This is a genomic window from Parafrankia sp. BMG5.11 (genome assembly GCF_004337455.1).
This window is the reverse complement of the sequence record NZ_SJXI01000045.1, coordinates 1-43,167: the sequence shown is the minus strand read 5'-3', so window position 1 is coordinate 43,167 and position 43,167 is coordinate 1. Positions and strand designations below refer to the sequence as shown.

The following is a 43,167-nucleotide window of genomic DNA, read 5'->3' as shown; positions in this document are numbered from 1 at the left end:
CTTGGCGACGCTGGAGAGCTCCGCGCAGACGGCTGCGGCGGCGGTTTCGATGCCCTTCTTCAGGGCGATCGGGTTCGCACCGGCGGCGACATTACGCAGGCCTTCGCGGATGAGAGCCTGGGCGAGAATGGTCGCGGTGGTGGTGCCGTCACCCGCGACGTCGTTGGTCTTCTTCGCGACTTCCTTGACGAGCTCCGCGCCGATCTTCTCGTACGGGTCCTCGAGCTCGATCTCCCGGGCGATGCTGACGCCGTCGTTGGTGATGGTGGGGACGCCGAACCTGCTCTCGAGGACGACGTTGCGACCCTTGGGGCCGAGCGTGACCTTGACCGCGTCGGCCAGCTGGTTCATGCCGCGCTCCAGGCCGCGCCGTGCCTCTTCGTCGAAGGCAATGATCTTCGGCATATGGGGTGTTTCCTCCTGGGCTTGGGCCATGCGGAGGAGTGCCGGCCGCCGGCGGGTGCCTGACAACGAAGACGATGGGCTCGCGTGGCCCAGGCACCCGTCGCTCCGGAGGTTGGCACTCGACCTAGCTGAGTGCCAGCCACTGTATAGCTCTCGGCACCCCCGGAACCGAGGCCATCACCACCCCGCGTGATCGAGCCGAAGGGAAGAGCGCGGTGTACTGGCGACCACTCCGGGCGCCGATCCCGCCCGGCGCGAGAATTCGCAGGGGAAGGCCCGGGTCCGCTTGCGTTCGGCTCGCGCCGGTGTCCACCGGCGCCCGCCGGAGCCCGCGCCGGCAGCCGGTAGGTCGGCACCGAGGTGCTCCGCCTCGTGGGCAACCCTGTTGGTCGGGCCCGCCGTCCAGCCCTTCAGTGCCAGTGCCGCTTGAACCCGTCACCTGGAAGGCCTGATATGCGACGCAGCGAGTTCACCGTCACCGCCGACCATCACCAGTTCCTCGTGTACAGCGGGAACTCGCCGGTGATCACCGCTGCCTCCGCCGGCGACACCGGCGACGGTCTCGTTGCCGTCAGCGATGGGGGACTGAGGATAGTCACGGGGACGAACTACGGTCCGCTCGCCGTGCGGGTCGAGCTGCACAACAACGAGCCGCCGCCGCCCACGGCCGAGTGGACCGAGGTATCCGAGGTGAGTTTCCGCGTCCGGGTCGGCCCGGTGGAGGTCGGCACCCTCGTGGGCGGGCCGCTTCCGGTGAGGACGGTCTCGGTATTGCGGGAAAGGCTGCCTTCGGCATCGGTGGCGTCGTCACCTCCTGGGATTACCGGAGGTTGACAGAACCCTCGCAGGACGACCCATTTCCTCGCTTCGAGGAGTGTCTTCCGGAGCCGTCCGTGGTGGACATCGGCTGGGTCTCCGTGGAGGGGGGACACGCGTCAAGTTGCGGCACGAGAACCTTCCGGAACTTCTTGGTCCCGCTGTGACTGATCTGTGGCGCTACTATCTCGCCAGGCTCGTGCGCCATTGCGAAACGGGTACCTGGGGCGACCACCCGTGGGACGACGCGCGCCGTACCGGCGGGCGTCCCCAGGCATCTCGACGCCCTGCTGGATAACCTCCTGCTACTGCCGTTGCGAAACCGGGGACAGGGTGTCGCTGTCGAGAGTGACGCCGAGATCGGACTCCAGGTGCGGGACGGAGTTCGAGCGGGGCCGGGTCAACCGCACCGACGAGATGCGCCATCTGCGGTCCGGCGGCGAACCGGGGAGGTAGTCGTGGCCGAGGCTGTCCGCCGCCTCCGCGATCCGGCGCACGTCATCGGACCCGCCGTCCCGTTCCCAGCCGGGATGCGTTCCCGGCACAAGTGACAGGACGGGCGTGAGGAGACCGAACTCCGTCATGAGAGCCGACCTGGCGTGACTGGACCTTAGTGAATGAGCGAGCACTTATCTCGGTGGTGGTGCGCTCGCCGGCCTCGCCGTTGACGGCGCCCACGCTGTGCCGCGTGGTGCCGGCTGCTCCGGGTGCGGCGGGCCCGACGTGGCTGCGGCCGCGCCTGACGCGAAGTCGGTGATCTTCGACGGCATGGGCCACCAGCTGCCCCGCGAATGTGGCGGGTGCTCGGCGGCCACATCCCTGACCTCGGTCATCGCGAAGAAGGGCGACCATCGGCTGGTCGGCCATCCGTGTCACCCGCGGGTATGACCTGTGCCGGCATCCTGCTCGTCGCGCGTGCCGAACGTGAGCCGGGTATGGATCTTCAAGCGGTCCGGAATCGGCCGACCAACTGCGGAAATGCATGCTCGTAGGTCGACCAGTTGACAGAAAAGTGATCGCTCACAATACTGGGCGCCATCCCGGAGTCGAGTGCTGGAGGTGGCATGGACGACCGGGTCGGTAATTCGGAGAGCGACAGCCGCGCCGGCGTCGTCTGTGTCCGAAGGGAGAGGTGGGACGGGGCGCGGGCGATATGCACGATCCTGTGCTGGCCGGCATGGATCGCATCGCGGGGGCGGTGCGACCGGTATCCGGCGGTGGTTCGAGGTGGAGTGTTGCCACGGATGAGCGGGTGTTGATTTTTCGCGGAGGTCGTCCGGGGTAGTTACGCTGCCTGTGCTCATGCGTGACCGCCTGAGTCGCATGGTGTTGTGTCCGCGTGGTGATTTTTCCTGCGGCGGGTTTCGTGGCGCGGGCGAATGTCGAAGATCGCGAGCGCGTCGCGTCGGCGCTGGGAACTTCGAATCGCCTGTCCGGGCAGTGGTTGCTGTCCATTTTCCGCATTGCACCGCGCCGCGCACCGGTGTCGTGAGCTGACGCATCCTTTTTCGCGCCGCTGGATGGGGAGGTTCAGGCGGCCCTGTGCCTGCGCGAAAAACGTCCAACTGATTTCTGTGTGCCATAGGTCCTCAGGGGGCGCCGAGTGGCCTCTGTTCGGCGCGCCGGCAGGCCCGGAACCGGCCGAACCACTGCGTTCCCTTGGATCCATACATCGCACCGCCGATACGGGGCGGCGGCCTTTCGTAGTGCGACGGAAGAGATGGAGACACCATGTCTGACAACGCTTCCACACCCCTGGAATCCGGCCCGGGGCTGACCCGCCGGAGGATCCTCGGCACAGTGGCGCTTGGCGCGGCTGCGACTGGTGGGCTGGCGGCCGGCCCTGGCAGCGGACGGGCACGGGCCGCCACAGCCCCGCCGGACGCGGCCGTCACCGAGCAGCGGGAGCGGGCCGTCGTCATCGGCAGCGGATTCGGCGGCGGCGTGACCGCGCTGCGGCTGGCACAGGCCGGCGTGCCCACTCTTGTTCTGGAACGTGGCCTGCGGTGGCCGACGGGGCCGAACGCGACGACCTTCTGCCGCTGGGCGAACATCGACAACCGGTCCGCCTGGCTGACCGACCACAGCACGACCCCGGGCGTGGACAAGACCTGGACGCCCTACACCGGGGTGATCGAGAGCCTGCCGGGCGACGGCATAACGGTCAACTGCGGTGCCGGCGTCGGTGGCGGCTCGCTGGTGTACCACGGGATGACACTGCAGCCGACCAGCCAGAACTTCGCGGCCTCCATCCCGGAGGCCGCGAGTCTCTACCGCGACCTGAACCAGTGGGCCTACCCCACCGTCGCCACCATGCTGGGCGTCTCCACGGTGCCGAACGACGTGCTGAACGCGGATCAGTACCGGTCGTCCCGGCTCTTTCTGGACGTGGCCGCCAACAGCGGCCTGGAGCCGTTCCGGGTTCCGCTGCCGGTCGACTGGAGCTACGTCCGGGGTGAGCTCACCGGTCAGTACGAGCCGACCTACACCACCAGCGACATCGTCTTCGGCGTCAACAACGGCGGCAAGCACTCGATCGACGTCACCTACCTCGCCTCGGCCGAGGCCACGGGCCGGGTACGGGTAAGCCCACTGCACGTGGTGCGGGACGTCCAGATGGACCCGGACGGCCGCTGGGTGCTCTCCGTCGACCGCATCGACACCGGCGGCACCGTGCAGGAGAGGAAGCGGATCACCGCGGACGCGGTGTTCCTCAACGCCGGTTCCGCCGGTACCACGCGGCTCCTGGTCAAGGCGCGAGCCAAGGGGCTGGTGCCCGACCTCCCCGACGCCATCGGCACGAAGTGGGGAAACAACGGTGATCGGATCTACGCCTGGGTCGGCATGAACGGTGATCCCGGCACCCGGCAGGGCGGCCCGGCGTGCGTGGGCGGCCGGGACACACAGGGGCCGATTCCGGCCACCATCATCCATGCGGGTGCGCCCGCCGACACCGGCGGCGTGAAGCTGATGACGGTCGTCGGTTTCGGGATCGTCGACGCCGCCGGCACGTGGGCCTACGACCCGAACACGGACGACGCCAGGCTCACCTGGCCGGCGACCGGTGACGCCGCGCTCCAGACCCAGATCGCCGCCCGGATGCAGGCGATCGCCGCCGCGGGTGGCGGGCTGATGATCGACACGAACGCCCAGGCGAACTCGACATGGCACGCCCTGGGCGGGGTGCCGATGGGATCGGCGGTCGACCTGTACGGCCGGATCATCGGGCACAAGGGCCTCTACGTACTCGACGGGTCGCGGATCCCGGGCTCCACCGGTGCCTGTAACCCATCCATGACGATCGCGGCCCTGGCCGAGCACAGCATGTCCACGATCATCCGTGAGGACGTCGGACGTGTCTTCTGACGGCACCACCGCTTCCTGAGCCTCCGCGCGGCCGCATCCGGCGGGAGCCGTCCAGGTTCCCGCCGTGAGGGCGGCGCTCCCCGCCCGATGCCCGATGTCCGACGCCTGCACCTGGAGCGTGAGCGTATGCCCGACGGCCGGATTCGCACGCTGATCGTCGAAGCCGACCCGATGACAGCTGAGGCCCACAGCGTCTATGTGGAGAAGCTCGCCGGCTTCACCGTCAGCGGGGTGACCCACACCGGCGCCCAGTGCCTGCGGCAGCTCACCCGTGACGACCACGATCTCGTGCTGCTTGATCTCACCCTGCCGGACATGACGGGCTTCGACGTGTGTCGCACGCTGCGGTGCCGGGGGGCCGTGCCGGACATCATCGCCGTCACGGCGTCCCGGGACGTCGCGACCGTGCGCACGGCGGTGGCCTACGGGGCCGTCCAGTATCTGGTGAAGCCCTTCGGTTTCGCCGCGTTCCGGAGCCGGCTCGAGTGCTACGCGGCGTTCCGCAGCGAGCTCATGCTGGGGCGCACCGGCCCGATCGGCCAGCGTGAGGTGGACGCGGCCCTCGCGGCGCTGCGGCCCGGAACCACCCTGTGGCCTGAGCAGCCCAAGGGCACGTCGATCGCGACTCTCGACGCGGTTGTCGCCTACCTCCGGCAGGCGGCCGGGCCGATGTCGGCGGACGAGATCGCCAGCGCTGTGGGCCTGTCCAGGGTGACGGCGCGTCGATACCTGGAGCGTCTTACCGATCAGCGGCTTACGAGCCGGACGCAACGGTACGGGCGGCCCGGCCGGCCGGAGCACCTGTACCAATGGCGAGACGTCCGCGTCGCTTCGACCAGATAAAGAACACTATGACCGAAATCGTGACTTCTCCCTGACGGTGCGCGATCTTGTGTGTCAAGATGCCGACCATGTTGGAGACCTGAGTGGACGAAGTGAGCGCGCAGCCGGCTGACCGCGGCGAGCGGGACGTCCTTGTCACCGGAATGGGCTTCTGCCTCCCCGGCGAAGACGGTCCGGCCCTCACCGCCGAGGAGGTGTGGGACATCGCGTCGAACGGGCGTTCCTGCCTGGTCAAGGACGGTATTTACCACGGTCGGGTCGATCTGGCGCCGGAGATGTTCGAGGAGCGGCTGCCGGAGATTCCCAAGCTGTACTCGACGCAGCTCACCAAGTCGCACCGCTTCGGGCTGATCTCCTTCGTGGAGGCGTGTTCGGACGCGAAGATCGATTTTCGTGCGGGCGCCCTGCAGCACGCCGCGATCCTCACTGGGCGAGGGGGGCTCGACGACAACATCGACCCATACCGGGCCCTGCAGGAGGCGACACCCGAGACGCTTTCCGCGGACGCCGCGACCGCGTTGTTCATCCGGGCCCAGCTCGGCATCACCTCGTACGACGTCACGCTCCTGCAGGCGTCGATCGCCCGGTCGACGGGCCCGAGCTTCACGGTTTCCTGTGGCTGTTCCTCCTCCACCATCCAGCTCGGCAACGCCCTGCGGATGATCGCCGCCGGGGAGGTCGACATCGCGGTCGTCACCGGTGTCGACGCGTTCAGCATGGACCTGATGCGCAACGCGCAGCGGCTTCTGCTCGCCGCGACGCGCGGCGGCCCGCAGCCCGGCGCGGACACCATGCCCGAGACGCTGCCGTCGATGGACCGGCCGATGCGCCCCTACGACGTCCGCGCCGACTGCGTGAACTTCGGCGAGGGCTCGGTCACCGTGGTCCTGGAGAGCCGCCGGCACGCCGAGTGGCGCGGAGCACACGTCTACGGGCGCCTGATCGCGCAGGCCACCACACGTGACGGCCTTGCCAGCCCACTGTCGCTGGACGACTCGGGCGCCTCACTGGTCGCCGCGGTGCGCAAGTGTCTCGGGGACCGCTGGAGCATCGACCAGATCCCGTACATCAACGGTGGCAGCGACGGTGACATGAACGTCACGAACACCGAGGCGAACGCCGTCCGGGAACTGTACGGGCCGGCGGTCCCGTCGGTTCTTCTCAGCTCGCAGGAGGCGTGTTTCGGGCACAGCGGGGCCCAGTCCGGAAACCTCGGCCTGGCGTTGACTCTCCTCATGATGGAGAAAAGCCTGGCGTGCCCCACCGCGAACTGTGAGCAGCCGATCGAGGGCCTGCCTTTCGACCCGATTCCGGGAACGCGGCCGCGGCCGTTGCGGTTCGATCACGCGCTGAGCTTCACCTACCAGATCGGCGGCCTGAAGAGCGTGATCCTCATGAGTTCCGCCGATGCTTCCTGACGATGGTTCCTGAACATCTGAACATCTGAAGACCTGAACACCTGCTGAGATCGGCCTGGGATCTCGACTGGCCGTTCCGCGCGCGACCGGGGCCGCGCTGCCGATTCGGCCGTACATCTGCAGAGAGGCACGGACCGACCGAGAATGAGCGCATTTGCCGACGCGTGGTCGAATACCACGGCCGCCGACAAGGAATCCTGCGTCAAACGGGATGACATAGCGATCGTGGGGATGGGGTGCCGCCTTCCGGGCGGCGTGGATTCGCCGGCCGCACTCTGGCGGCTCCTGGTGGAGGAACGGGACGCGGTCGGCGATCCACCTGCGGGCAGGTGGGAGGCCGACGCGTTCGTCGACCCTGTCCTGACCGCGGCGGGCCGCTCCGTTCCCCGCCAGGGCGGTTACCTCGAGGACGTGTCCGGTTTCGACGCCGACTTCTTCGGCGTCTCACATCGGGAGGCCGCCGTCCTCGACCCGCAGCACCGGCTGCTGCTCGAGGTCGCCTGGGAGGCTCTGGACAACGCCGGTCTCCCGGCCGACCGGCTCGAGGCCACGCCGACGGGCGTGTTCACCGGGCTCAGCTACACCGACTACATGGATCGGCTGGCCGGGCACCCGGACGAGCTCGAGGGCTCGGTCCTCACCAACGGGATCTGCGTGGCGGGCGGCCGGATCTCCTACCTGCTCGGCCTGCGCGGGCCCAGCATGTCGGTGGACACCGCCTGCTCGTCGTCGCTGGTCGCCGTGCATCTCGCCTGCCAGAGCCTGCGGTCCGGGGAGTGCACGGTGGCGCTCGCGGGCGGGGTGACTCTCATGCTGTGGCCCCGGGTGACCAAGTCGTTCGTCCGGATGGGCATGCTCTCGCCGACGAGCCGCTGCCACACCTTCGACGCCGCCGCGGACGGGTTCGTCCGCGGCGAAGGTTGCGGAGTCGTCGTCCTGAAGCGGCTTGCCGACGCCAACCGCGACGGTGACCGGGTCCTGGCCGTGATCCGCGGGTCGGCGGTGAACCAGGACGGCCACACCGACGGGCTGACCGTTCCCTCCGCGCAGGCCCAGTACGAGGTGGCGGCCGCCGCGCTGCGGCGCGCCGAGGTCGACCCGGCCGAGGTCGGGCTGGTGGAGGCGCACGGCACCGGCACGAAGGTCGGCGACCCCGTCGAGTTCGCCGCACTGAGTCGCGCCTACGGCACCGATGGCGCGCGGTGCGCGCTCGGTTCGGTGAAGACGAACCTGGGGCACCTGGAGCCCGCGGCGGGTGTCGCCGGCCTGATCAAGGCGGTGCTGTGCCTGCGGCACGGCCAGATACCGGCGAACCTGCACTTCATCCGGTGGAACCCGGCGATCGACGCTGACGGGTCGCGGTTCTTCGTGCCCACCGGGCTGACCGACTGGCCTGGCGCCGCACCGTCGCGGCTGGCCGCCGTTTCCTCGTTCGGGTTCTCCGGGACGAACGCGCACCTGGTGCTCGAACAGGCCACGGCCGGGGTGAGCCGTCCCCCGATTCCAGCCGCGCGTACTCCGGCACGGGCCGAACACGAGTCCGGCCGGGTCGACGGCCAGTCGTCGGCCGTCCGGGCCCGCGGGGCCCGCGGGCCGGAGGTGGTCCTGGTGCCCGCCGGGTCGCCCGCGGTGCTGCCCGCCGCCGCGGCGCGGCTCGCGGACTGGCTGGAGCGCGAGCCCGGAGATGACGCGGCCACCGGAGGTGATCCCGCGGCCGGTGCCGGCGAGCCTGCCCGGGGCGCGGGTCTGCGGGACGTCGCCTACACCTCGGCGCGCAGGCGGTCCCCCGGGAACGGCCGGCTGGCTGTCGTGGCAGCCTCGCGGAAGGACCTGATCCGGGACCTGCGCGCCTACGCGGACGGCCGGTTGGTCCCCAACGTCGTCTCCGGGGCCGCCGCCCGGGGCGTGCGGCGCGGCGCGGTGTGGGTGTTCTCCGGCCAGGGCTCGCAGTGGGCGGGCATGGGGGCCGACCTGCTGGACGCGGAGCCGGTGTTCTCGGCCGCGTTGGCCGAGGTCGACCCTCTCATCGCCGCCGAGGCCGGTTTCTCGGTGCTGGAGGTGCTGCGCCGCCGGGAGGCGGTCACCGGGTGCGACCGGGTGCAGCCCCTGCTCTTCGCGGTACAGATCGGGCTGGCCGCGCTGTGGCGCGCCCACCGTGTCGAGCCCGCGGCGGTCATCGGTCACTCGATGGGGGAGACGGCCGCGGCTGTCGTCGCCGGCGCGCTGACCCTGGCCGACGGTGTCCGGGTGATCTGCCGCCGTTCCCGTCTGCTCACCCGGGTGGCCGGCCTCGGCGCGATGGCCACCGTCGGCCTGGACCGGTACGCGACCGAGGCCGAGCTCGCCGCGGCCGGCGCGAGCGGAGAGGTCGCTGTCGCGGTCCTGGCGGCTCCCGGCTCCACCGTCGTCTCCGGCGCCGCGGACAGGATCAGGGATCTGGTCACCGACTGGACCGCGCGTGGCCTGGCGGCCCATCAGATCGCGGTGGACGTCGCCTCGCACTCACCCCAGGTCGACCCGCTGCTCGCCGACCTCACCGCGGAACTGGCCGAACTGCGCCCCCGGCCGGCCGAGGTCCGCTTCTACTCGACCGCGGCGGAGGACCCGCGGGGGAAGCACGAGCTCGATGCCGCCTACTGGTGCGCGAACCTGCGCCGTACCGTGCGCTTCAGCGACGCCGTGACCGCGGCCGCGGCCGACGGGCACCGGGTCTTCGTGGAGATCTCCCCGCATCCGGTCGTCACCCGGTCGGTCACCGACATCCTCGCCGCGGCCGGGCGGGAGCCGGTGGTACTGCCGACGCTGCGTCGCGACGAGGACGGCGTGGCGGCCTTCCGTACCAGTCTCGCGACCGCGCACTGCGCGGGAGTTCCGGTGGACTGGTCCGTGCTCTACCCGACCGGCGACCTCGTGGACCTGCCGACGATCTCCTTCGACCGCCGGCGCCACTGGGCGGACCGCGAGGCTCCGGCGGCGGCTCCGTCGGCCGCCGGTGGCCGTGGCGGGCCGGCGACGCTCGACGGCCGGGAGGCCGTGGACCGGTCGCTGCCCGGGGAGCACCTGGTGGTGCCCGGCGAGCATCTGCGCCACGTCTGGCGGGCCGACGCCGGGACCGCGGTCATCCCCTGGCTGGCTGACCACCGGGTGCACGACCGCGTGGTACTGCCCGGTGCCGCCTACTGCTCGCTGGCGGTCACCGCCGCCGCCGAGGTGTTCGAGGTGGGGCCGGCCCGGGTGCGGGTCACCGGCATCGCTTTCGAGGAGGTGCTCTACCTGGGCGAGCACACCGAGATCACGATGACGGTCGCCGTCACCGGCCCCGGCGAGGCGGAGTGCGAGATCCACGCGCGGGCCGGTGACGGCGCCTGGACCCGTCACATGGCCGCCACCGTCACGTGCGCCGACGACGACCCGCCGCCGGACACCGCCGCCGGCGGCCTGGCGGAACTCGCCGGTGCCCATCCCCGGCGGGTCGGCCCCGCGCGCCTGTACGAGGCGATGCGGGAGCGGGGCATCCACCACGGCCCGGCGTTCACGGCGCTGTCCGATCTGCACCTGTCCGAGGACGGTAGGAGCGCCTGGGCGGGCATCGGGATCCCGACCGAGGCGTACGCCACCGAGGACGCGTTGGCCGTGCACCCCGTGCTGCTGGACGCCGCCGCCCAGACGTTGCTGACCTGCATGCCCGGCCTGGTCGCCGGGTCGGCGTCCGGTGGTCTGGTGCTGCCTGCCGGGACGGACAGCATCCGGATCCACGGCGATCCGGCGACCGTGCGCTACTGCCATGCCCGCCTGGACGCCACCGGGACGGGCACTCTCACCGGCGAGGTCCGCCTGCTGGACGAGGCCGGCGCGCTCGTCGTCGCCATCGACGGCATGAGACTCGTCCACCAGGACGGCCAGCGTCTCCTCGACGGTTCCGGGTACGCCCGGGCGTCCGGCGGCCCCGGGGGCTGGATCTACGGGATCGACTGGGAGCCGTCACCCCGCCCGGAACCGGCCCAGCCGCGGGCCGCCGGCCGATGGCTGCTGCTCGGCGACGAGAGCGGTTCGGCGGGCGCGCTCGGCACGGCCCTGTCCGCCGCCGGTGCGGACGTCGACGTCCAGCCGCTGCCCGGTCCCGACGACGCCCGGCGGGCCTGGGCGGCGTCCCTCACCGGGGACGACGGGGGAGCCGTCGGCCGGCGGGTGGTCGTCGTCCTCGACGGCGCGACCGCGCAGCCAGCGCCCGGTGCCCAGGTCGACCCGTCGGCCCTGGTCGGCTCGCCGTTCCCGGCAGATCCGGCGCGGGCGCAGCAGCAGACCATGACGGTGCTGGGCGTCGCCGCGGCGTTGGCCGAGCTGCCCGGCGTGCCGCCCGGCCTGACCGTGGTGACCCGAGGTGCACACGCCCTGGCCGGGAACGCGGCCCCTGATCTTGATCACGGCGGGATCCGCGGACTGCTCCGGGTGCTCACGCTGGAACACCCCGAGCTGCGCGCCGCCCACATCGACGCCGATCCCGGCCCGGATATGGCGGCCATAGCCGCCGAGTTGCTCGGCGATGTCCACGGCGCCCGCTCCGGCCCCGCCGATGACGAGGTCGCGCTGCGGGCCGGTGTCCGCTTCGTCGCCCGGTTGACCCCCGCGCCGGTGACCGCCGCCGAGCGTGGTGCCGCCGGGCGGCGTACGGTCCGGTACGGCCACGACCGGTTCGCCCTGCAGCCGCCCGGCAACGGGAATCTCGACGACCTGCGGCTCGTCGCCGCCGACCGACGCCCACCCGGGCACGGCGAGGTCGAGGTCCGGGTCCAGGCCGCCGGCCTGAACTTCCGGGACGTCCTCATCTGCCTGGGGGCATTGCCGCAGACACCGATCGGCTTCGAGTGCGCCGGCGTGGTCACGGCGGTCGGGCCGGGCATCACCGACCGCCGGCCCGGCGACGCGGTACTCGCGGTGAACTTCACTGACGGCGGCGCGTTCGGCTCGTTCCTGACCATCGACGCCGACCTGACCATGCCTGTACCCGCCGGACTCGACCCGGCCACCGCCGCGGGCATCCCCACCGGCTTTCTCACCGCCTGGTACGCGCTGCGGGACGTCGCCCAGCTGCGGGCCGGTGAGCGGGTGCTGATCCACTCCGGCACGGGCGGGACCGGTCTCGCCGCGATCGCCGTCGCGCGGCTGCTGGGAGCCGAGGTCCTCGCCACCGCCGGCACCCCGGAGAAACGCGCCTACCTGCGCGGCATGGGCATCACCCACGTCATGGACTCGCGGTCGGTCGACTTCAGCGCGCAGACCCTGGCCGCGACCGGCGGGCAGGGCGTCGACGTCGTGCTCAACTCGCTGTCGGGGCCGGCGATCCGCGCCGGAATGGAGTGCCTGCGGCCCTTCGGACGTTTCGTCGAGCTCGGGCTGCGCGACATCCTCGCGGACTCGGCGCTCGGGCTGGCGCCGTTCCGTAACAGCATCACCTTCGCCGGGGTGAACCTGATCGAGCTCTACCGGCACCAGCCGGAGCGGGTCGCCCGGCTGCTGCGGGAGCTGACGGCGGCGCTCGCCGCCGGCGAGCTCGCGCCGCTGCCTGTCACGACCTACCCGATCGAGGCCGCCACCGACGCGTTTCGGCTGATGGCCGGTGCCGCGCACATCGGCAAGGTCGTGCTCGAGGTCCCCGGCGACGCGGTGACCGAGGCCGTGCTGCCCGACGGGCCGCCGTCGCCGGTCGGCGTGGACGGCTCGTACATCGTCACCGGTGGCCTGCGTGGCGTCGGCCTGGAGACCGCCGCCTGGCTGGCGGAGAAGGGCGCGGCCAGAGTGGTGCTCAACGGGCGGTCCGAGCCCGCCGAGGCGGTCCGGGAGCGCATCGCGAAACTGGTCGCGGGCGGTACGGACGTCCAGGTGGTGCTCGGCGACGTCGCCGAGCCCGGTGTGGCGGAGCGCCTCGTCGCCGCCGCCACCGCCGGGGGCGGCCGGCTGCGTGGCGCCGTTCACGCGGCGATGGTTCTGGATGATGCCGCCCTCACCACGATCACCGCCGACCAGGTGCGGCGAGTGTGGCATCCGAAGACGTTCGGCGCGTGGCGGCTGCACGAGGCGACGGCCGGGGCGGACCTCGACTGGTTCGTGCTCTACTCGTCGATGGCCTCCCTGCTCGGTAACCCCGGGCAGGGCGCGTACGCCGCCGCGAACTCCTGGCTCGACGGCTTCGCCGACTGGCGGTGCGCTCAGGGGCTGGCGACCACCGTCGTCAACTGGGGGCCGTGGGCCGAGGTGGGCGCCGCCACCGACTTCGCCGAGCGTGGGTACGCGATGATCCCGGTGCGGGTCGGGCTCGCCGCGCTGGAGACGCTGCTCGTCCACGGGCGGCGGCGCGCGGGTGTGCTCCCCGGCGAGCCGGGCTCCTGGATTCCGACCGCGGGCCGCTCCTCGTCGCTGTTCGCCCGGTTCGTCGACGACGAGCACGCCCCGTCGGCCGCCGCCGGGAGCGCCGTGGCCGTTCCGGGCGCCGGGGGTGCCGCCGCCGCGGTCGCGGACGGGCCGGGCGCTGTCCTGGCCGGGCTACGCGCGGTGGCTCCCGGCCTCCCGCGGCGCACGGCCTTCGAGGCGTACCTGACCGAGCACCTCAGGGCCGTCCTCCGGCTGGGCCAGTCCGTGCTCGACCCGGACATCCCGCTACGGTCCCTCGGCTTCGACTCGCTGCTGGCTCTCGAACTGCGGTCCCGCCTGGAACCGGGGCTCGGGATCTCCCTGCCGGGGAACTTCATCTGGAAGTACGACACCGTCGCGACTCTCGCCGCCGGTCTCGCCGACCACACGAAGCTCCCGCTCGACGGCGGCGAATAACAGGTCGTTTCAGAATGATCCTCGGAGTTTGCGTAAGCAGATGATCGAGCAGGCGAGGCTGAGGAACGCCTGGTGGATGTCGACGCGGCGTTCCCAGCGGGTCCGGAGCCGGCGGAACTGGTGCAGCCAGGCGATCGTGCGCTCCACAGGCCAACGCTGTGTCCCGAGGCCGGAGCCGTGGGGTTTCCCGCGGCGGGCGATGGCCGGGGTGATACCCCGTGCGGCCAGCAGTCGGCGGTACTTCACATGGTCGTAGGCGCGGTCGGCGAGCAGGTAGCGGGGCCGGCGGCGTGGCCGTCCCCGGCGGCCGCGGATCGGGGGGATCGCCTCGACCAACGGGATGAGCTGGGTGACGTCGTGACGGTTCCCGCCGGTCACGATTGTGGCGAGTGGAACCCCGGTGGCGTCGGTGATCAGGTGGTGTTTGCTGCCGGGGTGGGCTCGGTTGACCGGGCTCGGACCCGTCTCGGAGCCCCTTTCAGCGCGTGGATGTGCGAGGAATCGATCAGGGCCCGGTGCAGGTCGAGCAGCCCTGCCGCGTTGCACTCGGCGAGCAGCTGCTCATGCAGCTTCTGCCAGACCCCGGCTTCGGCCCAGTCCCGTAGCCGGCGCCAGCACGTCACCCCCGACACGCCGAACAGCGTGGTCGGTAGCTCCCGCCAGGGCACGTCGTTCCGCAGCACCCACAGGATTCCTTCCAACGCCGCCCGGTCATCGACCGGCAACCGGCCCGGGTAGCGGAACCGCCGCTCCCGCACCGGGATCAGCGGCGCCAGCCGCTTCCACAGCTCCTCGCTCACCGTCGCCTCGTCACGCATGAACCGACGTCTACCGGTCAGGCAGGCACGACACGCCGCGTTTGATCAGTCTTTGTGAAACGATCTGTAACTGTCCTGGGTCGGCCCCCCACCTGTGACGGTGTCCCCCGCGCAGACCTCACCGGGGCGAACCTCACCGACGCCTGGCTGATCAATGCGGACCTTGCCGGCGCTCAGCTGACCGGGGCGACCCTCACCGGCGCCCGGCTGGACGGGACGAACCTTTCCACTGCGATGGGTCTGACGGCGGCGCAGGTGGCGGCGGCCCGCGGCGATGCGTGGACGCGGCTGCCGAACGACATGCAGCGGCCGGGGTCGTGGCCACCGTACGACCCGTCTGTGGACCTGCTGGTCGAGGGCTCCTGACCCCCCCACCCCCCACCCGTTTTCGCCGTGTTTGTACCGGTCTGTTCGGCCCGGGAATAGCCAGCTCCCGGGCGCCAGGCTTCCCGCGCTGGTTTAAAACGCACGTTTTCAACCAACGGCGAGAACTGGCTGGGAGGAAGGATCTGTGGGGTGGCGCGTGCGGCCTGCGGGATCTGCTGGGTACGTCCGCGTACCCGTATCCTGTGGGGAGTGGACTGGGAGGGGGCCGTGGTGGCGGATGCGAATGTGCGGATTCCGGCGGAGGCTCGGGATCGGTTGGCGGAGGTGGCGGCGGCGGAGGGGTTGTCGTTGCGGGCGTATCTGGCGCGGTTGGCGAGCACGGTGTTGACGCCGGCGGAGCGTGCTGAGCGCGCTGAGCGGGCCCGTGCGGTGTTGCGGGAGTGGAGTGGCTACGACCCGACGGAGGAGGAGGCCGCGCAGGCCGACGCCGAGCTGGATCGTCGGCTGGCGCGGGCGTTGGGGCGGTGAGTGAGGCGTTGCGTGTGGTGCTGGATGAGACGGCGATGGTCTCGGCCGGCTACGGCAATGTGCTGGCATCCCGGCTGATCCAGCGTGCTCACACCGTGCCGGGCCACTTCCTGTACGCCCCGGCGTGTGCGCTGGTGGAGGCGGATCGCGCCCGGCCGGGGACCGCCGAGCACATTGCCGCGCTGCCGGCGGTGACCATCGTGGAGCTGGACCTGGCGGCCGCGCTCGCGGTGGCACGCGATACCGGCTGGGCGCCGGCGCACGTCCGCTATGCGGCCGAGCCCACTCCGGAGCGTCCGGAGGGTGCGGTGATCGCGACGGCGGCGCCGGACCGGTGGGCGGGCCAGCCAGTGCGCCTGCTGGACCTCAGCCCGTGAGCTGGTCCGGCGTCTTCACGACGCCGGACCAGCTTGGCGCGCAGGATCGAAAACGCGCGTTTTCGTCTTCCTGGAGGGGCACAAGCCGGTTCTCGTGCTGTTTGCGTGACGTGATGTCCCGCTACGTTGCCGAAGCGCCCTCATGTGGCGTGTTGTGCACGAATAGCTGGCGGCTGTTGGGGTCTTGCTCGCGGTGCGTGCTGGCCGGATCCTGCCCGGTATCCCGGCGCGGCCCCGTCGATTAGGCGGGGCCGCGGGGTGGCGACCAGGCTATGCGCTGCGGTTCCGGCCCTCACGTGATGATCGATTACTCTGGTGGCCAGTGTCGAAGTGAGCGCTTCCCGGGTGCTGGGGGTCCGGAGCTGTTGACCGACGGGCCTCTCGTTCTCGACAGCGTTACTGCAGGTCCGGCAGCAGTTTTTGCATGAGCTCGGCCAGTTCTGCAGTGGTCGGCGGTGCAACGGGTGCGGTGGTGGGGACAAGCGGTCTGATCTCGCTGAACTTGTCGGCGGTTACCCAGACGCACACCGACGCAAGATAACCGCTTGCGTCAGGTGACTGTGTGCACACACTTCGCAGTCCTGCTCCGAGGTCAACGTCGAGGGGCGGGCCCTGCTGGCCGGGCCGGCTGCGCGCCGCTGCGAGCAGGGTGTCCGGGTCGGTGAGCGCGCCGCGGACGAGGAGGATGTCGCCGTTGGGCAGGTCGATACCGGGCTGGTGGTAGACCGCGAACGTGATGCTGCTGAGCGCGACCACGTCGGCCGGCAGTTGCTCCCGCGCCTGCGCCAACAGGTCGGGAATCTTGGCTTCGGTGTCTCGATTGCGGGTCAGCCCGCCAGCCGTATCCGGCGCGGCGGCGTCCGGCGGGATTGCCAGAGTGGCTGGCACGTCCCCAGGCGCCTGTCCACTCTTGACGTCACTCCTGATCTCGACGCTGCAGGCCGCCAGCATGACCAGGACTCCCAGAACGACTGCGGTGTTACGAATCCCGCGCATGGCCAGATCTCTCCCTCACGCCCGAGGTGTCGGGCCGCAGCTACTTCACCACTCAGCGTCCCCCAGGGTGCTGTCGGTCTGCAGGCAAAACACCACACACCGGCAGCACCCGATGGGGACCGACCTATCCCAGCCTGCACACGGACACGATCCCCGAACGGCCGTACCTTCCTGCCAGTGACGCGAGTCGGCCAACGCGCGGCGACCCGGCGTCGTCTGCCTGGCACCGTCCCGCACCTCGACGTGATCTTGTCGAAAAATGATCCCTTCCCGGCAAGATCAGAATGGTGGTTCGTCGCCGTAGCCACCCGCGGGCGCGGCCCAGGGATCGATCACCGGAGCTGGAGCTGGTGGCGTCGGCTCCTCATCTCGCGCGTCGTTCCACCGCTGGTTGAGGACGGTGAGGTAACTGGGTCCCTGCCCGAGATCCTCGGGCCACCGACCGCCTTCGAGGTCGCGGCCGGACAGCTTGGCCAGCGCCATCGCGATGGCGTAGACGGCTGGCCACCGGGGGACTGTGAGGCCCCTCAACGTGCGGCGAATCGTCTCCGTGCTGGCGGTGCCGCCGCCCTTGAGGTCCAGTTCATCCCGCGCTTTGACAACGGCATCGTGGATCTCTCGCAGCGTGGGACGGAGACGGGGACAAACCGTGGGAGGCTCCTCGCGCTCGTGATCAGCGTCCGGTATCGCTGCGACCGCGAGCGGCCCGGGTGGCTACTGGGCTGGGGCGGTCGTGCGGGCGAGGTGGCGGTAGACGGTGGGGCGGGTGACGCTGAACTCGTCGGCGATCTGCTGGACGGGAGCCCGCGACATCACCACATCAGGCCTACAGGAGAAGCACAGCGGGCTCACAGGTAGGACTCGCAGTGTTCGGGTGCTGGGGTGACCAGCCTGGTCGGCACTGAGGCCGCCTTGACACGGAACGGACGGATCCATGACCAAGCTTCGTCGCAGCATCGTCGCGCCGATCGCGGCCGCAGCGCTGCTCTCCACGGTCGCCGCTTGCGGCAGCGACTCCAGCACCGACACCTCCTCGTCTTCGACCGCTGGCTCCTCGGGCCCGCCGAGCGGATTCCCCGGCGGCGGACCGGGTAACGGCGCACCTGGCGGTGGTCTGCAGACCTTCACGGCCGTCGACCTCGACACCGACGGCGAGAACGGCTCCGACGCGAACACCACCGACGTCGTGACCGCCGCCAAAACGTTCCTCGCCACCCTGGACGCGGACACCGCTGCGAAGGTCAGCTACGACTTCACCGACAACGAGTCCCGACAGACCTGGTCCAACTTCCCGGCCCAGCAGGTGCCTCGCAAGGGCGTCGCGCTTTCCGACCTCGACACCAACGCCAAGGCCGCCGCGATGGCCCTGGTGAAGACGATGCTGAGCGCGGAGGGCTACGCCCAGGTGCAGGCGATCCAGGAGGCCGACGACTGGCTCCGGGAGAACAGCGCCTCCGGGACCGACAGCTTCGGTTCCGACACCGACTACTACATCGCGATCTACGGCACGCCCTCGGCCAGCGACTCGTTCATGGTCCAGTTCGGCGGCCACCATCTGGCCCGCAACTACACCTACAAGGGCACCACGGCCAGCATCACACCGGACTTCACCGGTACCGAGCCGAAGTCCTTCACGATCGGCAGCACCGACGTGGAGCCCATGAAGGAGAAGGCCGGAACCCTGTTCGACGTCTTCGACTCCCTCAGCGAGGAGCAGGAATCCCAGGCCGAGCTGTCCGACACCATCGACGACATCCTGATGGGCCCAGGCGTGGACAGTGGGGAGTTCCCCGAGACCCAGGGCGTGGCCGTCAGCGACCTGTCCACGGACCAGCAGCAGCTCGTCCTCGACGCGATCGGCGCCTGGGTCGACGACGCCGCCCCTGGCGTCGCCGCCTCGCTGATGGAGACCTACAAGTCCCAGCTCGACCAGACCTACGTCGCGTTCGCCAACAGCGACACCATCGACGGCGAGAGCACCTACCTGCGCATCGACGGACCCCGCGTGTGGATCGAGCTCGTCAACACCCGCAGCCAAAGCACCCCGAACGTTCACTACCACGGGGTCTACCGCGACAAGAACGACGACTACGGCAGCACCAACCCCAGCGCGTGATCGGCCGCCACGGAGACGGAGCAAGCACCCGTGCTGACCGGCATGCGACGCGCCCTGGGTCTCCTCGCCGGCACCGTGACCGTCGTTCTCGCGCTCGCGCCGCAGGCCTCGGCGCACCCGCTCAGCACCTCCGCGGTGCGACTGGACGTCGGCGAGCGCAGCGTCACCGCCACCGTCGACCTGCCCCTGGACCAGCTCAGCATCGCGATGAACGAAGAACTCACCGCGGCCGACGTGCTCGACGACGCGACGGTGACCGCGCTGCGCGCCTACGTGCAGGACGACATATCGGTGACGGACTCGACCGGCCAGACGTGGACGACCCACGTCATCGGCGGGCGGGTCGAGTCGATCGACGGTGCTGACAACCTCGTCCTCGACGCCACCCTGACGCCGAGCTCGGGCAGGGTGGGGGATTTCGTTCTCCACTACGACGCCGTCATGGACAAGCTCGTCTCGCACCGGGTGTTCGTCTCGGCTCGTTACGGGAGCACGGGCTCGTACACCACCTTGGCGATGCTGTCGTGGCAGACCCAGTCGGTTCCTGTGGCCGCCCTGTCGTCGTCGACCACAGGCCCGGCGTCCGTGAGCCGGGGATTCGTGTCCGCGGTCCACCTCGGTGTCGACCACATCAGCGAGGGCAGCGACCACCTGCTGTTCCTGGTCATGCTGCTGCTGCCCGCCCCCCTGGCCGCCACCGGGCGTCGGTGGGCGCGCCGCCAGGATCTCGGGCGCGCGGGCTGGCGCGTCCTGCACGTCGTCACGGCATTCGCCGTCGGTCACTCCATCACCTTGGCGCTCGGCGCGATGGGCTGGATACACCTGCCCACCCGGCTCGTCGAGAGCGGAATCGCCCTATCCGTCCTGGTCTCGGCCATCCACGCCCTCCGCCCCCTGGTACGCCGCGGCGAGGTACTGATCGCCGGCATGTTCGGCCTGCTGCACGGGTTGGCGTTCGCCGCGCTCCTGGGCGAGTTCGACCTCAGCCGTAGGAGTCTGCTCACGACGCTACTCGGGTTCAACCTCGGCATCGAGATCACCCAGCTGGTCGTCGTAGCGCTGGTGATGCCGTCACTGATCGTGATCAGCGGCACCGTCGTCTACCCGGCACTGCGGACCGCGGTCGCGTCGCTTGGGGCAGTGCTCGCGACAACCTGGTTCGCCGAACGGACCGGCCTGACGTCAGGAAACCCGCTCGAACCGGTCGGCGAGCTCCTCGTCGAGCATCCTGCCGCCCTGGCAGCCGGGCTCGCCGCCGTCGCGGTCCTCTGCGCGCTGGCCCGACGGACCGGACACCTGACCGGGATCCCCCGGCACGGTGTCCCGGAACAAGCCGAAGCTGGGCGTGAAGACGGTCGCCGCCGACCGCACGACAGGAGCACCGGCACCGGGCGAACCGTGGGCGGTCCGAGGGGCGTCTCGCCGGTAAACACACCTGCACCCCGACTACCGCCGGCTCACGCTGCGCACCCGGCTACAGGACCGGCCGCTGACCGGAGTCGACCAGACGACGACGCGGCGACCAACGCCGCGTCGTGACCAGGCGACCGCCTGAGAATCACTCGCGCGGCGGCGGGTCGCAGTAGCCCATGCCGACCGTCATCGTCAGCCGCACTCGCGGGACCGGGTCGTTGTCCTCGGCCCCGGGGCTCGGGTCCGTGTCACCAAGTACCAAGTAGATCCCGACGCGCGTACCCTACCCCCCTACAGGCCGACCTGACTCAGCCGGTGACGCCGGCGACGGCTGTGGTCCGTAGGTAGCTGTAGACGGTTTCGCGGCTGATGCCGAACTCGCGGGCGAGGTCGGTTTTGCGTTCACCGGCGGCGGCGCGTTCACGGAGCTGGTTGGCCTGTTCGGGGGTGAGGGCGGGTGTGCGGCCGGTGTAGACGCCGCGCTGCTTGGCGGCGGTGATGCCTTCGCGTTGGCGTTCGAGGATGAGGGCGCGTTCGAACTCGGCGAACGCGCCCATGACGGAGAGCAGCAGGGTGGCCACGGGGGAGTCTTCGCCGGTGAAGGTGAGGTTCTCCTTGACGAACTCGACCCGTACGCCCTTGCCGGTCAGGGTCCGCACAACGCGGCGCAGATCGTCGAGGTTGCGCGCCAAGCGGTCCATGGAGTGCACGAGCACGGTGTCGCCGTCGCGGACGAACGCCAGCATCTCCTCGAGTTTCGGTCGGGCGGTGTCCTTCCCTGATGCCCGGTCGGTGAACACCCGGTCGACGTCGACCCCGTCGAGCTGGCGCACGGTGTTCTGGTCGACGCTGCTGACCCTGATGTAGCCGACCCGCATCCGCCCCGGCCCCTTCCGCACCCCGAACTGTCAGGCTGAACTCTAAGAACCGAGCAGACACACGTCAAGAAACCTCGCCGAGGACTCTAATCTGACGCTTCTCGTGCGGGTCGTGTCACTGTCCGAACTCGTCTGCACGCCGGGGTCCCAGGGGGAACGAGGTGCCAGATGTGCCGCGTCCCAGGATGCATTCGGTCGCCTCGACGCCGTGTTCGCGAACGCTGGCGTGTTCACCCCCACCTCGTTCCTGCACGCCACCGGCTCCCCGAGCAGTGGCGCGAGATGGTGCTCACCAACGTCTACGGCACCGCTCTCGTCGCCCGCGCCACCCTGCCCACCCTCGCGTGCTCCCGGGGACACCTGGTCCTCACCGGATCGGTCGCCGGCCGCGTCACCGGTGCGGAACACACGGGAGCATCGGCACCATGGCCGATCCCGCTCCCCTGACCGACGACGACCTGGCGGAGGTCCCCGGCCAGTACGGCTGTGGCGACGCCATCGTCCTCGGCGTGAACCACGTCCCCGGCCGGGTCGACATCTGCCGTGCGTGCGCGCCGCCGCCGGGTGTGACCGAGGGTGAGGGAAGGAGCCGTCGAGGGCTTCACTTTCCGGCTCGTCAATATCTGCTGACCAGCATCGGCGCGCGGCGCGACTTTCACGAGTCCCGGTTACCTCACCCCGCCGCTTTACATTCCGTTACCGGCCCTCGAGTGCCGTGGGGCCGTTCCCGTACGCCGGTCAACCCGATACGGAGAACTTCCTTCGATGTCTGGCACCATCGTGCTACCCTTCCCCCTGGAAGGAACAAGGGCGCGAAACAAAAGATCCATAATTATCGTACGAACGTCGTTCCGTTCACATTCCCACACTGCGCGGAGGAACCGTGAAGACGGTCAATGTTCTCGTTGTCGTCGACGTCGAGGGTGCGCTCGCCGGCTCGCTGGGCGACAATGTCTACCTCGTCGACACGAACAAGCACTTCGGCTCCAGCGGCGAGGGCCAGGAGGGGCTGAGCACCGCCTGTCGTGACGGGCAGCTCGTCGCCTGGAACGTCGTGCCCGTGTCGCCGTCGAACGACGTGCAGATCGCCGAGTTCACCGGCCAGATCATCAACAACGGCACCTGTGTGCCGAAGCTGGTCAGCACGCCGGACGGCGACTACTGGGAGGGTCGGGTCGAGGCCCGCGGAACGACCGGTTACCAGCAGTACTCGCTGGTTCTCGCGATGGACGGCACCCGCGCCACCTTCGACCCGTGGCTCCTTATCAAGGAGTAGGAACCCGGTTTTGTCGACCGGTGAACACATGGTTTCAGCCCCGGTGTTCCGTTCTGCGTAACCGCCGGTGTGGCCTGGTCGCAGAAATGCCCTCGATCCGCCGGGCAGGAGCCTTCTCGCCCGGCGGATCGAGCGGCCCGTTTCAAAATGATTGTTGGCGGCGTTGTCGATGTCCGAAGACATCTGCGCCGGTGTCCGGACCCGCGTGCACGGTGGGCCGCGCCGTCCTCGTAGTCGAGCTCAAGCCTCAGTCCGTCTCCTCCCGCGTCCACTGGCTTGCCGCCCGATCGCCTCGGCGATCAGGCTCTGTACTCCAGCCCCCAGGAGATGGATAAGAGACCATGCCTGCCGTTCCAGTCCCACGTGTGGAAAGCGGCGATGACCGTGACCCCGCCGCAGCGACGAGGACCAGTTACAACCGCATCGCCCGGGACTATGCAGTCCGCACCGCAGAGGTCTCGGATGAGTTGGCCGCGTGGAGATCAGGTTTCCTCGACCTGCTACCGGCCGCGGCGTTGATCGCGGATCTCGGTTGCGGGCCAGGCCGTGACCTCGCGGTCTTCACCCACGCCGGGATGGCCGCGGTCGGCGTCGACCTGTCCGAGCAGATGCTACGGCTGGCGCAGGCCGCCGGTGGCCGTGCGGCCGCCGGCGACATCCGCCGCCCGCCTCTGAAACCGGCGGCCTTTCACGGCCTGTGGTCCAACGCCGCACTGCTGCATGTCCCACGCCCCGAGGTCGCCAGCACGCTGCGCGCCTGGCGATCGCTGCTGCGCAACGGTGGGGTGCTGAGTCTGTCCACGTCCCTCGGTGGCAGCGAGGGCTGGGAAGCCGCTCCCTACCGGGACGACTATCCACCGTCGGTCCCGCTCCGACGCTGGTTCGTGCACCACGACCGTGACGACCTGCTGAACATCATCGAACAGGCCGGCTTTGCGCTTCTCGCCGTGCAGGAGGAGCAGCGGCGCATGACCTGGTTGCAGGTGAGGGCCGCCGCCACCTGGATTCAGTGAGACGGTCCGATCCTCCTGTCGATGTCCGAACTCGTCTGTGCTGGGTGGTGCGGTGACGGCGGCATGTCCATCTGGGGTACCCCAACCAGACACCACCCGGGCGACACCCACAAGATCGAACTAGGTTTCGGTCTGCCACGCCCGCAACGCAGCAACCGCCGCCACGGTGTCCGGGTGCTCCTCCCCGAGCAGCCGCGCGGAGTCGGTGACCCCCGCTCCCCGTGGCTACTCGCGTCGGTGGTTCCCCTCGCGGCTGCGCGTGGCCTTGGCGGGCCAAGCTCGTCGGCGCGTCGCCGGCCGGCATCACGCCTACCCCAATCCAGTGTTCTGCGGGCGAGCTTCAAGGAAGATCGGGCCATGGTTCGAATCGCAGCTGTCGGAGATCTGCATGCTAGGCCCGGGGCTGCGGCCCGACTGCGGCCGGTGTATCGGCGCGCGGTCGAGGTGGCCGACCTCCTTCTTCTCGCCGGCGACCTCACCCAGGACGGCGGGACCGATTCCGCCGCGGAGGTGTGCGATCTGTTCGGTGGGCTGGATCTGCCAGTGATCGCCGTTCTCGGCAATCACGACTACGATCGCGGCGAAGAAACGGCGTTTGCCGAGATGTTGACCGATGCCGGCGTGACCGTGCTGGAGGGGACCGCAACGGTCGTCGACACTGCTGGGGGACAGGTTGGGATTGCCGGCGTCAAGGGATTCGGTGGAGGTTTCGCCGGCTACACGGTCGCCAAGCATTGTGAAGAGGAGATGAAGGCGTTCGCTCGCCACGCCGCGACGACCGCGCAGGCATTGCGGCACGCGCTGGGGCAGCTTGACGTTGACCTGCAGGTGGCGCTCACGCATTACGCGCCGACCCGCGACACCCTTGTGGGTGAGCCGTTGGAGCTATACCCGTTCCTGGGCAGCCACCTGCTCGGCGCGGCGATCGACGGCGAACCCATGTCCTGGGCGGAACGCAAGACAGAAGACCTCCATACGACCGGTACGCCGAACGACGAGATGGGCGGCGGCCCACCGCACAATCTGGTCCCAGACGAGCGGCGACAGGTGAGGCTGGCCTTGCACGGCCACGCGCACTACGGGACCGAAGTCGGCGTAACGCCCGCCGGCACAGAGGTCCGTAACGTGGCCGCGCCGGTCATCGGCGCCCCATTCGCCGTGTACCAGCTTCCCGAAGTGGTCCGTATCGGGTGATGCACGACGACCGGTGCGCGCGAGCTGATGGAAGCCCGCCCTGAACGCCCTCGCGATCACCTTCGAGGGCCGCCTGACCCCGACCACCACCAACTGACCCATCATTGGCACACCCCACCGGCCAGCACTCCGACTCGCCGGATAGCCACCCAGCGTGTCCCCGCCCGGCGAGCGGGGACACGCAAACACCCAGACCGGTACGCCGCTGCCACCATCGAACAGCGATCGTCGTCCGAAAACCATCCCGATACTGTCGGAATGACATGAGGTTTCGGGACTACTTTTCGGGACGGTTTTCGGCCTACTCGGGCCCCTCGGCGTCTTGATCGTCGCCCGTCCCGGAACTGACCGTTTCCGGGACGGACACTGGTCGCTGATCTTCACGCCATGGAAGGTCTTTTCCGGACCCTTCTGCCCTCCCCCGCCAGCGGGCGAGGTTGTTGAGGGCGTCGGGGTGGTCGGGGCCGAGTACCCGCACCACGTCGGTCAGCAGCGTCTCGAAGGCGGCCGCGGCACCGGCCGCATCCCCTGCCTCCCCCCTGGGAGCTGCCGGAAAATAACTCCGGTGTTTGATCTACGTGGTTGATCGTGGGATGGTCCGGCGCGTGGAGCGGATCAACGAGGTGGTGCTCGCGGAGAAGTTCGCGGTGCTGTTGCCGCATCTGGACGAGCGGCAACGCCGGCTGGTGCTGGGAGCGGACGCACGGGCGTTCGGGCATGGCGGGATCCGTCTGGTGGCCCGGGCGGCCGGGGTGTCGCAGGACACGGTCTCGCGTGGCGTGGCCGAGCTGGAGTCCGGCGCCGTCCCGACGGGCCGGGTGCGCGCGCCGGGCGCGGGCCGCAAAGCGCTGCGGGAGAAGGACCCGGAGCTGGTGGCGGCGCTGCTGGCACTGGTCGAGCCCGACCAGCGGGGGGATCCGGAGTCACCGTTGCGGTGGACGGTGAAGTCCACCCGCCGGCTCGCCGAGCAGCTGACCGCCGGCGGGCATCCGGTCGGCGCGGACACGGTCGGCGCGTTGCTGCGCGCGCAGGGGTTCAGCCTGCAGGGCACTTCACGCACGACCGAGGGCGCCCGGCACCCTGACCGCGACGGCCAGTTCCGCTACATCAACGAGCGAGTCAAGGAGTTCACCGCGGCCGGGCAGCCGGTCGTCAGCGTCGACACGAAGAAGAAGGAAGTCCTCGGCGACTACGCCGTCGCCGGCCGGGAATGGCACCGCGCCGGGCAGCCGGTGCGGGTCCGCGCCCATGACTTCCCCGAGAAGAACGCCCAGAAGGCGGTGCCCTACGGCGTCTACGACCTCACCGCCGACACCGGCTGGGTGTCGGTCGGCTGCGACGGGGACACCGCCGCGTTCGCGGTCGCGACCCTGCGCCGCTGGTGGGACGGCGAAGGGCGCCACCGCTACCCGACCGCGACCCGGCTACTGATCACCGCGGACGCCGGCGGTGCCAACGGCTACCGAGTCCGCGCGTGGAAGAAGGAACTGGCCGACCTCGCCCGCACAGCCGGCCTTCAGATCACCGTGTGCCACTTCCCGCCGGGCACCTCGAAATGGAACAAGATCGAACACCGGCTGTTCTCCCGGATCAGCACGAACTGGCGCGGCCGTCCCCTGACCAGCCACGAGGTCGTGGTCAACACGATCGGCGCGACGACGACCCGCACCGGGCTGACCGTCCACGCCGAACTCGACCCCGGCGCCTACCCAACCGGTCTCACCGTGCCCGACGAGGTCATGGACGCCTTGGCGCTGACCGCCCATGACTGGCACGGCCAGTGGAACTACACCCTCGTCCCGGCGCCACCCCGCACCGTCTCGACGCCGGCGTCCCGGTACGTCGAGACCGGCCAGCCCGACGACCGGGCCCCGGACTGGCTGCACCATCCGACCATCACCGGTATGGACCCGGGCGAGTTCACCGCCCTGCTCGCCGCCGCCGAGCAGTACATCCTCGACCACCCGCCGATCAGCCTGCACCACAAACGCGCACGTCACCGCGTCCTGCGGCGCGGGCCCCTGTCGCTGTCCGACCGGCTGCTCGTCACCCTGATCCACCATCGTTGGAAGACCCAGCAGCAGGCCCTCACCCGCCTGCTGGGTTCACCACGCGGCGCTGTCGGCGACGCGATCCACGAGATGACCCCGGTCCTGGACGGCCTCGACCGGCGGATCCAACCCGCACCGATCACCGCGCCCACCGTCCAGGACCTCACCAGCCTGATCGATCCAAGCAACATCAAAAACGGAAGTTATTAATCGGCGACTCCCAGCCGGTCGGGGCCGGAGAGTCGCGCAGTCGCTGCGTACCGCATCAGAACGCTCGATACAGGGGCGACCGGGAGCCACCATCGCGATCATTCGCCGGATACTCGCCCCCGAGCAGCCGCTCCCGTCCAGTGACCGCCCTCTCCTCAATGGTGATCACGTCGGCGGTCCGCCTCGGGGCCATCGCCGCACAGATCCCGTGGTTTCAGCTGACCGTGTCACTCGACGCGGGAGGACTGACCCCGGACGGAGGATCACCGCGGGCGTCGCCCCGGTCAGGATGGGCCCGTGCCGAGGGTGTGCCGCTGGTGCGTGGAGGAGATCCTGCTCCCGATCGTGGGCCGCCCACGCCTACTGCTCCTGGACCTGCCAGGACACCGACCCGGCCAGCGGCATCGACAACGCGGTGCGGCCGATGTGCTGCCAGCACCCCCGCACCCCGCAGCAGCCGCACCCGCACGCGCTGCGGCCACCCAGCCCGGTAAGACGCTCCCCGGGGGCTGGCCGGGGGTCTGGGGCCTGGGATGCGCAAGCAGTTACCGGGCACCAGAGAGCGCGGTCGGGGCGTGTCCCCCGCGGGTGATCCCTGCCAGCGGCTACCAGGCCGGCCCGTCAGCGATCTCCCCGTGCACGTCAAACCCGAACCGGTGCAGCCGATCATCCCCCGCCGCGGCCAGCATCCTGGCCAACCGGTAGGCGGCGTACCCGTCGCCGGCGTTGGCGCGAGCGCGCAGCTCGTCACGATCCCCCGCCACGGCCAGCAGCTCAGCCAACTGGTAGGCAGCCTCCGGGTCGCCCGCATCGGCGCGGGAGCGTAGGAGGGGAATGACGATGGTGTAGAGCCGCCGGTCGAGGGCGCCGGTAGTGATGGCATGGAGGTCGTCGGGGTGGGTGAGGTGGTCGCGGAGGGCGGTGGTGCCGTGGAGGGGGGTGGTGGCGTAAGTGAGGGCGTCTTCGAACCAGTTGGCGGGTGCGGTGGCCTTCTGGCGGGGGGTGCAGTAGTCGGGGGCGGCGGCGCGGAGCAGGTCGGTGGTCAGGGGGGTGCGGACGCCGAGGCGGGCCGCGTCGACGGCGGCGGTGATGACGGCCCAGGCGTAGGGGGCGTCGGCTTCGGCGGTGCTCCAGCGGCGTAGGAGTTCGGGGCCGGCGGCCAGGGTTTGGGTCAGCCCGTCGTCGGGGTTGTCGATCCCGATCTGGATTCGCTGGTCGCGTGCGGCGACGGTGCGGGCGCGGGCCTGTTCGGTGGGGCTGAACCGGGGGCGGATCTCGAGGACGGTGGCCAGGCGCAGGGTGTCGCGTTCCCACTGGTGGGGGTCGTCGGTGGTGCCGGGGGGTGGGGGGCACCTCGGCGGCGGGCCGGAGGTGCGCCCGCGGGCCGAGACCCGCGGGCGCGATGCCGGTGAACAGTCCGAACGCGGAACGCCTACCAGATGCGGACCCGGTCGGCCGGGTCCAGCCACAGCCCGTCGCCGGGCTCGGTGCCGAAGACGTCGTGGAACTCGTCGAGGTTGCGCACGATGTTGGCGCGCAGGTCCGGCGGGCTGTGCGGGTCGGTGGTGAGGTACTGCCGCTCGAGCTCGAGCCGGCGCTTGCTGCGCCACACGTAGGCCCAGTTCATGAACAGCCGACGTCGGTCCTCCCGCGACGGCTCGCCGCCCTGGGAGATGACGTAGGCCTGGTGGGCGATGGTCAGGCCGCCGAGGTCGCCGATGTTCTCGCCCACGGTGAGGGCGCCGTTCACCTTCTCGCCCGGCAGGTTGCGTGACTCGAACCCGTTGTACTGCTCGACCAGCGTCTTCGACTTCACCTCGAAGGCAGCCTTGTCGGCGGGCGTCCACCAGTCGTTGAGGTTGCCGGCGCCGTCGTACTGCGCGCCCTGGTCGTCGAAGCCGTGACCGACCTCGTGGCCGATCACCGCGCCGATGCCGCCGTAGTTCTCGGCCGGGTGGGCGTCGGGGCTGAAGAACGGCTTCTGGAGAATGGCGGCCGGGAAGCAGATCTCGTTGGTGCCCGGGTTGTAGTAGGCGTTGACGGTCTGCGGGAGCATGAACCACTCGTCGCGGTCCACCGGCGAGCCGATCTTGGCCAGCTCCCGATCGGTCTCGAACGCGGCGGCGGCGCGGGCGTTGCCCATCAGGTCGCCGCGGCGCACCGGCAGCGCCGAGTAGTCCCGGAACCGGTCGGGGTAGCCGATCTTCGGCCGGAACGTCTCGAGCTTCTCGTACGCCCGCTGCTTGGTCTCCTCCGTCATCCAGTCCAGCTGGGAGATCGACGAGCGGTAGGCCGCGAGCAGGTTCGCGACGAGGTCGTCCATCTGTGCCTTGGCGTGCGGCGGGAAGTGCCGGGCGACGTACTCCCTGCCGACGGACTCCCCGATCGCGCCCTCGACGAACGCCACCGCGCGCTTCCAGCGGGCCCGCAGCTCGGGCGTGCCGCTGAGCGTGCGGCCGTAGAAGTCGAAGTGGGTCTCGGTGAACACGTCGGGCAGGTAGGCCGCGGCCGAGCGCAGCACGCGGCTGACCAGCCAGTCGCGCCACACGTCGACCGGCGTGTCGGTCAGCACGGTCGACAGGTGCTCGAAGAACGACGGCTGCCGCACGCACGCCTCCGCCAGCGTCGCGTGCGGGCCGGTCAGCGACCCACCGAGACCGGTGACGTAGGCGTCCCAGTCGAACGCCGGGCAGAGCGCGGCCAGCTGTCCGCCCGTCATCAGGTTGTAGGTCTTCTGGACGTCGCGGGTCTCGGCCCGCTCCCAGTGGCCCTTCGCGAGCAGGGTTTCCACGTCGAGGATCCGCTGCGCGGCGCCCTCGGGGTCGGGGTGCCCGCCCAGCCCGAGCATCCGGGTCAGGTAGTCGACGTACTTCTGGCGGGTCTCGGCGAACTTGTCGTCGTGGTAATACGACTCGTCCGGCAGGCCGAGGCCGCCCTGGCGCAGGTGGAACAGGTAGCGGTCCGAGTTGCGGTCGTCGGTGTCGACGTAGGAGCCGAACAGTCCGGCGCCGCCGATCCGCTCGAGCTCGCCGAGGAACGCGGCGAGGCCGCGGACGTCGCTCAGCCCGCGCGCGCCGTCCAGCAGTGGCTGCACCGGGCCCAGTCCGAGCGCCTCGATCGCCTCGGTGTCCATGAAGGAGTTGTAGAGGTCGCCGATCTTCCGCGCGTCCTCGCCCTGGGTGGCCGGGTCCCGCGTGGCGAGGTCGGTGATGATGTCGCGGACCTGCCGCTCGGCGTCGTCGGCCAGCTGCACGAACGGGCCCCAGCTCGACCGGTCGGACGGGATCTCCGTCTCGGCGAGCCACCGGCCGTTCACGTGGCCGAACAGGTCGTCCTGCGGTCGGACGTCGAGGTCCATGCCCTCGCGGGCGTCGTCGAGGATGCTCACAGAACGGAAGTCTCCAATCGATTGCCGCCAGGCCATGGAGCAACGCCGAGCCGTCCAGCCCGTCCGGTGCACCCCCTCGACGGTATCTGCCCGCATGTAGGCATCCGTTCCGTTCGCGGACACCCGTTGTCGATCACGGGCGGTCGACGGGCCGCCCGTGATCAGGCGCTGTCGGGCTTGACAAATGACACCTTGTGGGTGTCATTATGGCCGGGCGCGCGATCTACGCCCGCTGCGCGGACAAGGCCCCACTGTTCCGGGCCGCGGTGCGGCACGCCACCGTTCGCCTGCTCCGCGACGGCCTCCGGCCCCGCCGATCTGATGGAGATGTCCTTGCCGCCTTACGCAGACCGGCCCGTCGTCGTCGTCACGGGCGCCAGCTCGGGGATAGGCCGGGCGACCGCCCGCACTCTCGCCGAGCAGGGCTGGCAGGTGATCGGCATCGGCCGCGATCCGGTACGCAGCGCCGCCGCCGAGGCCGAGATCGCCGCGGCGGCGCGCAAGGACGGCGGCTTCACGATGCTGCGCGGCGACTTCACCCTCATGGCGGACGTCCGGCGCGTGGCCGGCGAGATCCAGCACCTCACCCCGCGCCTCGACGTCCTCATCAACAACGCCGGCGGCGTGCGGGACCGGCAGATCATCAGCGCGGAGGGCACCGAGGCGACCTTCGCCGTCAACCACCTCGCCCCGTTCCTGCTGACCCGGGAGCTCACGCCCCTGCTGCGGGCGAGTGCGGCCAGCCTGCCCGCCGGATCGACGCGGGTGATCGCCGTGTCGTCGAGCGGCCACCGCGCGGTCGACGGGCTCGACTGGGACGACCTGCAGAGCCTCGGCGAGTTCCGTCCCGCCGTCGCCTACTGCCGGGCCAAGCTCGCCAACATCCTGTTCACCCGCGAGCTGGCCCGGCGGGCCGGGCCGGACGGGATCGTCGCCCAGGCCATGCATCCCGGCGTCGTGGCCAGCAACTTCAGCGCGCACGGCGACGCGGCGATGCGGGCGCACATGGCCGCGGCCGACACGGTGCCACCCGACGAACCGGCGGAGACGCTGGCCTGGCTGGCCACCGAGCCCGAAGGAGGCCGCACCGGCGGGCGTTACTTCCACCGCAGGGCGGAGGAGCTACCCGCCGAAGCCGCGCGGGACGATGCCGCCGCCGCCCGCCTCTGGACCGAGAGCGAGCGGCTGCTGGACGGGCTCGGCTTCCACTGATCCGTTTGATCCGTTTCCACCTCCGTCGGTCCACCCTTGGCGGGCGGGTGCGGAAACCGTGGCGCTCCTGGAACAAAGATCAGAGCGTGTTGCCGCACAGGTTCGGCTCGAGGACGAGGAACGCGTTGCCCGAGCCGTTGACCTGGACGAACGAGTAGCACGTGGTGGGCCGGCCCGCGCCCGTCCGGAAGCTGATCGGGCTGATCAGGCCACCGGCGTCGTAGCTGTTCTGGGCGCGCAGCCGGTCGATGAAGCCCTGACGCGTCGGGCAGGCGTCGGCGAGGCGCAGGCCCTCCAGGAACATGTCGGTGCTGATGTAGGCGAGCACCGAGCTGTCGTTCTCGGGCTGGGCGACCTGCGGCGCGTACCGGTTCATCGCCTCCAGGTAGGTCCGGATCGCCGGGCCGCCGAGCTCCAGTGGCCGGTAGACGAGCGGCACGGTGATTCCCGCCGCCTGTGCGCCGAAGGTCTCCAGGAGCCTCTTGTCGTAGCCGTTGCCGGAAAGGACGACCTTCGGCGGGTGGCCGGCCTGCCGTAGTGTGCTCAGGATGCCGACGAGGCTGTCCGGCGGGATGAGGCCGATGACCGTGTCCGCCTTCGCCGCGACGATCCTGGAGGCCGCCGCGGCCGGGTTGTCGACGTTCGGGGTGAAGTTCACCGTGTCGACCACGGGTATTCCGCTGGCGGCGAGGCTGCGCGCGTACTTGTCGGCGGTATCCGAAATGCCCGCGGACAGCGCGGGCTGCAGGGTCACCGCGCGCCGGCCCCCCTGGGAACGCACGAACTGGCCCTGGGTGTCGACGGCGACGCCGGTCACATAGGTGAAGGCGAACATGTTCCGCATCGTCGACCAGACCTGCTCGTGGGCCAGGCCCGTCACGGGAACTCCCCGGTCGGCGAGGTAGCGCGCGCTTCCTGAGGCCGCGACGGACAGCTCGATGAGACCGAAGACGTTCTGGTGCTCGACAAGGTCGCGGGCGCCCATCGCGTTCTCCGTGGCGGACCCCTTGTCGTCGCGCCACTGGTAGACGACCTTGCGGCCGTGCACGCCCCCGGCCGCGTTCACCTCACCGATGCGGGCGTCGATCCCGCCCCGGACGGCGTCGGAACGCTCCGCGGCCGGCCCGGTGTCCGGGTACAGCACACCGAGATCGATCTGCTGGGCGCCCACACCCGGTGTGGCGCAGCCGGTCGCCGCGCTGGCCTCGGGCGACGAACAGCCGGCGAGGAGACCCGCCGCGCCGACGGAAACCGCGGCCAGCACCGAGCACAACGTTCGACGACGGGAGAACATCGGGCCCCCTGGATGATGGTCTCGAAAGAAAAACGGGATCGGGAAGTTTCGCGTGTCACACGCGCCGTGAACGTGGCATCCCGGTCACTGGTGAATCTTCCGTGGAGCGCTGCCTCTGAACGGTGATCCGTCCGCCGGCCGTCTGAATGGTCGGCAGGTGCGCCCCGACGATACCAAGACAGGCGGCCTTGTCTGCGGTCAGTTGGTCCGCGCGGGACCAGACGGCTGTGCCGTGGATCTCAGGTTTCGAGTTCGTAGTCTCCGCTTTTCCTTTGATTCATCGGGAGGTCATTTGCGCGTGCCAAAAGAACACCTCGCCGTGCTACCCGCGCCACCGCTCGGTGCGATATCCGATGCGTGCGGCGCCCCCGTTCGCCGGCGGCCGGACGGCCGGACGGCGGCCTTCGGGTACGTGTCGTCCCGCGGGGGCTCCGCGGCTCCAGCGGCCGCGTCGAGGTCCCCGGCACCGGACAGTGCGATGCGTTCGACAGCGCCACGCTGGGTCACGTTCACTTCCGCGCGCGACCAGTCGGCCTCCACCGGAACACGGTGCGGGGCCTGGTGCATCGACCTGGTGCGCGGAAGGACATGAGCCGGGCAGCAGATGTGGCGCCGGCACGTGGAGAACCGGGAAGCTGACCGTGTCCCAAAGATCGCGGTCCAGGGTGTTGGCATCGGCGCAGGGAGCACTCATGTGGGAGCGGGAGCAGATGTTCGTCGGAGGCGCATGGGTCGCGCCGAGCACCGACAGCAGGATCGAGGTGACCTCGCCGCACACCGAGAAGCTGATCGGTCGCGTCGCCGCGGCGAGCACGGAGGACGTCGACCGCGCCGTCGCCGCGGCGCGGCGGGCCTTTGACGAGGGGCCGTGGCCGCGGACCGATCCGGCCGAGCGGGTCGAGGTGATCCGGCGGCTGGCCACGCTCTACCGCGGGCATCGCGACGAGCTGGCCGAGCTCATCACCGCCGAGCTGGGCGCGCCGATCTCGTTCGCCAGGCGCGCGCAGGTCGCCCTGCCCGGGGCGCTGATGACCGCGCTGGCCGACACGGCGGCCGGCTACTCCTGGCAGGAGAAGCGGCCAGGCGTATACGGCCAGGACATCATCCTGCGCAAGGAGCCCGTGGGCGTCGTCGCCGCGGTGGTCCCCTGGAACATGCCGCAGTTCCTGACCGTCACCAAGGTCGTCCCGGCGCTACTCGCCGGCTGCACCGTCGTGCTCAAGCCGGCGCCCGAGTCGTCGCTCGACGCGCTGTTCTTCGCCGACCTGCTCGACCAGGTCGGCCTGCCGCCGGGCGTCGTCAACGTCATCCCCGCCGACCGTGAGGTGAGCGCCTACCTCGTCGCCCACCCCGGCATCGACAAGGTCTCCTTCACCGGCTCGACGGCGGCCGGCCGGCAGGTGGCGGCGGCATGCGCTCCCAACCTCACCAAGGTCAGCCTCGAGCTCGGGGGAAAGTCGGCGGCCATCGCTTTGGACGACGCCGACCCGGCCACCGTGGCGCGCGCCGTCCGCCTCTCGGGCATGGGCATGGCCGGGCAGATCTGCAACTCCCTCACCCGGGTACTCGTGCCCACGAGCCGCGTCGGCGACTACGCCGATGCGCTCGCGGCAACCCTGTCGGCCATCAGAATCGGCGATCCGGCCGATCCTGCGACCGAGATGGGCCCGCTCGTGGCCAGGCGCCAGCAGGAACGGGTCCGCCGGTACATCGACATCGGCGTGCGGGAGGGCGCCCGGCTCGTCGTCGGCGGCACCGATCTGCCCGACGGGATCGATCGTGGATGGTACGTGCGACCGACCGTCTTCAGTGAGGTGGACAACTCGATGACGATCGCCCGGGAGGAGATCTTCGGCCCGGTGCTCGTCGTCATCCCCTACGGCGACGAGGACGATGCCGTTCGCATCGCCAACGACTCGGAGTACGGCCTGGCCGGCTCCGTGTTCACCGCGGACACCGAGCATGGGCTCGAGGTGGCGGGCCGGGTCCGGGCCGGTACCTTCGGCGTGAACCAGGGCTACTCCATGGACCCCGCGGCTCCCTTCGGGGGAGTGAAGGCCAGCGGCTACGGCCGCGAGCTCGGCCGTGAGGGCCTTGAGGGCTACCTCGACGTCAAATCGATCTCCGTCGCCACCGCGTAGCGGGTTCTACCCGAGCATCGGCCGCAGCCGGGGATTGAGCTGAGCGCCGGCGGCCCGGCCGGGCACGGTGCACCGGATTTTCCGCCTGTATATCAGGGGAAAATCTCGCTTCCGGTCAGGCTGGGGGGGCACTGGCAGTGCCCCCCCCAGCAGCGGTGGGTACCGATGTTGGATGAGCACATGGAGTACACCCGGCTGGGATCATCAGGATTGAAGGTCAGTCGCATAGCGCTCGGCTGCATGAGCTTTGGCAAGCCCAACACCGGGCGGGACTGGGCGCTCGACACGGATGCGGCGGAGCCGATCTTCCGGCAGGCCGTCGAGCTCGGCATCACGCTTTGGGACGGTGATGTGAGCAGACTCGTGGGTCGTCCAATCCGACGACCGACGGATCGGGCAGGCCCCTTTTCCTGGACATCGACCTCAGCGACAAGGAAGTAGCCGCGCTCGAGGATAACTACTCTCCACGTCGGCCTACCTACTGCGGGTCGAAGTCTGGTTACTGATCCCGCGGGCGACCTGACCCTATGGCATCGACGCGTCGTCCGCCGCCCTGGCCCCGGTCGATGTCTACCGGATCGTGGAAGCCGACCCGTATCCCGCGAGCTATATCGCCACCGTCCAGCGCAACGTGCGGGAAATCGGGCAGCCGCCCGGCGTGGACGTCAACGAGCTCGTCATCTGCCCGGCCAGTGCGCGCGGATCGAGCGGTACGTCACCGCGTCCACGACCTGCCCGCCGGGTGGTCACCACCGACTTCGATGATCCCGGCGCGACCCGCGGCGGCCACGAATGCCTCACCCCCGCAGAAGCCCACCTCCTGGCCGGGATGCTGATCCGCGCCGCGACAACCTTCAAAGCCGCAGAGAACCGGGAAAGGCTGTCCCACCTAGCCGGACAACGTCCGGCGACGAAGACGGCCCCGGCCAAGCCACCTCTGCACTCGGGGCGCCGTAAAGGAAAGGCCCGTCGCCTCCTCACCGCCCCGGCCGGGCTTGCTGTCCCTGGCCGCCTTCTGATCCCCGCCGGGCCTGCGCCGATCCACAGGTGGTTCGGGTTCGGCGGTTCCACCATACCGTCGTCGTGACGATACGTGCCTGAAATCCCCCTTCAGTGCAGCCCACGAGTTCGCGACGCGGTCGAGGTGATGTTCGACGCTCAGTGGACTTCGGGTGAGGCGACCGCCTGCGGACCGAAACCCCACGTTCCGATGCGCTGATGGCCCAGATCGTCGTCGACACGCGGGTAGCAGGGTTGCCGGGGTGGCCGGAGATTCACTGGCTACCATCGCGCGGTGCTGGTCCTGGACCTTCGCTCGAACAAGGAGTCAAATGGATATCAGGAGATACTCGAGAAGCGTGTTTCTTACCGGCGGACTGTCCGCGGCAGCCCTGCTGTTGGCGACTCCCGCGTCGGCGAGCACTGTTTCCGTAAATCCGTCGCAGGAGGGGAAGAAGGGTGCGAGATCGGCTGCGGCTCCAATTTGCTGGGGAAGCGGTGTCGGATCGGCCGGGAACACCGGAAACGGTGTGACGTGCTATCAGCTCGGTCCCGCTGATGAAGCCACGACGGCGGCGTGGTTGCAGTCGCAGGCCGGCCCATGCCTCGTGGATCTGGCCGGTGGGGCGGTGGACTCGGACGGGGACGACCTGTTCGAGGACGACCTGTTCGAGGACGACTGGTTCAATGAAAAGCGGACGGTCAACCTGATCATCGGAAGTCTCACGATCGGTGGCCTTGGGCCGACTGTGGGAGGCACCGGAATCGTCGGTGGAACGGGGAACACGGCCGGCGGTACGACTGCCGCATTCGGGGGGATCGCCGCGGGCGGGCCCACCGTCGGGGCCGGTAACTCCGGCAATATCGGGGGAACCACGATCAACGCCCCGGCCGCCGCCGACACGGCCGCTGTCGCAGGTCCTCGACCGGTGATCGTCGTGTCTGGTCCGCAGTGTTCGGTCAGCTCGACTGGATCCGGTCAGGCGCCCACCACGGGCCTTCAGGATCAGCAGGGCGCTACGGAAGACGAGTGGGCGATCCTCGAGGACAACGACCCGACCGAATGGGAGATCTCCCTTCCTGAGCTGTGAAGGGGTGCTACTCGAGGATCCCGCTAGGGCGTGTATCCAGTTGTGATCTATCTGTGGGATTCGCTCTCATGGTGGGGTCTGATCCGGTAGATCGTTCTGCATGACGCGGGGGCGGCCCGGAGGAACAAGGCGGGCAGAACGGCGGAGACGATCCCGAGCGGGAGGAGCGACGACGTGTCCGGCGCCGGCGTGGACTCCGGCTGAAAGCTGCCTTACTCGGACGATCGAGGAGCGGGCAGACCAGCAAGGTCCACCTCGCCGCCGACCGCAGGTGCCGCCCGTTGGCGTTCGTCCTGACCGCGGGGCAGGCCGCGGACAGCCCGCAGTTCATCCCCGTGCTGACGAAGGTACGGGTCCCCGGGGCGCGTCGGCCGTCCCCGCGCCCGCCCCGACGCGGTCGCCGGGGACAAGGCTTACGCGTCCCGCAGCAACCATCCCTACCTGCGGAAACGCCACATCAGGCAGTCATCCCGGAGAAGAGGGATCAGGCCGCCAACCGGAAGAAGAAGGGCAGCAAGGGCGGCCGGCCCGTCAGCCACGACACCGATCTCTACACGGAGCGGAACACCGTCGAGCGCCTGATCAACAAGCTGAAGGCCTGGCGAGGTATCGCCACCGGCTATGACAAGACCCCGCAGAGCTATCTCGCCGGCCTCCCGACGCACGGCTACCGGGAGGCGCCGGGCGGCAGCTCTTGCTGCTCGACCAGGATGCGACTACCGTCGCGTGTTGATGTTGGTGTCAGGTTGTGCCGGATCTCCCAACTGACGGCGTGCTCCGCGGACGTCGGCGCCGCCGGGGCGTGTGAACGGTGAGGTGGCCCCCTTGCGCAGTCGATGCCGCCGGAGCGGAGAGCGGGACAAGTGATGGCGGAGCCCGGGAATGCCTACCCGAGGCCGATGCCGAGGATGCCGGTCACGGGCGAGTCGAGCGAGGCTCATCTGTCACCGGCGCGGCCGATCCGGTTCAACACCGGCCCGGGCCGGATCTCCGACCTCTCGGCGCTCCGGGAGGCCGGGCAGGCCATCGAGCGTCTCGGCTATTCGACCTTCGCTCTCGCCGACCATTTCATGATCCGGTACGCTCCGCTGATCGCGCTCCAGGCGGTCGCCGACGCGACCAGCGCGCTGCGGCTGACCCAGACTGTCCTCAACCAGGATCTACGGCATCCCGCCGTCCTCGCCAAGGAGCTCGCCACCCTGGACGTGCTGTCCCAGGGGCGTCTGCAGGTGGGGCTCGGCGCGGGATGGATGCAGGCCGAGTACCAACAGGCCGGCATCCGGTACGACCCGGCCGCCGCGCGGATCGCGCGGCTCGAGGAAGTGGTCATCATCCTGAAAGGCCTGTTCGGAGACGCTCCGTTCAGCTACTCAGGCGCGAACTTCACGATTGATGCTCTTCGTGGCACCCCACGACCTCTGCAGCGCCCGCACCCGCCGATCATGATCGGCGGCGGCGGTCGCAAACTGCTCTCGGTCGCCGGGCGCCACGCCGACATCGTGCAGATCATGCCCCGGCTTCCGCAGGAGGTCCGGCCGGCCGAACCGCACCCGTTCAGCGGCGAGGCCTACGAGGAGAGAATCGGCTGGGTCCGCGCTGCCGCCGGGGATCGCTTCGGCGACATCGAGCTGGGAGCCCAACTGCTGAACGTGACGATCACCGATGATCCGGAAGCGGCGTTTGAGACCTGCTTTCAGAGCTTTGGCCGGCAGGTCCGAGGATCGTCCGGGGGCGCTGTCCCGTCGCGAGCGGACCTCGGCTCGTCGCCGATGGTCGCCATCGGTTCGCTGGACGACGTCTGCCGGAAAATCCTGGACGTCCGTGACCGGTTCGGGATCAGTTACTTCACAACGCCGCTCGGTGCGAGCCCCGAATCCTTCGCACCGGTCGTGGAACGGCTGGCGGACGCGCCAGCCGGCGCCGCGGCATGACTCCGGCGGAAGCCATCGGCCCTTCGGTCCTGCGGCGCGAGCCGGCGGAACAGGCAGCGGCGCAGGCGGCGGCGCAGGTAAAGGCCTGACCGTCGGACCGGGCCCTGCGCAAGCCGTGGGGCCAGGAGCGGCGAAAGCCGCGCGCGGGCAGCCGAGATCAGGCCCCACGCTGTGGCGGGGAGATCCGCGCCGCCCACACACCGGACCCGACGAGCCGCTCCGCCTCGTCGCGGATGACCTGGCCGACCTTCGTCGCGAAACCACGCGGCAGTTCCAGGTGGGACGTGGTGCCGGTGCCCAGCCGTTGCGTGAGTGCGGGATTGCGAAGCGGGGCGTAGCACAGCCTTTTGTTCTCGATGTCGGTAGCGCAGGCGGAAAGCGGGAGAATGCCGTATCCGCGGCCTGCGGCGATGAGATCCTTTGCCACCTGAAGCGAGTCGGTCGTGAATCTGGACGTCAGTTTCAGCTTGAGCTTCAGCGCCGTGTTCTCGAGACTGTTGCGGATTCCGGTCTGGGAGGCCGGCAGAACGAGCGGGCAGTCGGTGAGCTCGGCGAATCCGATCGCCCGGTCAGGCGTGAGGTCCGATGCGGCGCCCCCGACAACGACAAGATCCTCCACCAGTAGCTCCTCCTGGAACAGTCGACCGTCCAGGACAGGATGGATCACCGCGATATCGACGGAGCCCTTCAACATGCCGTCGACGAGTTCGTCGGTACTCCCGACGCGCACCTGGAAGTCGACTTTGGGAAAAACCATGCTCAGGCTGTCCAGTAACGGTGCGGCCAGCACACAGGCGGCGGTCGTCGGCAGGCCGATATTCAGCGCCCGCTCGACTCGCGCCAGACGGGACCCGACGTATCGCATAGCGAGCTCCAGCTGACGCAGCGGCGCCGTCGTGGTGGCGCGCAGCCGTTCTCCCTCTTCTGTCAGTTGCACACCGCGAGCTGTTCGCCGGAACAGCGTGACGCCGAGGTCCTCCTCGAGGAGTCGGACCTGACGGCTCAGCGCGGGTTGAGCGATCCCCAGCACGCTCGCGGCGCGATTGATCGATCCTTCGTCGGCGACTTGTAAGAAGTACCTGAGGCGATGTGTGTCCATGGCGCGCATGCTACACCAGTCATGCCGAACCGGTATACCCAGGCGTCGAAATTTGTATTGGCATGCTCCGGCGGCATGGCCGTAACATCCTTGGAACCAGACGAGATGGTGCGCCTTGCTGTGCTGGATAAAACTTTTTTTGGGTCGGCGATAGGGGATCTCATGGATTCGGATACGCAGTACCTGACTCAGGCGCTGGGGCTGGACCGGCTGCCCACCCATATCATCGACAAGCGGGTAAGTGAGCTGCTGGACCTGAGTGGCCAGAAGGCGATTGTCATCGGTGCGGGGGGTGACGGATTAGGTCATGCGATCGCCAATCGGCTGGCTGGTTCCGGTGCCGATATCGCACTGGTCGGCCGGACCTTCGAGAAGGTCGAGCGGCGCGCGGGGGAGATCGCGAAGCGCTGGGGCGTGAAGACCGTTCCGATCCGCGCGGACATGTCGGACTGGGACCAGGTCCATCGGGCGGTGCGGGAGAGCCGGGAGGCGCTCGGCGGTCTGGACATCATGGTGAACAACCCGGTCATGGTGGCCGCCGGGGCCTTCGAGAAGCACACGAAGGAAGAGATCGACCGGACCGTCCTGGGCAGCCTGACCATGATGATGTACGGCGCCCACGCGGCGCTGGAGTACCTGCTGCCCCAGGGCTCAGGGAAGATCATCAACATCGGGGCGGTGGGTGGGCGAATTCAGCAGCCCGGCCTGACGGTCTACTGCTCGTGCAAGGCTGGGGTCATCGGTTTCACCCGTAATCTCGCGCACGAGGTCGCGTCCCGTGGCGTCAACGTGCTTGGTGTGGCTCCGGGTATCATGATCAAGTCTGAGATGAAGGCGATGCTCTTCGAGCCGCAGAACGAGGCGCAGCTCGCGGGCCGGAAGTCCATCATCGATGCGCTGAAGAACCAGGTGCAGCTGGGCCGGGTCTGCCTGCCGGAAGAGGTCGCCAACATGGTCGCGTACCTCTGCTCGGAGGCCGCCGACTACATGTGTGGTCAGACCATCGACGTCGCGGGCGGTCAGTGGATGGGGTGATCTGATCGCTGGGCGATTGGAAGGGATGTGCTGTCGTCGCGCCAGGGGCGCGGCCGATGATCCTGGCGCGACGACACGCGGGGGAATGGCTTTTCAGTACCAGAGTGCGGGAGCAGTGAGATGCGCGGACTGGCGGACAAGGTCTTCATCGTGGCGGGCGGGGCCACCGGAATCGGTGCCGGGGCGGCAAAGAGGCTCGGCGAGGAGAGTGCCAAGGTAGTAGTTGGCGACATCAACCTCGCCGGAGCGCAGAGCACCGTCAGCGAGATAAACGAGGCCGGTGGCAGCGCGGTCGCTGTCCACTTCGACCTCGCCGACGAGCACTCGGTCAATGAGATGGTCGATACGACGCTGGAGAAGTTCGGTGCCGTCCACGGCCTGTTCAACGTCGGCGCGGACCTGTCGCCCGGCAACCTCGGGCGGGACAAGTCGGTACTGGACACCGATCTCGACGTGTGGCATCGAACACTGGACGTCAACGTGGTCGGGTTCGTGCGGACCATTCGTGCCGTCCTGCCTCATCTGCTCGCGAACGGTGGCGGTGGCATCGTCAACACCTCGTCCGGTGCGGCGGTCAGCGCAGGCGACCGTCTCCGGCCCGCTTATGCGGCCTCGAAATCGGCGGTCAATGCGCTCACGCGGCACGTCGCCGGGAACTGGGGATCCAGGGGCGTGCGCTGCAACGGGGTGATGCCGGGTCTGGTGATGGGCGAGACGCAGGAGGTCCAGAACGACGTCGCGCTCCAGGAGAGGTTCCTGAAAGAGGTCCCCACCACCCGGCTGGGCCGCCCGAGCGATCTGGCCGCCGTCGTGTCCTTCCTGCTCTCGGACGACGCCGAATGGATCAACGGTCAGGTCTGGGCGATCGACGGCGGCGCCAACATGCGTGCCTGACGAACGACCCGGCATCCGGCCTGGGCCGCCTGGGCACTCGTCGACGCCGACCTGGCCGAGTAGGGGGGTCAGAACCCCGGGCGTGCGAGGAACGGCGGTGACTATTAGGTCAGTGTTCTACCTGTTGTTCATTGACCGCCGCGTATCTCCGACCGTAGTTTTCCGACGCCAGATTCCGTCCGACATCTGCCGATGCGGAGTACCGATGCGTCTGTTTCCCCGCCCGCACCGCGCCGTCCGGCTGGCAGATCGCCGGCTTCCACGGCCGCGCCGGGACGGAGACCGACAAGCTCGGCGTGATCTACACCAGGCGCTGAGACCAGGCGGTGAACAGCGGGGCCGGGCCGGGCTTGTCGGCCCCGGCGGGGCGCCCCTGGCGCCCCTGCCGGCACGCCTCCTCCGTGCCGGTCGAGGTCCGCCCCACCTGCCTGGCTGCCCCACCTGCCCGGCCCTCGACTCGTCCGGGAACCATCCCGTGATCCGAGAAGGGGTGTCCTGCAAGATCGGAATGGTCGCGGTCCGCGCTGCGTATGATTCCCGTGATGGAACCCGGCCGAACGCGTACCCCGCCCCGCCAGCGGGCGACGCTTGTGAACACCAGGTCACGGGAGAGTCGTCTGGCCCTCACTCGCGCCGCCCTTCGTCTTTGGAGCGAGGGTGACTTCGATGCGGCGTACGAAGCGAGCACCGTGGCTGATATCGCTCACGCAGCCGGGGTCAGCAAGGGAACCTTCTATTTCCATTTTCCCAACAAGGAGGCGATTCTCCTTGAGATGAGCTCGGCGACGATCCAGGCGATGATCGACCAGGTCGAGGCCGGAACCGCGCGAGGCGTCCCCCTGCGCTCGTTGAGCGATCAGATGATGACCTCGATGGCTCGACGCGTTGTTCGCGCGCCCAGGGGGGCCGCGCTGCGGGCCGGCGCCCTTGGCTTCGTGGGGCGACCGGATGATGGAACCCTGGCGATCCCTCGCCTGAGTGTCGCCTTCGAATCCCTCCTCCGTCACGGTAGGGAACGCGGCGAGCTTGGCGAGCAGATCGATGTGGAAGAAGTCGCCGCGATGATGACGGCCGTGACAATGGAAGCAATCACCCGCTGGGGGGCGGGAGACCGCTCCGCTTCCTGGCTGCGGCAGACGCTCCGTGATCGAGTGACCGTCATCCTGTGCGGTATCAGTCACCCGGACGAGAGCTACTGAAGATTAACGTGTGA

At 69.6% G+C, this 43,167-nt stretch carries 35 protein-coding genes and 2 pseudogenes; 26 read left to right on the top strand and 11 right to left on the bottom strand.

What is annotated here, in order from left to right; all coding sequences use genetic code 11:
- A partial coding sequence (locus E0504_RS29160) for a TCP-1/cpn60 chaperonin family protein (protein ID WP_306769276.1) occupies positions 1–405 on the bottom strand: 405 nt, incomplete at its 3' end.
- Between the two features lie 453 nt (positions 406–858).
- Here E0504_RS29160 and E0504_RS29155 point away from each other — a divergent pair.
- Positions 859–1,239 (top strand): hypothetical protein, encoded by a 381-nt coding sequence (locus E0504_RS29155; RefSeq protein ID WP_112108789.1) that lies wholly within the window; start codon positions 859–861, stop codon positions 1,237–1,239.
- Between the two features lie 287 nt (positions 1,240–1,526).
- Here the strand turns inward: E0504_RS29155 and E0504_RS51435 are convergent, their stop codons facing one another.
- Positions 1,527–1,805 (bottom strand): hypothetical protein, encoded by a 279-nt coding sequence (locus E0504_RS51435; protein WP_200835467.1) that lies wholly within the window; start codon positions 1,803–1,805, stop codon positions 1,527–1,529.
- Between the two features lie 755 nt (positions 1,806–2,560).
- Here E0504_RS51435 and E0504_RS50545 point away from each other — a divergent pair.
- The 5 genes from E0504_RS50545 to E0504_RS29130 all read left to right on the top strand — a co-directional run bounded on the left by E0504_RS50545 (position 2,561) and on the right by E0504_RS29130 (position 13,673).
- Positions 2,561–2,713, top strand: a complete 153-nt coding sequence (locus E0504_RS50545) for a hypothetical protein (RefSeq protein WP_165938641.1) — start codon at positions 2,561–2,563, stop codon at positions 2,711–2,713.
- Positions 2,714–2,952: 239 nt separating this feature from the next.
- Positions 2,953–4,587, top strand: coding sequence for a GMC oxidoreductase (locus E0504_RS29145; protein WP_112108788.1), 1,635 nt, complete (start codon positions 2,953–2,955; stop codon positions 4,585–4,587).
- A gap of 126 nt (positions 4,588–4,713) precedes the next feature.
- Positions 4,714–5,430, top strand: a complete 717-nt coding sequence (locus tag E0504_RS29140; RefSeq protein ID WP_112108787.1) for a response regulator — start codon at positions 4,714–4,716, stop codon at positions 5,428–5,430.
- Between the two features lie 92 nt (positions 5,431–5,522).
- On the top strand, positions 5,523–6,848 hold the full coding sequence (locus tag E0504_RS29135; protein ID WP_373693950.1) for a beta-ketoacyl synthase: 1,326 nt from the start codon (positions 5,523–5,525) through the stop codon (positions 6,846–6,848).
- Between the two features lie 144 nt (positions 6,849–6,992).
- On the top strand, positions 6,993–13,673 hold the full coding sequence (locus E0504_RS29130; RefSeq protein ID WP_112108785.1) for a type I polyketide synthase: 6,681 nt from the start codon (positions 6,993–6,995) through the stop codon (positions 13,671–13,673).
- A 9-nt stretch (positions 13,674–13,682) separates the two neighbouring features.
- On the opposite strand, the gene E0504_RS29125 is transcribed toward E0504_RS29130, so the two are convergent.
- Positions 13,683–14,491 (bottom strand): IS5 family transposase gene (locus E0504_RS29125; protein WP_373693949.1). Its coding sequence is split into 2 segments (ribosomal slippage): positions 13,683–14,149 and positions 14,149–14,491, totalling 810 coding nucleotides; the frame shifts between segments, so codons are not numbered across the junction.
- 54 nt (positions 14,492–14,545) lie between these two features.
- Here E0504_RS29125 and E0504_RS29120 point away from each other — a divergent pair.
- The 3 genes from E0504_RS29120 (at position 14,546) to E0504_RS29110 (ending at position 15,723) form a co-directional block, all read left to right on the top strand.
- Positions 14,546–14,857, top strand: a complete 312-nt coding sequence (locus E0504_RS29120) for a pentapeptide repeat-containing protein (RefSeq protein WP_131626158.1) — start codon at positions 14,546–14,548, stop codon at positions 14,855–14,857.
- A 231-nt stretch (positions 14,858–15,088) separates the two neighbouring features.
- On the top strand, positions 15,089–15,346 hold the full coding sequence (locus E0504_RS29115) for a hypothetical protein (protein ID WP_165938640.1): 258 nt from the start codon (positions 15,089–15,091) through the stop codon (positions 15,344–15,346).
- The gene (locus tag E0504_RS29110; protein ID WP_200835171.1) at positions 15,343–15,723 is read left to right on the top strand and encodes a hypothetical protein; all 381 of its coding nucleotides are present in this window, start codon (positions 15,343–15,345) and stop codon (positions 15,721–15,723) included. The genes E0504_RS29115 and E0504_RS29110 overlap by 4 nt, the downstream gene beginning before the upstream one ends.
- 396 nt (positions 15,724–16,119) lie before the next feature.
- Here E0504_RS29110 and E0504_RS29105 read toward each other — a convergent pair whose 3' ends face one another.
- The 3 genes from E0504_RS29105 to E0504_RS50540 form a co-directional block, all read right to left on the bottom strand.
- Positions 16,120–16,674, bottom strand: a complete 555-nt coding sequence (locus tag E0504_RS29105; protein WP_131626157.1) for a hypothetical protein — start codon at positions 16,672–16,674, stop codon at positions 16,120–16,122.
- Between the two features lie 324 nt (positions 16,675–16,998).
- Positions 16,999–17,250 carry a hypothetical protein gene (locus E0504_RS29100; protein ID WP_131626156.1) on the bottom strand — a complete coding sequence of 84 codons (252 nt, stop codon included), beginning with the start codon at positions 17,248–17,250 and terminating at the stop codon, positions 16,999–17,001.
- A 183-nt stretch (positions 17,251–17,433) separates the two neighbouring features.
- Positions 17,434–17,532 (bottom strand): helix-turn-helix domain-containing protein, encoded by a 99-nt coding sequence (locus E0504_RS50540; protein WP_165938639.1) that lies wholly within the window; start codon positions 17,530–17,532, stop codon positions 17,434–17,436.
- A 121-nt stretch (positions 17,533–17,653) separates the two neighbouring features.
- Between E0504_RS50540 and E0504_RS29095 the strand changes: the two genes are divergently transcribed.
- Together E0504_RS29095 and E0504_RS29090 are read left to right on the top strand one after the other, a co-directional pair.
- Positions 17,654–18,835, top strand: a complete 1,182-nt coding sequence (locus tag E0504_RS29095; RefSeq protein ID WP_243657666.1) for a DUF3500 domain-containing protein — start codon at positions 17,654–17,656, stop codon at positions 18,833–18,835.
- 30 nt (positions 18,836–18,865) lie between these two features.
- Complete coding sequence (locus E0504_RS29090) at positions 18,866–20,374, top strand: HupE/UreJ family protein (protein ID WP_243657665.1); 1,509 nt, start codon at positions 18,866–18,868, stop codon at positions 20,372–20,374.
- Positions 20,375–20,556: 182 nt separating this feature from the next.
- Here the strand turns inward: E0504_RS29090 and E0504_RS29085 are convergent, their stop codons facing one another.
- Positions 20,557–21,126 carry a recombinase family protein gene (locus E0504_RS29085; RefSeq protein WP_112104899.1) on the bottom strand — a complete coding sequence of 190 codons (570 nt, stop codon included), beginning with the start codon at positions 21,124–21,126 and terminating at the stop codon, positions 20,557–20,559.
- 282 nt (positions 21,127–21,408) lie between these two features.
- Between E0504_RS29085 and E0504_RS52325 the strand changes: the two genes are divergently transcribed.
- The 5 genes from E0504_RS52325 to E0504_RS29060 all read left to right on the top strand — a co-directional run bounded on the left by E0504_RS52325 (position 21,409) and on the right by E0504_RS29060 (position 26,870).
- Entirely contained in the window at positions 21,409–21,573 is a 165-nt protein-coding gene (locus E0504_RS52325; RefSeq protein WP_235013634.1) for a hypothetical protein, read from the top strand.
- 436 nt (positions 21,574–22,009) lie between these two features.
- Positions 22,010–22,402: a hypothetical protein gene (locus E0504_RS29075; RefSeq protein ID WP_112104898.1), complete on the top strand. Its 393-nt coding sequence runs from the start codon at positions 22,010–22,012 to the stop codon at positions 22,400–22,402.
- A 341-nt stretch (positions 22,403–22,743) separates the two neighbouring features.
- Positions 22,744–23,415, top strand: coding sequence for a bifunctional 2-polyprenyl-6-hydroxyphenol methylase/3-demethylubiquinol 3-O-methyltransferase UbiG (locus E0504_RS29070; protein WP_112104897.1), 672 nt, complete (start codon positions 22,744–22,746; stop codon positions 23,413–23,415).
- Positions 23,416–23,772: 357 nt separating this feature from the next.
- Positions 23,773–24,609, top strand: coding sequence for a metallophosphoesterase (locus E0504_RS29065; protein WP_112104896.1), 837 nt, complete (start codon positions 23,773–23,775; stop codon positions 24,607–24,609).
- Between the two features lie 593 nt (positions 24,610–25,202).
- Positions 25,203–26,870 (top strand): ISAzo13 family transposase, encoded by a 1,668-nt coding sequence (locus tag E0504_RS29060; RefSeq protein WP_112104894.1) that lies wholly within the window; start codon positions 25,203–25,205, stop codon positions 26,868–26,870.
- 605 nt (positions 26,871–27,475) lie between these two features.
- Here the strand turns inward: E0504_RS29060 and E0504_RS29055 are convergent.
- Together E0504_RS29055 and E0504_RS29050 are read right to left on the bottom strand one after the other, a co-directional pair.
- The gene (locus E0504_RS29055; RefSeq protein WP_131626155.1) at positions 27,476–28,339 is read right to left on the bottom strand and encodes a hypothetical protein; all 864 of its coding nucleotides are present in this window, start codon (positions 28,337–28,339) and stop codon (positions 27,476–27,478) included.
- On the bottom strand, positions 28,303–30,258 hold the full coding sequence (locus E0504_RS29050) for a M13 family metallopeptidase (RefSeq protein WP_112104839.1): 1,956 nt from the start codon (positions 30,256–30,258) through the stop codon (positions 28,303–28,305). The genes E0504_RS29055 and E0504_RS29050 overlap by 37 nt, the downstream gene beginning before the upstream one ends.
- A gap of 327 nt (positions 30,259–30,585) precedes the next feature.
- Here E0504_RS29050 and E0504_RS29045 point away from each other — a divergent pair, with 327 nt between their 5' ends.
- Entirely contained in the window at positions 30,586–31,470 is an 885-nt protein-coding gene (locus E0504_RS29045; RefSeq protein WP_235013621.1) for an SDR family NAD(P)-dependent oxidoreductase, read from the top strand.
- 79 nt (positions 31,471–31,549) lie between these two features.
- On the opposite strand, the gene E0504_RS29040 is transcribed toward E0504_RS29045, so the two are convergent.
- Positions 31,550–32,764, bottom strand: coding sequence for an ABC transporter substrate-binding protein (locus tag E0504_RS29040; RefSeq protein ID WP_131626154.1), 1,215 nt, complete (start codon positions 32,762–32,764; stop codon positions 31,550–31,552).
- Positions 32,765–33,456: 692 nt separating this feature from the next.
- Between E0504_RS29040 and E0504_RS29035 the strand changes: the two genes are divergently transcribed.
- The 6 genes and pseudogenes from E0504_RS29035 (at position 33,457) to E0504_RS29010 (ending at position 38,926) form a co-directional block, all read left to right on the top strand.
- Entirely contained in the window at positions 33,457–34,905 is a 1,449-nt protein-coding gene (locus E0504_RS29035; RefSeq protein WP_131626153.1) for an aldehyde dehydrogenase, read from the top strand.
- Between the two features lie 180 nt (positions 34,906–35,085).
- A pseudogene (locus E0504_RS52320) lies at positions 35,086–35,301 on the top strand (aldo/keto reductase); the annotation flags it as partial.
- Positions 35,302–35,485: 184 nt separating this feature from the next.
- Positions 35,486–35,992, top strand: a complete 507-nt coding sequence (locus tag E0504_RS29025) for a hypothetical protein (RefSeq protein ID WP_131626152.1) — start codon at positions 35,486–35,488, stop codon at positions 35,990–35,992.
- Between the two features lie 442 nt (positions 35,993–36,434).
- Positions 36,435–36,995 carry a hypothetical protein gene (locus E0504_RS29020; protein WP_131626151.1) on the top strand — a complete coding sequence of 187 codons (561 nt, stop codon included), beginning with the start codon at positions 36,435–36,437 and terminating at the stop codon, positions 36,993–36,995.
- A 110-nt stretch (positions 36,996–37,105) separates the two neighbouring features.
- Positions 37,106–37,651, top strand: a pseudogene (locus tag E0504_RS29015) (IS5 family transposase); the annotation flags it as partial.
- A gap of 252 nt (positions 37,652–37,903) precedes the next feature.
- Positions 37,904–38,926 (top strand): TIGR03621 family F420-dependent LLM class oxidoreductase, encoded by a 1,023-nt coding sequence (locus E0504_RS29010; protein WP_112104844.1) that lies wholly within the window; start codon positions 37,904–37,906, stop codon positions 38,924–38,926.
- A 157-nt stretch (positions 38,927–39,083) separates the two neighbouring features.
- Here the strand turns inward: E0504_RS29010 and E0504_RS29005 are convergent, their stop codons facing one another.
- Positions 39,084–40,034, bottom strand: a complete 951-nt coding sequence (locus E0504_RS29005) for a LysR family transcriptional regulator (RefSeq protein WP_112104845.1) — start codon at positions 40,032–40,034, stop codon at positions 39,084–39,086.
- 153 nt (positions 40,035–40,187) lie between these two features.
- Between E0504_RS29005 and E0504_RS29000 the strand changes: the two genes are divergently transcribed.
- The 3 genes from E0504_RS29000 (at position 40,188) to E0504_RS28990 (ending at position 43,153) form a co-directional block, all read left to right on the top strand.
- The gene (locus E0504_RS29000) at positions 40,188–41,060 is read left to right on the top strand and encodes an SDR family NAD(P)-dependent oxidoreductase (RefSeq protein ID WP_071065892.1); all 873 of its coding nucleotides are present in this window, start codon (positions 40,188–40,190) and stop codon (positions 41,058–41,060) included.
- 120 nt (positions 41,061–41,180) lie between these two features.
- Complete coding sequence (locus E0504_RS28995; RefSeq protein WP_112104846.1) at positions 41,181–41,954, top strand: SDR family NAD(P)-dependent oxidoreductase; 774 nt, start codon at positions 41,181–41,183, stop codon at positions 41,952–41,954.
- 530 nt (positions 41,955–42,484) lie between these two features.
- Complete coding sequence (locus E0504_RS28990; protein ID WP_131626150.1) at positions 42,485–43,153, top strand: TetR/AcrR family transcriptional regulator; 669 nt, start codon at positions 42,485–42,487, stop codon at positions 43,151–43,153.
- The last annotated feature ends 14 nt before the right edge of the window (positions 43,154–43,167 follow it).

Coding starts and splice junctions, on each gene's coding strand:
- E0504_RS29130 (WP_112108785.1), top strand. CDS start 6,993: ATGAGCGCATTTGCCGACGCGTGGTCGAATACCACGGCCGCCGACAAG.
- E0504_RS29065 (WP_112104896.1), top strand. CDS start 23,773: ATGGTTCGAATCGCAGCTGTCGGAGATCTGCATGCTAGGCCCGGGGCT.
- E0504_RS29000 (WP_071065892.1), top strand. CDS start 40,188: ATGGATTCGGATACGCAGTACCTGACTCAGGCGCTGGGGCTGGACCGG.
- E0504_RS29060 (WP_112104894.1), top strand. CDS start 25,203: ATGGTCCGGCGCGTGGAGCGGATCAACGAGGTGGTGCTCGCGGAGAAG.
- E0504_RS29035 (WP_131626153.1), top strand. CDS start 33,457: ATGTGGGAGCGGGAGCAGATGTTCGTCGGAGGCGCATGGGTCGCGCCG.
- E0504_RS29105 (WP_131626157.1), bottom strand. CDS start 16,674: ATGCTGGCGGCCTGCAGCGTCGAGATCAGGAGTGACGTCAAGAGTGGA.
- E0504_RS29005 (WP_112104845.1), bottom strand. CDS start 40,034: ATGCGCGCCATGGACACACATCGCCTCAGGTACTTCTTACAAGTCGCC.
- E0504_RS29095 (WP_243657666.1), top strand. CDS start 17,654: ATGACCAAGCTTCGTCGCAGCATCGTCGCGCCGATCGCGGCCGCAGCG.
- E0504_RS29045 (WP_235013621.1), top strand. CDS start 30,586: ATGTCCTTGCCGCCTTACGCAGACCGGCCCGTCGTCGTCGTCACGGGC.
- E0504_RS29040 (WP_131626154.1), bottom strand. CDS start 32,764: ATGTTCTCCCGTCGTCGAACGTTGTGCTCGGTGCTGGCCGCGGTTTCC.
- E0504_RS29070 (WP_112104897.1), top strand. CDS start 22,744: ATGCCTGCCGTTCCAGTCCCACGTGTGGAAAGCGGCGATGACCGTGAC.
- E0504_RS51435 (WP_200835467.1), bottom strand. CDS start 1,805: ATGACGGAGTTCGGTCTCCTCACGCCCGTCCTGTCACTTGTGCCGGGA.
- E0504_RS29155 (WP_112108789.1), top strand. CDS start 859: ATGCGACGCAGCGAGTTCACCGTCACCGCCGACCATCACCAGTTCCTC.
- E0504_RS29140 (WP_112108787.1), top strand. CDS start 4,714: ATGCCCGACGGCCGGATTCGCACGCTGATCGTCGAAGCCGACCCGATG.
- E0504_RS28995 (WP_112104846.1), top strand. CDS start 41,181: ATGCGCGGACTGGCGGACAAGGTCTTCATCGTGGCGGGCGGGGCCACC.
- E0504_RS29145 (WP_112108788.1), top strand. CDS start 2,953: ATGTCTGACAACGCTTCCACACCCCTGGAATCCGGCCCGGGGCTGACC.
- E0504_RS52325 (WP_235013634.1), top strand. CDS start 21,409: ATGGTGCTCACCAACGTCTACGGCACCGCTCTCGTCGCCCGCGCCACC.
- E0504_RS29085 (WP_112104899.1), bottom strand. CDS start 21,126: ATGCGGGTCGGCTACATCAGGGTCAGCAGCGTCGACCAGAACACCGTG.
- E0504_RS50540 (WP_165938639.1), bottom strand. CDS start 17,532: ATGTCGCGGGCTCCCGTCCAGCAGATCGCCGACGAGTTCAGCGTCACC.
- E0504_RS28990 (WP_131626150.1), top strand. CDS start 42,485: ATGATTCCCGTGATGGAACCCGGCCGAACGCGTACCCCGCCCCGCCAG.
- E0504_RS29010 (WP_112104844.1), top strand. CDS start 37,904: ATGCCGGTCACGGGCGAGTCGAGCGAGGCTCATCTGTCACCGGCGCGG.